Genomic DNA, 57,671 nt, shown 5'->3' with positions numbered 1-57,671 from the left:
TACTGGACAGCAATATGTGAAAGGCCAACTCGCCGGCGTATACGTGCAGGAGCCTTCCGGCGAACCGGGCACCGAACAGAATATGTTCGTACGCGGTATTGCCATGCCCTTGCTCAGTAAGCGGGAACTGTTCGACAACCAGGCCGCCGTATACCTTAATGGTGTACCCCTGGCGATGGACAATCCTTTTGCCTATGAGATCCAGCAGTACGATTTCAACCGCATCGGACCCGCCACCAACCTGCTGTCGACACTCAACATCGACAACATCGAATCGATCGAGGTGATCAAAGATCCGGCCCGCCTCGTGCAACTCGGTCCTGTAGCCGCCAATGGCGTCATCTGGATCACCACCAAAGCCGCTTCCTCCGGATACCGCAAGATCAGCATCAATGGGTATTTCGGTTTTGCACCCCAACAACAAGTGACGCCCATCAATGCGGTCTATGAAAACAAGTTCCGCCTGCCATTCTATGACAAGTTCGGCACCCTCAACGACCGTTTTAATTATCCAGCCTATCTCAAAGATTCGTCCAACGCCGATTACTACGGCCCTTCCAACTGGACGGATCTGTATTATAAGAACAAGCCGTTGTACAACATCGACCTCAGCCTCACTGGCGGGTCCGACAGGGCCAACTTCCGCTTCTTTGGCGCCGCCACCCGCGATGCCAATACCGCCGATGAAACGGCCCTGCAGCGTTACAACGCCTCCTTCTCGATCAACGTATTGCCCCTGAGCTGGGTAACTGTGTCATCGTTGATCAACGCCACACACATGATGCGCAACCGCAACCGCAACTTCGTCGATCGCCTGGCCGAAGTGCGTTACCTGCCCGATGTCTCAAACCCGCTGCCCCCCAATAAAAATGTATACCAATCCTATCTCGGCGAATTCGACGAGAACGTGAAAGACGACAACACCACCACATCGGTACAGGGGTATTTCAACATCCTTGCGCAAATGAAAGGATTCCGCTACAACGGCGGCATCTCTTTCGATTACAACGAAGGCACCCGCGACGTGTTCTATCCTACGCAACTGCTCGAAGGCAATAATTTCGTCTCGAATTATTTCGGGTTCAACCAGCGTTTTGTATTCAACAACGCCCTGGGCTACACCTGGCAGGTCAATGCCGATAATAAACTGGACTTCGAAGCCGGGCAAAACTACCAGACCACCCTCAACAAGTTCAACTATGCTTACGGATACAACGGTCCCAACAATTTCATCAAACTGAATATCGTAGAAGGCGACCCCAACCAAGCCACCTATCTGCAGAGCACCGGATTTGATGTATTCTACCATCCCTCCAACCAACGGGTATCTGTGGCATCCTTCTTCGGCAAAGCCGACTGGAACTATAAAGGCCTGCTCGACCTGCTGGCGATCGTTCGTCGGGATGGTACCTCCGTCATGCAGCCCGACAATCGCTGGTATACCGGCTTTGGCGCTTCAGCCAGCTGGAACCTCCACAAAACATTCCTGCAGTCATCCTCCTTGTTGAGCGCCCTTGACCTCACTGCTTCTTTTGGCCGCAATGGAAAACTGTTGTCGGATGACCGCTTTGCCGGTGGACCCAATTACCGCTCGGACCTGTCCTGGTCAGGTGCACCCACCATAGGTAGCTATGCCGGATTGCCTGGTCTTTCCCGCCCGTACAACAGCGGCTGGGTAGGCTACGGTATACCCTGGGCTTATGTTCAAACAGCCAGCGTGGGCATCGATGCCGGCCTGTTGCAGGATCAACTGCACATCGGCCTCGATGTATACCAGCGGTCTGATAAAGACATGATGTTGCCCGTGCCGGTGCCGGCGGAGTCTGGTTACAAATCGGCCTATGCCAGTGGAATGGAAGTAGCCAATACCGGGGTAGACCTGACCGTACAGGGTACTGTGCTGAAAGCTACCGGCCACAAACCTGGTCTCAGCTTGTTTGGTAATGTGAACTACAACGAAAATAAACTCAAGGCGCTGCCCAATGGCCTGCAACGCGTAGTGATCAACGACCACCTGCTGCAGGTAGGCGAACGTATCGACGCCTTCTGGGTATATAAGAATGAAGGCATCTACGCGACCAATGCCGAAGTGCCCGTGAATCCTGCCAATAGTCGCCCCATGAGCTTCCAGGGTGCGCCGATGCAGGCTGGTGATGCCCGTTGGAAAGATATGAACGGCGACTACACAATTAACGAAGATGACAAGGTGTTGCTGGGCAATTCGCTGCCCAAGATCACCGGCGGCTTCGGTGGCCAGTTCAATTACCGCGCATTGACACTCGATTTCCATTTCTATTTTGCGCTGGGGCATAAGCTGCTCAATAAATATGCTGCACAACGCCTCGACTTCATCAATACCGATGCGACTGCCTCCATCGATGGGGTGAAAGAGATCTCCTGGTGGGAAAAGAAGATGGACCTTACCACGTACCCGATGTACAACCCCTGGAGCAATACTATCCCTTACCGCCTCGACCAGGACCTGTTTCTAGATAAAGCTTCCTTCGTCAAGTTGCGGTCGGTAACCCTCTCGTACAACCTCATCACCGGTTGGAAGGGAACAGGCAAAAGCCAGGTCTTTAAGCAGGCTACGGTATACCTCACTGGCGCCAACCTGTTTACCATTACACCCTTCAAGGGCGATGATCCGGAACTGGTGCAGTACAACGGTATTTATACAGGTGCCGGCCTGCCGATTCAGCGCAGCTTCATCCTTGGTTTCAAAGTAGACTTATAATCACCACAACATTTTAATCTCCCCATAGTATGATCGGGAAAAAAATAGCCACTGCATCTTTAACCGCCCTGCTGTTGACCGGCACGCTGCCTTTCACGGCCTGCAACAAACAGCTGGACGTCAACTCTACCCGTCAATCGGATGAGGCCAATAGCTGGAAGACCATCGACGATGCCCGCTCAGGTCTTATGGGTATCTACGGGCTCTTCCGGGCTGCTGTAGCCGATAACAATGCCCACTGGCTCTACGGCGAACTGCGCGACGGCGATTTCACCGCCCTCAAACGACCCGACCTCAAGGCCATCATCGAAGGCAAACTCAATGCTTCCTATCCTATTATCGAAAGCATCTCGAACTGGCGGCGCTTTTATGCAGCCATCAATGCCTGCAACCTATTCATCGAGCGCTCGGCCGATGCGATGGTGGACACCCGCTATACCGAGGTGAACCACAAAGTGGATGTAGCACAAGCCCGTGTATTGCGCGCCTTCCTGTACTACTACATCGTACGTATCTGGGGTGATGTGCCCTTGCTGACACAATCGTACGACAACGGTAAATTCCAGCAGTTCGCGCGTTCCCCGCAGCAGGATGTACTGGGTTTTGCCGTACGCGAAGTAGAAGATGCGGCGCCCTTGCTGCCCTATGTGTACGGAGGCGGCGATCCAGTGCTGCCTGGCCAGGTCTATCATACCAAGACCTACACCGAGTGGAAAAACACCCTCATCAATAAAGTGTCGGCTTATGCCATCCTGGCGCATATTACCGCCCTGCAGGGCAATTATTACGCAACCGCCGGATACACCGATTTCGTGATGCAGCAATATAGCCGTATTTCCATCAACTACCTGTCGGTAGCCGACCTCACCGGTAAAACGGGCATCTTCAACGAACAGGCGGCCGATCTGGCCACCGACCAAAACCAGTTCATCTCGTTCAATTTTGTGAAAGGACTGGGCGAGGCAACGGTGAGCGGCCATATCGAGCAACTGACACTGGCCTATCCGCTGGTATCCAAACAACAGCCCGATATCTACATCACCAACGATAGCCTGGCATCGATGTTCCCCACCGGCAATGGCCAGGATCAGCGCTTTGGTGTCGATACTTCCAGCGTAGACCAGGGAACCCCTACGCTGTACCGCAATGCTTATATCACGGGGTACGGTGAAGAAATACCCATCTTCAGCAAGATCAAATCCATCAATGGCGGCATAGCTGGTGAACAACAGTTCAACGTCTTTACCTCGGCCATCCTGTTTACCCGCCTCGAAGAGATTGCCCTGCTGCGTGCAGAAGCACTCACGGTACTGGGGCATGAGTCAGATGCCATTACACTGCTCAATAACATCCGCTCCCGCCGCAATGTCAATGCCTTCGACCCCGCGGCGCCCGGCGCCGACCTGCTCAAAGAGATCTTTGAAGAACGCCGTCGCGAACTGGTAGGAGAGGGCTGGCGCTGGTACGACCTGGTGCGTTACCACAAGATCAAAAAAGAGGATCCCGCTTTCAACGCCCTCATTAGCACGGGTGGTATCTATTGGCCTGTTGCACGCGAAGTGCTCAACAGTAATACCCAGATTGTCCAGAACCCTTATTGGAAATAAACATCGATACGGATACAGCATTTAAAAGAGACTACACATGACAATCAATTATAAAAAGATCGCCCTGGCCAGCCTGATCGCACTCGTTGCCATCATAGGTTGCAAAAAGGATGATAGATATTACAAATACGACCAGGAGACCAGCTTGTTTGCCGGCAACAGCTACCAGTATCTCCAGCAGGGCGGTGGCCTGTTCGATTCGATGTTGCTCGTGATCGACAGGTTGAGCGGCCTCAAAGATTCGCTCACCCGCGGCGAGGTGACCTTGTTTGCCATCAACAACAACAGTTTTGACCTGGCGATGAAGAACCTCAACCTGCGCCGCGCCACCATGGTACCGGCCCTGCCACCCTTGTCGCTGAAAACGCTCGACTCCACTCAGCTCGATACCCTGGCCTGCCGGTATATACTCACCGGTATCTACCATACCGATCGGGTGGTGAACAATGCCGATGGTATCCTGGCGCCCAATATAAAGTATGGTTACAACATGAACCTGCTGTACGAGCGCATCAATGCAGCCGGCTACCTGGGCGGCGGGCCACAGCAGTTGTTTTTCCGGGATCCCAAGCAAACACCTTTTGAAGTGTTTTGGGTAACGACGAAAACACAGATCGTCAATGTGAAGACCAGCAACGGTGTCGTTCACGTATTGTCTTCCGGGCACGATTTCGGCTTCGGCAATGAATTCGTGGAAAGAATGAATCGCTAACCTTACTACTACACAATGCCAAAACAAGCACTTATGAACCATAAACAAAGGCGGCTTCTGACCCAGGTCCTGGCGACCGGTGTACTGCTCTCCCTGCTGGGCGCCTGTACGCGACTGTTGCCCGAATACCGCGAGGCACTTAGCCTTGAGGCCGGGTTTTCACAAACCACCTTCGAACCGGTGGTAGGCCGTACCACGATGTTCTCCAATGTATTTGTCAATCCCAATAACAGCTCTACGTATCCTATCGATTTTACGATCGTCAATGCCCGCCGCTTCAGTGGCGAGGCTGCGCCGGAACTGAGCGATATTTTTCCTGTCAAGGTCTGGAAACAGGCGTATACGGGCAATGAGACCAGTGTGGCAGAGATAGAAGCCAAACGGGTTACCGAATACCACAACCTCTTCGAGGTGCGCAAGCACTCTGGCGATTTCGTGTTGTGGTCGTCTGCTACTTCCAACCTGCTGCGCTGCCAGGCCGACTCGGGTTATATCTTCGATGTAGAGATGAGCAATGGAGGCGGACGGCGCTATTTCCGCAACATGCGCCTCATGCCTTTCCGCGAACGGCCCTACGAGCCTTCCAACCTCAATGCCATCACCGGTCAATCCGTGGCCAATGGTATCTATCCTTCTACCATGATAGGTGTGGTGGGCGATTCGACCAACCAGGTATTGTCGGCGGCCGATGTGGATGTGTTCATCCGCAAAAGCGAAGAAGGCAAACCGGGTGGCAATACCATTTCCTTTATGTTCCTCGACAAGTATTTTCGCCCCATCGATCCGGCAAAATTTGCCGATACCGATTGGAACAACCTGCTGCATGGATTCAATATGACTAAGACGGCCACCCGCGTTACGTATGATGTAGCTTTTCCCGTACCCGCTGTACCGTTGGCAACCCGCTTCACCACGGCCGACGGTAGAAGGGCTACAACCAGTTTTGCCTGGTCACGGCTTGGGTATGGCGGCCTGCGCCAGGAAGCGGAGATCGGGCTCAATTTCGCCATCTACGAACCCGGCAACTGGGAGATCGTATTTGCTTTCAAAAAAGACAATCCCAAATTCTCTAATGACTAATCCAAAAGCATTGACCATGACATGTAATTCCAGGCTGCTCAGACAAGGCATCGCACTCATGCTGTTGTTGCTGCTGGGAGCCATTAGCCCCTTGGGACTGCTGGCCCAGGAAAGGATCAAGGTAGAAGGCGTGGTGACCGGCAAGGCCGATAAAAACCCCAAGCCCGGCGTCACCATCTCCGTCGGTAAAAAAGCCATCGGCACCACCGATAAGAACGGCGCCTTCACCGTGATGGTTGAGCCCGGCTCCACCCTCACTTTTACGCACAGTGGCTTTGCCGCTGAGAAAAAAGTAGTGACCCGCGCTACCGCCAACCTCGAGATCGAGATGGCACAAAAAGACGAAGCGATGCAAGAGATCGTGGTGCAGGGTTTCAAACGCGCTACCCGCGAAACCACTACCGGCTCTACCGTGGTGATCAGTGGTAAGCAACTGCAGGACGTACCGGTATCCAACGTACTCGAACTGTTGCAGGGTAAGGTTGCCGGTGTCAATATCCAGAACAACTCCGGTTCACCCGGCTCCATGGGTACTATCAACATCCGCGGTGTATCCAGTGCGCAGGTAAGCTCCAGTGGCTTCCTCACGCCGACCTCTCCGTTGTTTGTGATCGATGGTGTGCCCGTAGACCTCAATACCAATTATGAATACGGATTCCAGGGTGGTGGCCCGGGCATCAGCCCCCTCGCCCTCATTCCGCCCGAAGACATCGAGCAGATGGAATTCCTGAAAGATGCAGCAGCCACTTCGCAATATGGCTCGCGCGGCGCCTATGGAGTGATCATCGTGACCACAAAGCGCGGCCATTCCAAAGTGCCGATCGTATCGTATTCCGGCTCCTTCTTCGTCAACTATGCGCCTCCACAACGCAAGGTGATGGGCGGCAATGAAGAACGCCGGTCGCGGATCAACCAGATATTGAACTACGATACCTCGTACGCCAATGCACTGCGCCTCATCAATGCCACGCCTTTCCTGTCTGACTCACTCAATCCGTATTACAACAACTCGACCGACTGGCAGGACCTGTTCTTCCGCACCACGCAAAACCAGTCGCACAACATCAATATCTCCGGGGGCGACAGAACCTTTAACTACAAAACGAATATGAACTACTATTCGGAAGAAGGGATCATGCGCAATACCGGGTTCAAACGGTACACCCTGGGCATGGATGCCTTGTATCAGCCTACCGAAAGGTTCAGGATGACCACCAACCTGAAAGGGTCGATGGGGCAGCGCAACAACGGTAGCGGTATGGGCCTCGAGCAGGTGGACATCAAAAAAGCTTCCAACCTGTCGTCGCTGTTGTCGCCTGCTTATTACAATGATTTCAATCAGGCGGCCGCCGGCTCCACGGTGAAAGACGACAACAAGAGCATCAACATCTCTACCTCGCTCGACCTGCAATACGAACCCATCAAGGGCCTTCGGTTCTCGAACCTGTTTACCTACAATATCATTACGGGCAACTCCAGCAAATTCCGCCCGTCGTTCATCAACAACAATATCCCTGAATATTACAGCTACAACGACCGCACGTATACGCTATATGACCGGGCAGCCGTCAACTATATCCGTTCCTTTGGCCTGCACAACCTGAACGCGTTCGTGTTTAACGAACTGTCGTCTTACGGTTTCCGTGCCAATGCGATGGAGCTGTCGCAAACGGCCAATGACCAGATCGAAGGGCCGGTTGGTTACAACTGGTTCCGCACCAAGGGGGGTACCCTCAACAATGCCAAGGATACGCGTATCCATGGATATGGGGGCAGCATCGAATACAATTTCGACAAGAAATATGTGATCAACCTGAGCTACCGCCTCGATGGTACCTCTACCAATGGTCCATCTACCGGGTATACGCACAACCCATCGGTGAGCGCGCGCTGGAACTTCAACCGCGAAAAGTTTGCCGAGAACTGGGGTTGGCTCGATTACGGTTCTATCCGTAGCAGCTGGGGTAAGAACATCATTCCTACGGGTAGCATCTTCGATGTGTTCGGTACCTATCGCATCGGGAATAACTACAACGACGATCCTACGGTGTATATAGACTGGGGCAATATCCCCAATGATGCCTTCAAACCGCAGACCAAGACCAAGTTCAACATTGCTACCGAACTCGGATTGTTCAATAATGCCCTCAACATCACGGCAGAAGCCTATTACGAGTCGACCGATAATGAAGTAATGGATGTAGAACTGTCGAATATCAATGGTTTTGCCAAGATCAAATCCAACGCGCGCAGCATGGTGAACCATGGTTTTGAGTTGATGGCGCAGGTGCGGGTATTACCACAGGGCCATCCGGTACAATGGACCGTGTCGGGTAACTTCGGTGTGGTCAACAATACGCTCACGAGGCTGCCCAACAACGAGCGGCAGTATATTCAGCCGTTTACAGATGCTGATAACTCCAAGCTACCACTGGTGTACCGCCTGGGTAAACCTACCTTCTCCAACCAGTTGTACCACACAGAAGGGGTATACGCCAGCACGGCGGATGTACCGGTGAATCCACAAACCGGCTTGCGCATGCAGGCAGGACGTGGTACCGGGGTGTTCTTCCAGGGGGGCGATCCCATCTGGACCGATATCAACGGCGATTACGTGATCGATGAGCAAGATATGGTGTCGGCGGGTAACCCGACCCCCAAGGTAACGGGTGGTTTCAACTCGATGGTAACCTGGAAGAATTTCACGCTCACCATCAATGGCAGCTTTACCCTCATCAGGGATGTGCTCAACCTGCCGCTGGCAAGGACCTTCCAGAATTTCTATAACCCAGCGGCCCCCAATGCGCTGGTGCCCATCAGTGAATATGATATTTGGATGCCGGGATCGGATAAAACGACGGGCAGCCTCAACGCGAAATATCCGAATCCTTTCGACTTCACCCGGGCCGGCCAGATCAATCCGTACCGCGAAGCACAAACCCTGTTTATGGAAGATGGTTCGTACTGGAAGATCAACAGCATGACCTTTAAGTACAATTTCAACCGCAACTGGACGCGTCGTATGGGCATCAACTCGGCCAACCTATACATCACGCTCAACAACGTGTATACTTTCTCCAACTATTCGGGACCCGATCCCGAGTTGGTCACGTCGTTGGGCCGGGATATCTCCGGTGGTTATCCCAACCGCCGCAGCATGGCCCTCGGTGCCAACATCCAATTCTGATCCGTATCGCAAGCATCCACGAACCAAGCAAATGCAGAACATGAAAAAGACGCTTATTTATTCACTCACTATACTGACGTTGTTGACCACCGGCACGGGATGTAAGAAGTTCCTGGCGCTCGATCCGCTCAGCAACCTGTCGGGCAACAATTTCTGGAAAACAGAAGCCGATGTCGACAACTATACCAACGGCCTGTTTGAGTTGTACCGTGCCGCCACCTTCCGCAGCAATATGAAAGCGGAAGGCGGTACCGACGAGTTCCCCTTGTTCGCTTTTTCGGGCGATATGCGCTTTGCGCCGGTTTACGAGCCTTCCAATAGTCCGTGGAGCCGTACTTATATCCAGTTCCTGCGCACCAATAACCTCAATCCCATCGTACGGGGTACCTACAATTGGACCGGTGGCAACAATTGGGCAAATATCTTCACGACCTCCCGTTTCATGAACTGGGATCGTCTCTTTAAAGTGGTTGCGGGCGCCAATGTACTGGTAGCCGAAGTAGACGAGGTGACCGCGCTGACGCCGGAAAAGAAAGCACGTTACAAAGCGGAGGGCGTGTTCATGCGCAATATGGCCTATTTTACCATGGTGCGCTTGTATGGTGATGTACCGTACTACACCAACGCCTACAACGCGACGGCGCTGCCCCGCCTGCCGATGGTAGAGGTGCTCAACAAATGCGTGGCCGACATGGCTGCTTATGAACAAGACCTTCCCTGGAGCTACGACGATGCGGCCCGCCGTGCGGTTCGTGGTATGCGCGGTGGCGCCCTGGCCCTGCTCATGCACATGAAGATGTGGTTAGCCTCCTTCGATGGCGGTAATGCGACCAATCATTATACCGATGCCATCAAGTACGGTGAAGAGCTGATCAAAGAGAACAAAGGCGCTTATGAATTGATCCCTTATACAAATCGGGGTTTCCGCGCCGTATTCCGCGGCCGCTCCAAAGAAGGGCTGTTTGAAATGCCGCAAAACTCCAACTATGGCGAAAGCTTTGGCTGGTCATTCTTCTCGGATCATATTACGCGCTACCGTATCAATGCAACCGAGACCCGCAATACCTATCTCTATTATGCGCAAGCCTATCTCGATGAGATCTACCCACCCGGTCAACCCGATATCCGCCGCAGCGAATGGTACGAAGATATATACAGTACGACCGGCCGGTTTTGGCTCACCAAGTACAGCAATATCTTCCAAACGGAAAACAACTCGAGTTATGTAGACGACAGCCAGATCGTGTTTCGACTCGGCGAATCGTACCTGTTGCTGGCCGAAGCTTATGCCAATGCCAGTCGTACGGCAGAAGCCATCGAAGCCCTCAATGTGATCCGCCGCCGCGCCGCCGCGCTGGAATATACGGGGCAAGGGGGCGATGACCTGAAGAAAGCCATCTGGTACGAGCGCTGCAAGGAGCTGATCGGCGAGGGTCATTTCTCGTACGATATGATCCGCACCAAGAACGTGCTCGATCCCAAGTTGTCGTTTGGCAATTCCATCTCGGTGGAAGACTACAAGAACGGCGCCTGGACCTGGCCCCTCAGCAATGCTGTGCGTGCCAACAACCCCACCATCATTTTAAATAATTACTGGAACTGATCCGGGTCAACCGCAACAATATGATCACTACCAACAAAATATTATCGGTCGTGGCACTGCTCCTGGTCGCACTGAGCAGTTGCAACAAAAGCAACTACCAGGATGGCGGTGTACTCGATCCGCAATTTAAAGGTTCGTCATACGATTACATCGTATCCAAACCAGCCATGTTCGATTCGCTCACCAAGATCGTTCGCCTGGCGGGTATGGAGCAGGCATTGAAATCGGAAGAGCTGACCTTTTTTGCACCACCTTCCCAAACCGTTATGGCCACCATCCGCCTGGTCAACATCGAGCTGCGCCGCTTTGGCCGGGACACGGTATATGACCTACGGCAGATCAAGCCGGCCGTTTGGAAAAAACTGCTGACGCGCTATATCTTTAAGCATAAGCGTTCGCTGACCGACTATCCGCAGGTGGATTTTTTCAATATCCCGGTATTCCCGGGACAGCCTTACCTGTCGTACAACAACGATGTCATGAACATAGGAGTGATGTATGCCGATGCCGGCGGGGTGGAGTATGCGGGACAACGCACGCTTTACCTTTCATTTATCCAATCGCTGTCGTCACCCAACAGTTCGTGGATCAATGCCTCCGTAGCAACCAGCAACGTGGCCACCAACAATGGTTACGTGCATGTACTGCGGTTTGCAGCCACCACAGCCACCGTCGATCTCACACCCCATTATTTCGGCTTCAATCCCTTCCTGGTATACAACGAGGCACTGGACCAGGGCATTGACCGTTAAACCGAAGTACATCACCAATACACTTAATGGAAGCGTATGAAAATGGTTCATCAACTATACATCAAAAGAAATTACTGGATGGGCGTACTGGCCATCCTGCTGCTGGCGGCCTGCAAAAAGGACGACGAAAACCGGGTACAATTGTATCCCGAGGGGCCGAAAGCCGACATCAAATTCCTGGACGGGCTGCCTTCGCCTTCGCAGGGCAGAACAGGGGCCATTGTCACCTTTAAAGTCAAAGGGCTCAAAGACAAAGCTTCGAAATTCAAATTCCTGTTGGGTGAAATGGAAGCCGAAGTTATCACGGTGGCCGATAGCGCCGTATCGGTGCGTATACCGGCTGATGCCATTACGGGTGGAGCAGCGATCGTTTACGAGAACCAATATTATTTTGGGCCCGAATTCCGCGTACGCGGCAACCTTATCATCGATCCCTCGTTCGTGGGGTACAACGGTGCCAATGGTACCATTTACGATGTGATTGGCGCCACCAATGAAGCCGGCTCGTATGTCATCGCCGGCTCTTTCGCCGATTACAACAACCTGGGCACGCCGGCTTCACCGGTCTATGATATTGCCAAGATCGATAAAACGGGCACTTTGTCATCTACCAACAAGTTCCTGACACGTTCCGGTGCCAGTGGTGGAACGATCTATTCCTTATCGCGTTTGTCGAGCGGCAATTACCTGGCGGCTGGTTTCTTTACGAAATACAACGATCGCGCTGGCATCAGTTCCATCACACGGTTGTACCAGCGCGCACAGTTGGATAGCACCATCGTAACGGTGGTAAACCCCGACCCGGTCAACCAGCCCAACGATGGCAAAGACACGGTAGCTACCTTCAATGGCGGTGTAAACGGGGTGATTACCTATGCCTACGAAACCGCCAATGGTCAGATTATAGCCGCAGGCAGTTTTACGCAATACAACAGCATCTATTATACCCGTAGTACCAAAACGAATAAGGTTTACAACCGCGTCATTACCAACCAGGTCGTGAAAATGAATGCCGATGGTTCACTCGATTCGAGTTTCAATTACGACCTCACATTGCACCGTGGGAAGCCAGGCGCCAATGGCCCGCTTACAGGCGCCCTGCGTATCGCCAATAACCGCCTCCTGCTGTTTGGCGCCTTTACCACGTGGAACGGGCAACCAGCCAACCACGTAGTATGCCTCGAAGAATCGGACGGCAGCATCAGCACGGGCTTCAACATGGGTCTGGGCGCCGATGGCCTGGTGAAGTCAGCTACCTACAACGAAAAGACGGGCAAGATCATCCTGACTGGCGACTTCAAACATTTCAACGGTATCGCTGCCAATATGGTGGTGATGCTGAAAGCCGACGGCTCGGTAGACCTGGGTTTTGAGGCGAAGCCGATCACCGGTGGTAAGGTGAACTATGCCGCTCAGCTCAACAGTGGCGATGTGATCATCGCCGGTAGTTTCGAGCGCTACGATGGCAAGGTGCGGCCCGGTTTTGCCTACCTCACCAGCAGCGGCCTGGCCGTGCCGGAAAACAACACCACCGGCACGTTCTCGGGCACCATCTACAAAATGATCGAGCGCACCACCGACCTGGGTTATCCGGGGGTGATCCTGGTGGGCGAGTTCAGGAAGTTTGACAACACCGATGTGAACAATATCGTATTCCTGGAGATCAGAAAATAAACTCATCACAGACCATCAACCCAATGAATATGCGGGCAAAACACAACAACAATATTTTCCGGAGCGGCTTAGGATGGAAAACAGCAGCCTGGCTGAGCTTCGTGGTAGCGGGCATTGCTGTCGCCGCTTGCAACAAAACATTCGAGAACAACCTGCGCGATGACTATGGCCCGGGTGGCGGCGCCGGCAAAAAGCAAAAGATGCTGGTGATCCTGGTGGACGGTGCAGCAGGCCTCGAAGTGCAGAAGTCCCGGGCACCTTACCTCACGGTGATGTCGGACAATGCCATCTACAGTTGGAATGGCCTTACCGATACGAAGAAAACGCCAGTCACCAATGCCCTCGGCTGGGCGACCCTGTTGACAGGCGTTACGGCCGATAAACACAAAGTGACGGGAGAAGATTTTACGGGCAGCGCGCTGCAACAGTACCCGACACTGTTTGCTCGCCTCAAGCAGGAGAAACCCGGTGCACGTACGGTAGCCTATGGTGCTACGGCAGCTTTCATCGACAACCTGGCGGCCGATGCTACCGAGAAAAAGACCTATGCCAGTGATGCGGCTGTGAAAGATGCTGCCCTCGCCGAGCTTACGAAGGGGAGTGGCGACCTGGTATTGGCCCAGTTTCACGACGTAGATGCTGCTGGTGCTGCTGGCGCCTATAGCGCTAATGATGCTGGTTACAAGGCCGCTATCCTGAAGACAGATGAATACGTACAGACCCTGGTGGAGTCGTTGACCAGTCGCGCGACCTATGCGCTGGAGAACTGGATGATCATTGTAACCTCCAACAAAGGATCTGTACTGGCTTCCGATCCGGTGGCGGCAGACAAACTGGCCTACGATGACTCGCGCCGCAATACCTTTTTCGTTTGTTATGCGCCCAACCTCAAAGTGTCTTATAAACCCGGTTCCTTGCCTTTCTCCGGTACAACACCGGTGTATCAGGGTGGTAGCGCTGCAGCTACCCGGGCGATAGGTAGCGATATCGGCAACCTGCTCGATTTTGGCGCCAGTGGCAGCTATACGATCGAATGCAAGGTGAAGATCCCTGCGGGCAATTTTAACTACCCTGCTTTCCTCTCCAAGCGCTCCACCTTTGCGCGCGATTCCGTGGGTTGGGTGCTGTTCTTAGAGGGTAATTACTGGCAGATCAATTTTGGGCAGCTGGGCAGTGGTAACCGCCAGATTCGCGGTGCCGCCATTGCCGATGGCAAATGGCATACGCTTACGGTCACGATCAACCAACAGAATGCTACTACCCGTCGGGTAGAAACATTTACCGATGGTGTTTATTATGACGGTGGCATTACCGACGCCAGTCGCAACATCAATGGGTATGGTAACCTCACCAGCCGCGCTGCCTTCCAGATTGGACAGTTGAACCCCGACAACGTAACCGGACTTTCCGGCTACAACGTTACGGATGTTAAAATATACGACACCGCTTTTAGCCGCGATTATGTCGGCACCACTTTTTGCCGCACAGCCCTGCCCGTGGGTGATCCCTATGAGCGCAACCTGATCGGGTATTGGAGTGGTCGTGAGATCGCGACGGTAGGTGGCCGCAAGGCGCTGGCCGGGGTGAGTGGCAAGTATGCTACAACGCCAGGTTTCAGCAATGATAAACTGGCCCTCTACCTCAGTGGCAACTACGGCACCAGCAGCTTTGTGGAAGTGCTGCCCAATATCTGCCCTACGCCCGATGCCAACTCGTTCAAGGTGGTACCCAACTCGGTCGACCTGGTCACACAGGTATGTGCGTGGCTGGGGGTGAACCCGCCGGCCAGCTGGCAGCTCGACGGCAGCACCTGGCTCACCTCATTCATGAACCTTTAATCACGAATCAGTATGACGATCTATATAAACAAGAAAATACTAGGCATCGTTTGTGCCACTGTACTCCTGGCGCATTGCGTCAAGAACGATGAGGTATTCAAAGATGGCCGCGACGAAGGTGGCTATCCCGCACCGGTGGTGACGGTAGATACCAACAGTGCGGTGGTCGATGTGAGTAAGTATGCCCAGGCCCGGGTATTTCCCGGTCTGATCTGCGCTGGTGAGCCTCGGTTGAAGAACCAGGCGGTGACGATGAACCTCAACTACAATTTCGTCAAGGAGAACCTGCGCATCCAGGTAGCGCCGGAGCCGCAGTTTAGTACGGGCTTTTATGCAGCGCCCGGCGAGCTGGTCACGGTAGATGTACCGGGCGATTATTCCTTGTCGATACAGGTAGGCGCCTGGGATGATAACCTGTCGGCCGTGCTCAATGCCCCACGCGACCCGCTCATTTTTACCCGCATGCAGCTGGCACCCGGTCGCAACTATATCCGCAACCTGTATGGTGGGCATATCTATATTTTTGCCGCTCGCCCAGTGCCGCAGCCGGTCACGATCACGTTCTCGAATGTGGTGAAGTCGCCCGACTTTGAGTTGGGCAAAACCACCAATGCGGCCTGGACAGCCGCCATCCGAACCTCCTGCGTGCCCTACCTCGAGTTGCGCAGCAAGAACATCGTGTTTGTAGTGCCCCGTGACTATTGCGTGTCGCGCAATATCCAGGACCCGCAAAGCATCATGGAAGAGTGGGACCGTGCTATCGACGTTGATTACTACCAGTGGGAAGGCCTCGTAGAGAATCCCACGGAAGGCTACGACCTGGCACCGGTATTGCCCTGGCGCGTGGTACAGGACATCAAGCCCTCGGTGGGCTATGGACACAGCGGCTACCCGGTGGTTACCTACAACGACTATGGCTGGTTCGATGAGTTCACCAACCTCACCTCCCTGCGCAAAGGATGGGCCTGGGGTACCCTGCATGAGATCGGCCACAACAACCAGCAAGTGAATTACTGGAGCTGGGGTTCGCTGGGCGAAACGAGCAACAACCTGTTTTCCTTCAAGGTGGCCCATCGCCAAAGCGTAGAGAAAAACAATCCGGCAGCCTGGCCTCCTTATCACCCGGCACTGGCGACGCAATTTCCGGCGGCATTGGCTTTTGCAGCGGCTTCCGGTACCAAGGATTTCGATGGTACAGATGCGCGTATCAACGATCCGTTTTCCCGCATCACACCTTTCGTACAGATATTCGATAAGATACCGGCCGACTGGGGGTACGCAGGCCAGCCTGATGGTTGGGCTTTCATGACCGAGTTATACAAAAAAGCACGTCGTGCCCGTTTTGCCTCCAACAACGACCAGGACAAACGCGATTTCGTATATGAAACATTGTGTGATTTTACCCGTACCGACTGGCGTTATTTCTTCAGTTCCTGGGGCATCAACATCAGTACGGTATCGCTCGATGAAATAGAAGCCAAGGGATACAAGCTCGGCTTGCAGGAGATCTGGAAGTACAACCCGATCACGCGGACAGGGGGCGATAGTTTCCTGGATCTCTACAACCGCAGCAACTGGGTAGTGACGACCAACTCGGTCAACAACGAAGGCGGTGGTAAAGATGTAGTGAAGGATGGCGTGTTGAGCACCTACTGGCACAGTGCCTACAATCCAACTGCCGCGGTAAATATCGTGATCGATATGGGCCGCCAGCTCGACATCAAAGGATTCAAATTCTACCAGCGGCAAAACCTTAGCCGCAATATCAAGAACCTGAAAGTGGAGGTAAGTACAGATAATGCCAACTGGACGGCCATTGCGGGTAGTCCGCTGTTGTTGCAGCGCATCGCCACCGAACAGGTTTTTGAATTGCCGTCGAAGATCAAGATCCGGTATTTCAGACTTACGGTCAATGCGGCAGCAGACACCTACAATACAGACGGTACAATGAATGCGGCCCTGGCAGAGGTCGATGTCATCAAGCCCTAAACAACATTATTTCCTTACAGAATCATTCTACGCATATGAATAACAGGAAACTTTTTACAGGGATGGTGTTGCTGGCCACGGCCATCGTGACGGCGACCACGATCCCTGCCTGCAAGAAATACGATGATCCACCACCTTATTTCGAAGTAGACGACAGCACCTCGGTGCTCAGCAACCGCAAGGCGCTGGTGATCGTGGTGGATGGGGGCGTGGCAGAAGCTTTGAGAACAATCGCGCCACCCACTATTACGGGGATGCTGGAGCATGGCAAATACACCTATACAGGCCGTACGGAAGATGTGTCGACCGATGGGGCTTCGTGGAAGTCGCTGGCGGCCGGGGTAAGCTATTCCAAACACGGCATATCCGACAGTTCGCTGATCTTTACGGCTGAGCAGGGTAGTGATATCCATGAAGCGCCGGCCAACTATCCGTCGTTCATGCAATTCCTGCTGACTTCCAGCCGGGCCGATATACAAACGACGGTGATCAGTCCCTGGGGGTATATGATCAATAAGCTGTTTCCCGAGGCGGAAAAACCCATCGCGGTGGCCAATGATCAGTTGGTGAAGGACAGTGCCGTAGCCCAGTTGAAAAATGGCAATCCCGATCTGCTGATGCTGCATTTCAATGGTATCAATAGCGCGGGCCGTGAATATGGTTTTGATGCCAACGTGGCCGAATACAAGGCGGCTATCCTGAAAGTGGATACCTATATCGGCGAGGTGATGACCGCGCTGAAAGCCCGCGCGGCATACAACAAAGGAGAAGAGTGGCTGGTGATCGTGACGACCTCGCATGGTGGCGTAGGCAAAAGCTATGGCGGAAGCTCTGCTGCGGAGACCAATGTATTTACGTTGTACTACAACGAGAACATGAAAAAGCAGGAGCTGGTGCGCGGTGGTTTTGCCGGTGTGCAAATGACGGGCCGCGATGCTACCGCGATCAAAGCGAGCCTGCACGATGGTACGCAATACAATGTTGGGCGTGGGCAGCAAACGGTGCAGATCCGCGTGAAAGGATCGGCCGGTTATTATCCGCATTTCTTTTCGAAGATGGAAAAATGGCCCAGCACACCAGGCTGGTCGATGTTTGCGGCCGGCAACGTATGGGCGATTTCCGTGCGCTCTACCACGAGTGGTGAGCGGCGCATCGAGGGTGGCTCACCCAACGTATGGGATGGCAAATGGCATACGATCAGCATCGTGTTTGCCGACAGCGCGGCCAAAAAATGGATACGGCGCTATACCGATGGGGTACGGCACGATCAGCAGGACATCACGGCTACCTATGGTACGGATGGTTCCATCGCCACCAATACGCCGCTGACGATCGGTTGGGGAGCAGACCCCACTTACACAGGGGCAACTTTCTATGCAGCCGATGTGCGCATTTTCAATACGGCTTTGAGCGATGTAGAGATCCGGGACAATGATTGCCTGAAGGATATGAGCAAGCATCCGAAATATACCGACCTGATCGGCTATTGGCCGGGGGCGGACGGGTATGGAGGTCAGTTTTTGAACAGGGTGCCCAACCAGACCAATAATTTTGAATTGAGCGGAGCGTATAAATGGGAAGGCCAGGCGGTGATTCCCTGTACAGCGAGTGAGCTGGCCAGTGGTCAGATTGCTAACCAGCCCGCAAACGTGGACATCGTGACGCAGTTGTTTTACTGGATGCGCGTCACGATCCGGTCCGACTGGGCCCTCGACGGCGGTACCTGGATCAGGACCTTCGAACGGGAGTTCATCAAACTGTAACTCAACGCCATGAGTGCTGATAAACCGGCCTGCATCGAAAGATGCGGGCCTTTTTATTATGGTTCCTGCACAGTTATCCGCCGGAACAGCGCAGTTACCGGCTATTTCGACACGATTATCGGTTTGCAAGTAGTATGTCCGGTGCCCTGTTGCTGATCAGCCATCGATACAATATCTTTAGCAGTGATGTGGATACTGATGATCATAAAACGGCTACTGGCTACCAGGCAGGCTAGCAGCCCGCCAATGATGGCTTTAGCTGATCTTGCAGCGCCAGCTTTGTCTGGTGATCAGGTGCACACGATGGATGAGCTGGTTGTGTTCCTGCAACGTTTTGAAACACTACATGGATTAAAGTGCTGGGAAATAACTGACATTGAAAGCCGGATCGGTCAACCGTTGCCAAAGGTGTACACACAATTCCTGACCATCATGGGTAGGGGGGGCGGTGATTATATGCGTGGGTCTTCAGCTTTCTATGAAGAGTTGTCGAGTTTACAGGAAGGAGGGGAAGAGTTGATGGCCGAAAATGGGTTGCCTCCCTTGCCAGACAACTGCTTTGTGTTTTGGATGCACCAGGGATACCAACTGGCTATCTTTTATTTGAATGACGGCGACGATCCGCCGGTTTATTATTATTGTGAGGGTTACGGGCAGAAGGGTTTCGAACTGATCTCCTATTCGCTGACCGACTTTTTTGTCTATCAGTTGGCTGACACCTACCCCGAACGTAAGATAATGATACCAGACATGCCGCCATCGCCGATCAGGCGGAGGGATTAGACTGGAAGCGGTAGCGTATGTAAATCCCTGTTATAAATGAGCTTTGTTCAGTCGGCTGAAGCGTCAAGTGTTGGTACAAAAAAGACTTCTGCCCGTTGTGGGTGGTTATATTTGTTGTGGGTAGGTGTTACAGAAAATAATCGAGGAATGAATATGGAAAGAAAAATCAATCTTTACTTTAATCAATATTCAGTATTTAATGGCTTATTACGAGCAATGTAGTGGTGAGTGTAATAATGGTAGCTATTTCTGGGCTTCGGATATGTGTATCGTAAAGGCGATTGATGAGACAGTTATTACAGAGGCGATCAATACTATGATAATAGAAGATTATTTCGACAAGGTGTTCAGTCTGGTACATTCATGAATTGAAAATTTTGCTTTGAGGCAATGAATGGAAGATAGGAGGTAAAAATGCAGTTGTTGCAGATCGATCATTTTCAAGAAGTATCGTGGGGTTGGGTGTCCTCGGATAACGCCTATAACGACAGTAGTCTGTTTCAATTATCGGTGACGGCGAAGCACCTACATAACGCCTACGGATCTAGAATTAATTTCTCGGTTTACTGCGCATCCGCTACATTTGCTAACCTCTAAAACCAAACCCGCTGTTCCATGAAATCGGTTGTTGTGCTGTTGTGTATCGTTGCTGTTCCATGCATCGTCTTTTGCCAAACAGTCAGTAAACGCCAGCAACCTATTCTCGGTGTACACTTCGTGCTCAACGACTTCGCCTCCGCCCAGGCCGTCAAAAAAAACTCACTGGGATCAGTTTTACGCAATAAACAATTTGGAAGGATCGGAGATATGTCTAAAGGTCTTGGACTTAATTACACCAATGGCCTTAACAACCACCTCGATTATACGGCCATGCTCACCGGTTCTTTTTCCAACTACCCCTATAAAGACGGTACCACCGCCGGTAAAGAGCACCTGCTGTTGGAGTTGGATGCTTCCATCCGCGGCAAAATGCTGACCAGCGATCATGCCGTGGTGCCCTATCTGCAAGCCGGTATTGGCGGTTCCCTATACCAATCCACAGTGGGGGTGATCCTGCCGGCCGGAATGGGGATACAGGTGAGGTCTATGCCTGATGCGTACTTGCTGATCAATGCCCAATACCGCATCGGTCTCACCCCACGCTCCAGCGATCACTTCTTCTATGGTATCGGACTTGCCGGATCTATCAGTAAGCGAAAAGCGCCGGTAAAAACAAGGCCGGCTGCCATCAACACCACTTTGGCCGTTCTTGTCGACTACGATACAGACGATGATGGTGTTCCAGACAGCGTAGATGCCTGCCCGCTGCAAAAGGGGATGATTGCTTTGAAAGGATGCTCGGATGCCGACGGCGATGGCATCGTCGATAATGAAGACAGGTGTCCGTTACAACCGGGGGTAGCTCGCTACCAGGGCTGTCCGATTCCTGACTCTGATGGTGACGGCATCCACGATGAATTGGATAAGTGCCCCACGGAGAAAGGACTCGCCATTCACCAGGGCTGTCCGGACAGAGACGGCGACGGAATCCCCGACGCCAACGATCTATGCCCTGATAAACCCGGACTGCCAGACAATAATGGTTGCCCGCTGGTATCAAAGAAGATCGTCGAGCAATTAAAGCGAGCTGCACAGCAAATCCAGTTCGCCACCGGCAGCGCCCGGCTGGTGCCCACCTCTTTCAAAGCAATCGATGAAGTGGTGGCGTTATTGCAACAGGATTCACTGCTGCTGCTGACCATCGAAGGACATACTGATAATACCGGCCAACCCGCTGCGAACCAGTTGCTGAGCGAACAACGTGCGCAGACCGTATATGCCTATTTAGTTGCTCATAGTATTTCCCGCAACAGGCTGGTCGCCCACGGCTACGGTCAGACCAGGCCAGTCACGACGAATGATACGGCTGCAGGCCGCCAGCAAAACAGACGTGTGGTGCTGATCCTTCGGTATCCATAGTACGCATTATTTTATTCAGAACGGTTCTGCGCTTAATAGTACGCTATTGGCAGGTGTAAAGCCATTGCCTGAAATTAAAATGAAGGATGCGTGACACTGTTATTAACAGTACGACTATTCGATGTTGAAAAGCATGTTAATAAACATTTCATCTAAGCGCTGGGATCCCTATTTGAAAAACTAACTACATTGCGTCCCAAATCTGGAAGTCGAATTGTAATGGTTGCAGGCCATTGTTCGGATACCTCCATATACTCGAAGTGGATTCGTGGTAATACCGCCATTTTACCATGATTGTGCGGCAGAGGGCGTTTAGAAAAAGTCTTTGCACACTTATTGCCGAATTCGACACACTTACATGCCGAAACTACACGACTATCGGTTTGTACTTGCCACTTATCTTAGTATTCGTTTGCTTTGTAAATATAAATAAGCTGCTGCCGGTGGCCGGCCAGCCATGATATCCTGTTTGAGAAAACCGTCTTAACCACTATTACTGAACCTAAACCAAGCTGACTGCGTCTATGGCAATTCCATATTCGTACAGGAAAAACCTTGTCCTTACCCTGTTGTGGCTGCTCTCTGCCGCTGGCAACATTGTCGTTGCGCAAAGCAGGGTAGGTGCTCATCCTGGTCAGTCGGGTGTCAACGCGGTTCATGCCATAAAAGACACCACAAAGCCTGTAAAAACAGCACTACAAAAGGCCAAAGACTCTCTCTTAAAAGCGACCGATACGACCGTAAAAAGCTTGCGCAAAACCGCCTCTGGTCAGTTAAAACAAATCAAGCAATCGGCCACCTCTCAGCGTGATCAAGTGACCAGCCAGTTGAAGCAGCTATCGGCAGTTGGTAAAGACAGTACGCGCACCTTGTCAAATCCACTTGCCATACTCAAGGATCCCCGAAAAGACAGCGCGCAATTCCTGAAGAATTTATTGCCCAAGCTGCCCCTGTCCCGTAAAGATAGTACCCGGTTGAAAGCGGCTGAGCGCTTAAAACAGCTTCGCATAAAGGATAGCCTTCGTTCTCTATTGACCAATCCCTTTCAGCAGTTGCTGACTGGCAAACCGCTCCTGAAAGTGAATGGTGGATATGTGAGCTATCAGTTCAATTACCGCTCCGCCATCGATACTCCCTATGTCGAGAAGGATATTGCCCAGCACAATGTCACAGGCAACCTAAACCTTACGGTAGCCGGGTATCTTCCCTTTAAGGTTAATTTCTGGTCACGCCAAAGTAATTCCGCCATTTTCCGGGATATCACCGAAGTGCAGGCGACGTTCGATGCACCCGCCTTCCGCCAGCAATTACAACAATCGCTCAAAAATCGACTGCTGTCATTGGCCCCGCATCTACGCGATTCGCTGACAGAAAAATTGTTGTCGCTAAAGAAGTTGAGCCTGGCCGCAATGCTGCCCCAATGGCAGGTGTTTACGCCGCAGGCACTCGTGGAAGCTCATGAACTGATCAAAGTGCCCCGTATTACCTGGCAACCGCATTTGCCAGACAGTACAAACCAGATAAGGGAGGATTCACTGAAGAAGATAGCCAGTGCTTTTCTTGATCTTTATGAGCAAACCAAAGCAGCTTATGACAGGGCTGTTCAACAAGTCGATTCGTTGCAAAAGGTATATGATAAAAGCCTGGCAAAAGTGCAACAATTCAAACAACTGGTTACTGGCCGATGGGATGACCTGGTATCCTCCCGTCATATGGAAGAGCAGCTGCAGTCGTTTGGAATGAACGAGTCGGCCATACCTCCCAAATACAAATGGCTACTGGGCCTGCGGCAATTCAGTCTCGGCCGCAGTGTGACCAATTACAGCGACCTGACCGTAAAAAATACAAGCGTCAACGGCATTAATGTAGAGTACAACAGCTGGTATTATTTCGCGCTGAGTGCCGGTCTGGTAGACTATCGCTACCGCGATTTCGTCGTAAACGGTGCCAATAAGAAAGCACAATACCTCTTCCTGGCGCGTGCTGGCCTTGGCAGGCTGGAAAAGAATTTCTTCATCCTGTCGGTCTTCCGAGGCGAAAAACAACTATTCCCCTCGAGTGGCGCAAGGCTGTCTTCCATCAATGTAACCGGTATCAGTGCCGAAGCTAAATGGCAGCTCAACCCCAGCAGCTATATCAGTGGAGAAATAGCCAAGTCATTGGCGCCTGATTTTCGCAACAATCCCATTCAGGGCAATACTAAATTTGACCTGCGCGACCGCAGCAACCAGGCGTATGCGGTAAAGGCCTATACCTTTATCACGCAAACCGGTACCCGGCTGGAAGGATTTTACAAGTATACCGGCGCCAATTACCAATCTTTCAGCAGCTTCCAGACCAATGCAGCCCTGGAAAGCTGGAGTGTAAAAGGTGAACAAAACTTTTTTAGGCGTAAGCTGCGCCTTACAGCATCACTGCGTAAGAACGAATTTACCAACCCTTTCCTGCCACAAGACTATAACAGCAATACGATATTCAAAAGCCTGACGGCCTCCTTCCGCATGCGGCGGTGGCCGGTGATCACTGTTGGGTACCAGCCAATGAGTCAACTGACCGCGCTCGACAGTATAGTGGTGGAAAATCGTTTCCAGGTGTTGAACGGCAGTAGCTTTCATACGTACAAACTGGGTGATCTGCGTACTGCTTCTACGCTGGTGCTCAACAAATACTTTAATACAAGCCGCGATACGGCTTTCCTCTACTACAACGCCACCAACGTTTTTGCTGGCCAGCAGTTCTTTTTTACGGCTTTTACCGGCCAACTGGCGGCTTCGTACACACACAACGGTAGCTACCGGTTGGTCGTGCTGGATGGTGGCATCCAATTGAACCTGGGTTCGGTGGGTACAGTAGGGGGAGGCGTTAAGGTGAACAACCTGAATGACGATATGATGAAGGCGGGTGGCTATATCAACGCCAATATCCGGGTGTATAAACAGGATTTCATTACGCTGAGTTATGACCGTGGCTATTTGCCCGGCTTCAATAAAAGCCTGGTCCGAAACGAGCTGGCTACTATACAATTTGTAAAAAGTTTTGGTGTCCGTTAACCGTAGAACCTATTTATTATGAGAAGAACAACCCTGTTGATCTGTTGGCTATTGGCAGCACAACTGTTGCACAGTCAGGTAGTCGTAAACCTGCAATTACCACCCCTGGGACTGACCATCAAGCCGCAGCTATGGAACCTGTCGCTGGTCAATACCTCCGCACAAACCATGCTGGTGCGGGTAGAGATGGTGATGACCGAAGTGCATACCAACCAACGCGTACTGACTGGAACCTCACAGGCCGTGCCGTTGCCCAAAGGTATCAAACTGCTGCAAGCGCAGGACCTGGGCACGATCACCTACAATATGGGTAGCCCTGGCTATACTATTGATCCATCGCCGGCTGGCTTTCTGCCAACCGGTGTTTTCAGGATCTGCTATACCATTCTAAAGATAGAATCCGATTATGCCGACAGGCTGGGAGAGGAGTGTGAGACGATCGAGGTAGAACCGATCAGTCCGCCCCAACTGGTGATGCCACTCGACGAAGAAGCGGTCGATATTACCCGTCCTTTCTTTGCCTGGGTACCTCCAGCGCCATTCAATACACTCAATGGGTTGCTATATGACTGGGTGCTGGTAGAAGTACAGTCTACGCAAAGTCCGGCCGACGCCATTCAGCAGAATATCCCCTTGCTGAGCCGGCAAAATATTGCCTATACAAATTTTCAATACCCCCTGGCTTCGCCAGAGCTGGATAGTTCGAAATTATATGCCTGGCGTATTACGGCCAAGAACAACCTGCTGCCGATCGCCAATAGTGAAGTGTGGACTTTCCGCGTGCGGACACTGGAGGTAGATACGAACCGATATGTATCGCCGGGTTCTTTTGCCCAATTGCAACGGACGGAAGATGCCGCTTTTGTTATCTGCAGTGGTGTGTTGCGGTTTGCCTTTACCAATGAGGTGAATAGCCAGCAAATGAGCCTGCGATTGTTCGATATCAGCAGTGCCAACCGCAAATCGATTGCGATTGAAGCGCCTGCAACGCCCATCGTTGCCGGACAAAACCTGTTGCAGGTGGATCTGCGCAACAGTAGCGGCATGGTCAACCGGCATATATACCTGCTGGAGGTGACCGACGCGAAAGGTGAGAAAGGGTTTCTCCGATTTGAATACCGGGAGTAGCTAAACAGGTGTGCCTGCAGCCCTGATAGGGCCAGCAGCCTGTTGTATGCTTGCTACACGCTGTAGCAATAAGGGGTCTTGTTGCTTGGCCAACAAAATTTTCGACGATTCACGCATAAAAAATAGAACATGTTAGTTTCTCTCGCGCGTTATCATAAATGTATTGCCTGGCTGTTCATGGGATTGATTTACCTGGAACTGTTATTGGTGCCGGTAGCCAGCCAGGGCGCCACGTACCGGCCTTCGTTTGCCGGTCAGCAGCGTAGGGCCTACGGTATGGATGTATCGTACCTTGGCCGTTACGGAGTTCAGCAGTTTGGCTGGGATGGTGTAAATGCTCCGCCTGCCAATGCGATCACCGGGACCAACAAGGATCTTCCGGCATTCAATAAGACCGTATCAAATCCGGCGACAGGAAGCCTGGCGGTTGCTTCACCGGTTTCTGCGGATGGTACTGGCCCCGGCCAGCCTGAGATGCAGGCCTTCACCTCTGTCAGCAGTGGCAATATGGTTGACCTGTTCAGCGGTGATTTTTCTTACAACATTCCCCTGATGGATGTCGGTGGATACCCGGTCAACCTGGCCTACCGCGCTGGTATATCGATGGAGGATGAGGCGAGTTGGGTAGGGCTCGGGTGGAATGTCAACCCCGGCTCGGTGACCCGAAACCTGCGTGGATTGCCCGATGACTTCAACGGATTGAACGACTCGATCCGGAAAACAATGTCGGTAAAGGATAACAAAACGGTAGGTATTACCGGTGGAGCGGATGTGGAGCTGGCAGGTTTTCCGAAAAACTCAGAGAACCAAAGAATCGACTCGCTTAAATCTCATACGGGCATACGCATTGGAAAGAGCATCACGGTTATCCATAACAACTATCGTGGTTGGGGTGTGGAGCACGGGCTCAATGCCAGCCTCAGTTCAGGTAAAACTGGCATGGGAACATTTACAGGCGGCATGTCCATCACCAACAGCTCGATGGATGGGTTGACGGTACAACCATCACTGTCCTGGAGTACAAATGCCGTGAAAAGTCATGGTGATGCGTACAGTACACTGAATTTTTCAGCTACAACAACCTATAACACACGGTCTGGTCTGCGCGCTACACAGCTCGGTATGGGAACTACGCGCGGTAAAGACGCAGATAAAAATGGCAAAGGGGGCGGCAACTATGGTTCCAGCCTCAATGCGGTCATCTCCCACAACGTTCCTTCTTACACGCCCACCATCACGATGCCGTATACCAACCGCATGACCTCTTTCAAAGCGAAGTTGGGCACGGAACAGAAAATATTATACACCGATTTTTACCTCAGTGGGTATATCTCCCGTCAATATATTGATTCGGCCGATAAAGTGCAGGAGTTGCCTGCTTACGGTTATCTGCACTACACGACCGGAGCACAGAACAAAGCCTCCCTGTTGGATTACAACCGCGAAAAGGACATGCCTTACCGCGAAAAGCCACCAGGCCGTACCATCGGCATGCCGGTGTATACCTACGATGCCTTCTCGATTACCGGTGAGGGCACCGGTGGTATGTTCCGGGCTTATCGCGGTGATGTAGGGTTTGTACATGACCATTATATGCGTACCCGTGACCAATCGACCCGCATCGATGCAGAAGTGGGTATCGGGGATGCCTTCCACGCGGGAATCGACCTGAGCCTGAACCGGGCGATCACAGAAACTGGTCCCTGGCTGGATGGCAACCTGTTGAAGGAGAGCATTAAGTTTCGCAGAGATTCACTACGCTTCCAATCCGTTTATTTCCGCAATCCGGGTGAGAAATCCATCAATGACAAAAACTATTACGAGGCCCTCGGTGGGGATGATGTGGTGACGACTGAATTGTACCAGGAGTCTGACAATAACGGCAAATTCATTACAGCCACCAACGCCTTGCGCCGTTTCAAAGGTGGCCGTTACGCGGGCCTGTCGCTGCTGAATCCACGCAATGCGGTGAAGCAGGAACGTGACAAACGTACCCAGGTGATCACTTACCTCACCGCGCAGGAAGCGCAACAGGTGGGTCTCGACAAATACATCAAATACCACCAATTCAACCAGTTCGACTCCGTCAGCTGCGACGAGCCTGTCATGGAAGTGCTGGAAAAGACAGGCACCGGATTGAAGGGGGAATATTTCCCGCATAAAAACTTTAAGCGTGTACCCACCATTCGGCTGGACACGACCATCGATTTCAACTGGAAGAAAGACAATCCACGCAATATCGAGCTGGACCCCGCCAACAAACCGGCGCTGAAAGGGTTTCCCAAAGACGAGTATACGATTCGTTGGACAGGCAGGCTCCGGGCACCGCAAACCGGCGGTTTCAAGATCTACACGGTCAACGATGATGGTGGCCGTATCTGGATCAATGATACCAGTGTCGCTGATAACTGGATCGAAGGCCCCAAAAATGAAGCCATCGCATACCTGCAACTCGAAGCAGGTAAATTATACAATATCAAAATAGAATACCTGGAGTTGGGTGGCAATGCCAACGTGCAATTGCGCTGGAGCTATAAATTAGGTGGCACAACAATCGATCAGGTAATTCCGAAAGCTTTCTTATATCCCCCGGCTACCAAGGATACCACTGTGCACAATTATATCGTGCGGGAAGAGCGGGTTAATAAGTTCCGTAAAGGCAACCACATCTCGGAAGTAAGCGTGCTCAACAATGATGGGCGCCGCTATGTATACGGTATTCCTGTATACAACCTGAAACAGAAAGAGGTAACATTTGCTGTCGACAAGACAAAAGGCAACCTGGAAACTGGCCTGGTACAATATGAACATGGAAAAGACAATACCGTCAAAAACAACCAGGGCAAGGACAACTATTTTGACCAGGAGGAAACGCCTGCTTATGCGCATTCTTTCCTGTTGACGGGTATTCTGTCGGCCGACTATTCCGATATCACGGGCAACGGAATCAGTGAAGATGATATCGGTGATGCCGTAAAGTTCAACTACACGAAAGTGGCGGGCATCGGTAATCCCTATGGCTGGAGAACACCGGCGGTAGCCAATGCTGCGGCCTACAATGAAGGGCTGCGCCACTATGAGAAAGACGATAAAGGCAACTATATCTATGGCGAAAAGGAGTTGTGGTACCTGCATTCGATCGAATCGAAAACGATGGTAGCTGTATTTGTGATGGAAGACCGGGAAGACCTGCCTGGCTACAATGAGCAAGGCAACAAGGCGGGTGGTAGTGGTGCCAAACTTCTGAGAGAGATCAGGTTGTACAGCAAATCAGATTTTGCTGCCAAGCGCACAAAAGCCAAGGCTATTAAGACGGTGCATTTCCGCTATTCCTACAAATTATGCCGGGGCGCCTACGGACCGGGCACGGGTAAACTGACGCTGGATACTTTATTCTTTACCTACAACGGCAATAACCGCCGCAAGGAGAATCCGTATATTTTCCACTACAATGCCAATAACCCCGACTATGCTCAAAAAGCAGGAGACCGCTGGGGCAGCTATAAAAATCCTTTGCAAAATCCTTACTCCACCAGTGGTAAACTGCTCGCCAACAGCGATTATCCTTATTCCCTGCAAGACAGTGCTGCGGCAGCTGCGAATGCGGCCGCCTGGAACCTGGATTCGATTATCCTGCCTTCGGGTGGCTCGATGAAAGTACACTACGAAAGTGACGACTATGGTTGGGTACAGAATAAGCGTGCGATGAATATGTTCCGTGTAGTGGGGCTGGGTAAATCGCCGGTGTTCGCTAACCGCACCCAGGAATTGTATTATAACCATCGTTTCCCGGAAACTGGTTATGACGAGCACCGCTATGTATTTATCGAGGTGCCCAAAAAGGTCACCAGCTTACGTCAGTTACACGATACGTACCTGCAGGGTTTTTCCAAATTGCATTTCCGCATTTCCACAGAAATGGTGAAGGGGGCCGGTGACTACGAAATCGTACCCACCTACGCTGACCTTGAGGCCGACAGCAGTTATGGCATCGTCAACGATCGGGTGATCTGGGTGAAACTGGAAGGCCTGAAGAAAGACGGTACACCCGGCGGTGACTTAAGTCCCCTGGGTATGGCGGCCCGTCAGTTCATGCGATTGAACCTGCCCGGCAAAGCCATGCCAGGTTCAGAAACAGGCGATGAGATCGACCTGCGGGAAGCCATCAATATGCTGTTTCCCATGGCCAACAACATTCAGGAGTTCTTCCTGGGTATCGATGGCGCCATGCGCAACAAAGACTTTGCCCGTACTATCGATACTACCCGCAGCTTTGTACGTCTTAACAATCCTTTTGTGAAAAAGATGGGTGGCGGCCACCGGGTAAAACGTATCGTGATCTATGATCATTTCGATAAAATGACCCAAAAAGCGGGTGTCAACAAGATGGCACCGGCCATGTATGGTCAGGAGTACAGTTATACAAACTCCTGGGTAGTAGGTCGCGACAGTGTGCGTGGCAGCAGTGGGGTGGCTGTGTGGGAACCCGGTATGGGCGGCGAGGAAAATCCTTTCCGTATTCCTACCGAATATGTCGAGCGGATAGCGCCCATGGGGCCTGTCACTTTGGGTTACACCGAAGAGCCGATGGGAGAGTCATTCTACCCGGGTGCCAATGTGGGGTATAGCAATGTACGGGTACGTACCATCAATTACAAGGATAAGAAATCGGCCAATGGGTACGATGAAACCAAATTCTTTACAGCCTATGATTATCCCACTTTTGTAGATCGCTCGGAGATCGACGGCAATACGAAGAAGCGCTACAAGCCGGCATTACGTAACCTGCTGAGGGTACGGGCCACCTACCATATGGTCGTTTCGCAAGGATTTAAAGTAGAGCTGAACGATATGCATGGTAAACTGCGATCCAAAGCTTCTTATTCCGAAAACGACCCGGTACGTTACATCTCTTATAGTGAACAATTTTATAAAACAGACAGCTCCGATGCGGGGCGCCGTAGGTTGGCCAATAAGGTAACCGTCATCACACCGTCGGGTGTGATCGATACGGCGGCCGTGATTGGTAAAGACCTGGAGCTGATGATGGACATGCGCGAGCAGCGGTCTATTACGCATACCAACAACATTCCGCTCAATACGGATATGTTTACCATTCCTTTCCTGCCCCCCTGGTTCATTTTGCCGACAGCCCTGAACCTGGCGCAGCGGGAAGACAATATTTACCGTTCAACGGCGACTGTCAAGATCATCCAGCGTTATGGTATTGTCGACAGTGCGATTCAGGTCGACAAGGGTAGCAGGATCTCGACCAAAGACATGATGTACGACAGCGAAACGGGTGATGTGGTGCTCACCAGAACGCAAAATGAATTCAACGATCCCATTTATAATTTCACCTATCCATCCCATTGGGCCTACGAAGGAATGGGCCTGGCCTATAAGAATATCGATGCCGTACTCGCCAATGTAGACATCAAAGATGGCCGTCTGGTGAACTGGCAATCGTATATGGACAGCCTGTTCAGCAATGGTGATGAATTGATGGTGGCAGGGCGCCGTGTTACGGTTGATAATCCTGGCTGTAATCCTGATTCGATTGCGAGCTTCCCGGATTACGACAAGATCTGGGTGGTCGACAGCAGCGCCCTGAGCGGTGGAACACGGGCCTTGTATTTCATCGACCGCTGGGGCAAGGCTTACAATGGCAACAAGATCAGTTTGCGCGTCATCCGCTCCGGACGGCGTAATATACTGGGTGCCGTTGGTAGTCTGACCAGCTTGCGCAATCCGCTTCAAAAGAATGGCAATGGACAATACACCTTGGTCATCAATGACAGTACAAAGGTCATCGCTGCATCGGCAGGAGAATTCCGTCAGTACTGGCGGACAGACGATGTGCTGCGAAAACAAAAAGCGGTCAGTTGCGTAGCTGATCCACAGCCGGATGGGTTTGTGGAGTGTGTCAAAGTGGGTGGTGTAAATACCGGCTATCAACGGATCAGGATGGTGGACCAAAATCCGAATAGTGCTACCTATCACGATACCAGCTACATTACGCAACAGAATTGCTGGGAATGTTCATTGCCTGCCACCTGGGTAGCCATCGATAGCTTCCAGTGTGCTACAGATAGTGCGGGAAACAACCTCGGCTTTAAATGGAGGGCAGAAAAGAATACGCAGGCTTGCAGTTACAATTTCGGAGAGATTCGCTGGCAGCTGGCACAGCCGCAAAACTGTACGGATTGTCCCAAGCCGGCGAAGTGGGCCTTTGTAGCTTCCGCCGATAGCTGCCAAAAGAATGTCAACGGAATCAATACCGGATTCATCATGCGCAGACAGCAGGATACTGCTTCCTGCAGCGCTACCTCGGGCAATTACCGCTGGGTGCGTGATACGATGAATTGTATCAAATGTAAACTGCCGGCTGATTGGTGGTTGCTGGATAGTACGAAGTGCGAAGTAGTCAACGGCGCGTATACAGGTAAAGTATTGCGCAAGCAAATCAACCTGACCCAGTGCAGCGATAGTGCAGGCGTCATTGTGTGGGCGGTAGTACCAGGTGCGGTTTGTGGTGACTGTATCCCGAACTGGCAAGCCATGGCGGGCGATAGCTGCCAGAAGGTGGGGGGATTGAATACCGGTGTACGACTGAAGCCCTACAAAAACATGTCCTCCTGTGGCGATAGCGCTGGCCTCACCCGTTGGGTGCCATACGGGGCCAATTGTGACAGTTGTAAAAAGAATAAGAACTGGCAGTACGTTGCTGGTGACAGTTGCCAGAAGATTAGTGGTGTGGTGACTGGTGTGCGGCTGAAGAAAATGCAGAATCTGGAGACTTGCAGCGACAGTGCGAATATGACGAAGTGGGTGGTATACGGTTCAAATTGTGATAGCTGTAAGAAAGCCAAGAACTGGCAGTATGCGAACGACGGTCCAGATAGCTGTCAAAAGATTAGCGGTGTGGTGACCGGCGTACGGCTCCGGAAAATGCGCAACATCGAGTCTTGCAGCGATAGCGCCAATATGATCAGGTGGGATCGATACGGTGCGGATTGCGATAGCTGTAAGAAAAATAAAAACTGGCAATATGCAAATGATGGTCCCGATAGCTGTCAAAAGGTTGGTGGTGTCATTACTGGGGTTCGCCTCCGGAAAATGCGCAACATCGAGTCTTGCAGCGACAGTGCCAATATGATCAGGTGGGATCGATATGGTGCGGATTGTGATAGTTGTAAGAAAAGTGCCAACTACCAGTTCTTCAGGGATACTTGTTTGAAAGATGTGTTCGGTAATAACATCGGGTACAAGTATAGGATTCTGAAAAACGTAGAGCCCTGTAGTGCTAACTACAATGATACGATCTGGCGCGACAGGCAGCAGGACTGTATAAGCTGTAAAACACCTCCGGCATGGAAAGCCATTGGAGCGCCGGTTTGCGAGCAAACGGGCGGAGGTACCTTGGAACGTAGTGCTGCAAAATCAGATGGTGCCTCTACCAATATGGCGGTACCAGATCCTACCTATACTGGGTGGCTGACTCAACAGTATCTCGATACGTCGCTTTGCGGTGGAGGTGCCACTAAATGGGAGCGTACTTATCAAAGCTCATCCTGTTCGCCTTGTCCCAATTGTACGGCAGATGGATTTAGATGTATCAATGGTTATTGTGAATATGGGCGTAGGCGTTGCTTGAGTACCGTTAGTTATGATGTTAACTACTATACTAATTATTATGAATATGTCTGGTCTGATGGCTCGTCGGATGGTTGGTTCACCATGGTAGAATCCTGGTCTTGTACTCCTGGCACCATATACGGTGAACTATCGTCGATCTCACCGCTGCCTTCTACGATGGCGATAATAGAAAGTAATGCACCAACCGAATGGGAGAAGATCTCGAACATGGCTATTGATGCAACGAACAGTGGACAGTTTGTCAAAAAGACGGCCGTTCCGTATAAGCCAACCCCACAGGCACAAACCAATACAAACCTTAACAACCAATAAGCAGGTATATGAAATTCCTAATTCGTCTTTTCATAATTGTTCCGCTGGTGGTAGTTACGGTGACAGCTGCTGCCCAAACACCCTGCGACACGATCACTGGGCTCTATTGTAAAAGTATCGTGGCCGATACGGTGTTCAATCCCTTCGTAACGGGGGTGTTGGGCAACTGGCGCGCCAACAGAAGTTATACCTATTATGCCCGGCGTACGGAACAGGATCCGGCATCGCAAACCAATATCCGCAAGGATGGTACGTTCAACGACTTTACAGCTTTCTGGGCCTTTCAGAGCAATCAGTTGAAAGCCGCACCGGATACCAACCGTTGGGTGTGGAACAGCGAGATCACGATGTTCAACCGCCGCGGCGCCGAGCTGGAAAACCGAGATCCCCTGGGTCGTTACAACGCCAGCCTATATGGCTATTCTTTGACCATGCCGGTAGCAGTGATACAAAACAGCCGTTATCGTGAAAGCGCGTTTGAAGGTTTCGAAGACTATGTATTCAACACCAAACTCTGCGATACGGCCTGTGCACCTACCCGTCACTGGGATTTCTCGATGCACCAGGCACGGATCGATACGGCGCAGGCCCACACCGGGTTGCGCAGCCTGAAGGTGCCCAGTGGGCAACAGGTCAATATATCTTTTCTGATGGTGCCAGCCGGTAAAGACAGTGCTATGCCGCGCCTGAAGTTTATGACCAAACCTGATAATTGCCTGGGTACGGTATTACAAAAGGTCAGTGCGGACAGTGCCATTGTATTGCCTTCGTTTTCGCCTGCTCCTGCAACACGCATGCTAATGAGCGTATGGGTAAAAGAGGTGGGGCCAGATAGCCTGTACGAGCGATATACGCAAAACAAAGTAATGTTGACCTACGGGTCTACCGGGCTTACCTTCTATCCGGCAGGGCCCATCATCGAAGGTTGGCAACGCTACGAAGGAGTGTTTACCACCCGGCCCGACCTGGGTTCCATGACGGTCAGTTTGCAGTCTATAGGCACCAATACCGTGTACTTCGACGACCTGCGCATTCACCCCTACAATGCCAATATGAAGTCGTTTGTGTTTCACCCAGTCAACCTGCGCCTGCTGGCTGAGCTGGATGAAAACAACTACGCCACGATGTACGAATACGACGATGAGGGAACCCTGATCCGGTTGAAGAAAGAAACACAGCGCGGCATCAAAACCATTAAAGAAACCAGGAGTGCGCTGGTCAAAGAAAATTAAACCTTATCCCGATGAGAAAAATAATATACCTGATCGCTTGTTGTAGTCTGTGCCTGATAGCGCTGAGCACCCAGGCGCAAACGGAGTCTGATCCGCGGGCCAAATCCGCCTTGCGCCGGCTGGCCAGTGCCTATCAACAGCCTGCCTACCTGGGCTTCGATGTCCTGTACCGGTATGCTTCAGAATCCAATCCCAAACAATACCTCGATAGTCTGCGTGGCCAATACAAAGTGCACGGCAATAAATTTTGGTCGCAACTCGACAGCCAGGAAACGGTGTCCAATAGCGAACTCGTGTTGACGGTGTTCAAAGAAGACAAACTATTGTTCCTCGCAAAGGCAGCAGCTGGTGGAGCGCCCGGTAATCCGGTGGCGATGCTGGATAGTTTCCTGGTCGAAAGCCGCGCCAATGCCTTTACTTATACGTCTTCGGCAGCAGAAGAAATCGTATCCCTGCAATTGCCGGATGGTGGCCCCTGTAAAAAAATGACCTGGTACATCGACCGTAAAACAGGTTACCTGCGCCGCATGGAAAGCCTGATGCGCAGCGATCAGTTGTACGAGCCTGCTGCACAGCCGTTGTTGAAAGATGCAGCATCTGTGTATGTGGTGGTGGAAACCGACTACCAGCACTACCGTACCGGGGGCTTTGGAGATGAGGTCTTCGACCTGGGTAAATATTACCGGAAGGAAGGAGGAGAATACATCGCACAGGCTCCCTACGATGGCTATAAAGTCTTCCTGTCCAGTACAGGCCTGTAGCCATCACCGGTGTGCGCTGCGCACCCACAACCAGTCAACCTGATTACAAAGTATTATTTGATCATACGATTATGAGAAAGTTTTTGCTTTTATCCTACTTCACCCTTATTGCCTTCTTGTTGTTGGGCCGTACTACCGCCTGGGCCCAGACCGATCCACCCCTGATACAGGTGATGAACGGTTCATTATTCAAGGTGGGTGACTCCATCGTGGTACAGGACGATAAGTTCTTCGATGCGGTGAACAGAAAATCCTACAATACGACCAGCATCATGACGCTGGAGCACAATACGGCCTTACCCGTCTACCAGTCGGATACGTTTGCTGTTACAATTACTGTAGACCTGCGGTACACGCGTTTTAACAACACCATAGCTACCGGGGTGAAGACATTCCGGGTCAGCTTTACCCCAACGGGCGTGTATATGGATAAGTCGACCACCATTTTTGAGGGGGCCTATCGCGCTGTTGCCAAAATAACGTCTATAAGCGGAAAAGCAGTTGCGCTCAAGGCGCTGCGCCTGGTAAACCAATTGCAAAGCTATCCGGTCTATGGATTACAATACAACAGTATTACCGGTCAGTTGCATGATTCGGCCTGGGCGGCAAATACCGATCGCGATGACCTGCCCGTATGGTGGGCGCCTGTGAAAGGGGCTGATGAGTACGATCTCGAGTGGACTTACCTGGATTCTACGGCACTTGCTTCCGGTCTTTACCGCGGCAGCAACGGAAAGCTGAACACCGACCTGATCTTTAACCACAATGCCAGCCGCGTGTCGATCACCGGTACCAGCTATAGAATTCCCTTACTGTACGACAGCAAAGGAGCCCTGTTTTACCGTGTCCGGGCCGTGAAAGCGCCGGTAGGCGCGAGCAGGCTCGAAGCAGCCTGGAAAAGCGACACGCTGGCCGGTCAGGGCCAGTTCGCTTTCAATGGCCATGAGCGCCAGTTGAACTGGCAGGCTACCACCAGCTTTGCCGAAGATGGCAAACGCAAGAGTGTGGTACAATACTATGATGGTAGCTTACGTGGCCGCCAAACGGTCACCAAAGACAATACGACCAACCGTACGATTGTTGCCGAAAGTTTTTACGATTACCAGGGAAGGCCGGTGATCCAGGCCTTGCCTGCACCCACTACGAAAAGTATCATCGGGTACACGCCCAACTTCAATAGGGGCGTTGGCCGATCAGAATACAGCAAAAACCTCTTTGATAGCCTGGCCAACCCGGCCTTGTATTGCGCCCTGCGCGCAGCACCAATGGACTCCGTATCCGGGGCCTCTCAATATTATTCTTCCCTGAGTCCTTTCCGTGATTCAGGTATCCATAAATACGTACCCAATGCGGGCGGTTTCCCCTTTACGGAAGTGGAATTTACACCTGATAATACCGGGCGTGTTACCCGGCAGAGTGGGGTAGGCGAAGCCTACCGCCTCGGCAGTGGCCATGAAACAAGATATTATTACGCAACCCCCGATCAGCGGGAATTGGATGCCCTGTTTGGTACAGAAGTAGGCGATGCGTCGCACTATTTCAAGAACATGGTGCGCGATGCGAATGGGCAATACAGCATCAGTTATGTGGATATGCGTGGGCGTACCATCGCCACTTCACTGGCGGGCAATCCCAGTCCGGACGGGAAGTTACAAAACCTGGCATCGAACCAGTCTGCCACCCGCCGTGAAAACCTCAGCGATCCCAATGCGACGGTGATCCGTGACCTGGTGATGGAGAACAAGCGGTCGTTGGCAGTGACCAACCGTGGTTTGCGTGCTTTTTCCTACAACCTGAGCCCGCAGTCCCTGAAGCTGGAAGGCTGCAAAGTGGATTCCGTTTGTTACGACTGTTTGTACGATCTGCAGATCACCATTACCGGTGATTGCGATTACAAGTTCGATACGGTGGTGCGCAACTTCTCCCTGAACAATATCGATACCATTTCCAACAATGGGGTGGGCTTCTCGTTCAACTTCAACCTTTTCCTGGAAGAAGGGAGCTACGATATCACCAAGAGCCTGTCGGTGAGCCGTATGGGAATGGATTATTATCGTGACAGTGTATTCATGATCACCAACCAGTGCCGTACGCTCGACTCTTTTATCGTGGAGCAAAGGGCCATACAGCAGGCTGTGGCCAATTGTAAACCGAGCTGCGATGCCTGTCGTGCCAGTCTGAAACCCTGGCCCGCCTTCTGGGCACAGTTCCGCACGAAGAACAACATTCAGGATGTAGACACGGCGGTATACAAAGGTATGGCCCAACAGGCCTATGCCGAAGCGCTCGCTGCCTGCGACGAGATCTGCGATACGCAATCTTCGGCGGTAACCATGCGTCAATCTTTGTTGATCGATATGACGCCTTCCTCGGGTCAGTATGCCAATATCGATGCTACTACCGATCGGCTGTCGGTTTTCTTCAGCCGCATAGAATCGGCCGAAGACAACCGGATCAAGGATACGTTTGCCATCTACACCAAGGTGACCGACTACAAGGATGGTGATGGTAAGCCCGCGTTGGTGTTTGATGAGTCGGTGGGTAAGATGGTGCCGCCACAGCAGTTGACCCCGGAGGTGTTTGCGCAGCGTTTTCAGTCCAGCTGGGCCAATGCGTTGTTGCCTTATCACCCGGAATTCTGCAAGCTCAATAAATGGGAGCTGCTGACCTTCAGCCATGAGTGGGACAAGAAATTTGAAGCGGTAGACACGTATGCGGATGCGCTGGCTGCTGGCTATTTGAACCCCACCTTTGAGACCGGAACTTATGCCACACGTTTTGGCTCTAATGGCGCCCTACGGGATTCGCTGTTGGTGAAGTACCCTTATTTCGCGCCTTTGAGTGATTCTGTCAAGAATTTCCGGAAGGTCCAGGTGACGAAACAATCGCCCATTATTGTGTTGGACCTGTGGAGCACAGCTTCCTTCACGGTGATGTGCCCCGGAATAAATACATCCAATGCTTGCCTCGACTTATACAAAACGACAGCCAATGCATTCAATCCAGCGTTGATGTGTGAAGCAGAACGTGATATGGCCTGGAGAGTGTACCGCCAACTGTACCTCGAACTGAAACGGGGCATGGTCAACAGGTGGCTGAAGGCACAGTGTCCCGATGGTCCCAGTTCTTTATCTGCTGCCAAGATCATGGCTACTGGCCACCAACCGCATTTTACGGATGCCCAGGAATTGTTGTCACTGCCCGATATGCCTGACATGCCTAAGCAGCCCAACAGCAAGGCGGAAGCAGAAGCGCTGCAAAACAAGTATTATACTGACAATTGCCAGGCTTATGCGGCACAGTGGCTGGCCGACTTGAAGACTTGTGCGCGTTATGACACAGGTAGTATCAGGACAGTGATCATACCTGCACTGGTAGCGATTTGTAAGGAAGGTTCCGATCTGGGTCATCCATTTGGGTCCAGCTCGGTAAAGCCGTCCAGCACGCACCAGTTCCGCAGTTTTGAGCAATACCTGAAGTATTACAATTCCATCAATAATATACCGGATACGCTGTACAATTGCAATGCCTATGCAATCCAGGCGCCACGGCCCTATGATCAGCAAGCGGTGAACGGCAACAAGCCGGTGTATTCGAAACCCGATACCTGCGAGTGTTCGAATATCTCGCGGATGTATCAGAAGTTCAAGCCTAAGAAAGCCCTGTTTGGCACCTTCTCCAATTACCTGAAGCAATTGTACCAGACGGAGATTGCCGATTCTACCCTGAATACGCTGTTGAGTCTTTGCGGAGAAAATGGTTTTGGAAACATGGAATGCGACTACCTGTCCCAGGGCATCAACCTGCCGCCGGTGTTCCAGTGCTTTACCAATGATGTATGCGTGGATTGTGAGCGTTTTGCAGAGATTGATGCAGCGTTCAGGCAACAATACCCTGGGGTGTCGCCAGTATTGGCAAACCCAGGTAATGATTCCGTTCAGTTGCGTAAGAACAGGATATACGAGCAGTACCTCAACTATCGTCTCGGTTTCACAAGAACGACCAGGGAATACCTGCTCTTCAAGTCGCAGTGTACCGGTCAGTTGGCATCGGCTGCTTGTGATAGTTTGCAGAATATCCTATCCGACTATAAAACACAGCGCCAAGGTACCCATGGCATACAGACCTCATTTGATGCATCAGGAATCCGTAATTATACCAGCCTGCCGGATATTGTACAAAACGGCGTACTCATGTTGCCAGACTCGGTACGTGCCATTCCGTCTGGATGGTTCAATAATGTGACTGTAGCAGTGAGAGGAGGACGGAGGCTATGCACATCGGATGGCTACAGTATTGAGGTGCGTATGCGATTTATGGAGGATAACAAAGGGGGAGATCTATTCTACCTGGGATATGGTTTCAATACAACTTTTGGTCGATATCCCGAAGGTTTGTGTCTCACTGAAGTACAACATCCTTCTGGAGAGAAGGAAACATTGAGCCCTCGGGTGTATGTGGCGCCAAACGTTTCTGACTGGTTTACGATCAAGATCAAAATGACGTTGACGAGGTATTATGTATATGCCAACGGCGTATTGGTAAAAGAATTTGCGAGACCAGTTACGACGCCGTTCCCTATCATGGCCAATATGACTTTAGGCTTGTTTGGCAGATTAGGAAACGTTGACTGGGTCAAGATCTATAATGCCAATGATCAGCTGAAGTACTTCGAAGATTACAATGATCCGGCAAATCCCGCTATGCCTGATGCTGATTTCGTTTGTCCGCAAACCGAACTCAATTGCGCGGCTGAGTTTCTGGCCTATTTCAACTATCGGATGAACAAGTCCTATTCAGGGGCACAAATGGATTCCGTATACTTGGCACAGTGCGGGAAATTGCCTATGCCGTGTGAAACATCAGACGGTTTGACAAGGACCTTGGATAATTTTAAGCTAGCAGAGAAAGGTTTATACTATGTTATACACCGCTACGAGGTAGGTGGTGTAACAACACCCTTTACAAACCTGCCGGCAATGGTTAAGAATGGAACCATTGTGCTCCCTGATTCTATCAGACAACAACCGGCTTCTGGTTTTAGCGGTCCTAATATGCAATTCATTGGCGGTGGCTTTTGTGTGGATGGAGGTTATAGTGCGGAGGCACGGTTCCGCTCCTTGGGAGATCCGACGGTATTTTATCTGCAGCTGGGTCGTTTGGCTGCTACTTTCTACCGGCAGAATGCTGCGGGAGTAAATGGACCTGCAGGGGTCCACTTGATTGCGTTCCAGGATGACCAACTTAGAAATTATGGCAGCGACCATGGTAGTGTAGGATTTCATGATATCCTGGCCAGCACGCAAACGGACCTTACTCAATGGATGACGATACGAGCTGAATTGAGGCCCAATAAGTACATGCTGTACTTTAATGGAGTGTTGATTCTTGAGTTGCCGCGGGAAAGCAACCTGCCGATTCTGCCCTTTGGAGCTCTCGGATTAGGGATGCATGGACGCGATGCTACGGTCGATTACTGGAAGGTGACCAGCGCAGCGGGTAAAGTCTTGTATTTGGAAGACTTCCTGGATCCCAATAATATGGTATTGCCTCCAAGGGAACAGATGTGTCCGGCTCCGTCAGCCAACTGCCAAACCAGGTTTACACAATTCTATAACCAACAACGCGGTACCAGCTACACGTTTGCCCAGATCGAAGCCATCTTCCTGGCTGCTGGCGTAACCCTTGATGCGTGTAGTGATCCGGCGCCGTCGCCTGAAAAACTGAAAACCATCGTCAGTGAGTATGCCAAAAATTTCTATGGTGCCGACAAAACATCGGTTGATCTTTGGATGCGCACGATAGCGGGTGATAAAACGCCGCAAGATGGACCTAAAGGCGTGTTCGATATTAATGAAAACCTGATCGGTAATACGGTAGATGGTACCAGGGAGCAGGTTAATGCTTCATTTGTACAGGTATGGAACAGTAGTGCGGTGAACCAGGCGGTGGGTACCTTGTCTGCACTTCCGAATGGACAATTCAGGTTGCAACTGAAGCCTGGGCAGAAGACGCCATGCAACGGCATCATCGGTATGCGGTATTTCCAGTTTGATGTGCCCACAGACAGTTTACTGTCTATGCGCATTGGTTCGGGTTCTTATGTCGATTTTGGTGATGGAGAGCGGACAGCTGTGAAAGGGCAGGTCACCGCTAAAACATACACGGACCGATTTATCGGTCCAGGCACCTATGAAAAGCAATTTGTTGACCGGTTTACGGGATGGTATACTTATACAGTAAATCACTATTATTCCGTGTCTGGTACCAAAACAATAACCGTTTACCATAGCGATATTCGTACCGGTCGTGTTGACTTTAACTGCGGTACTGATTGCAGTCATAACGTAGGATTAAAGAATATACGTGGGTATTTCCCATCGCACGTTTTTAGTTACGGGTTTACCGCCACGCAGGATTCGACGTTCAACAGTGCGTCGGCTATCAAGAATTTCGGGGACATCAACTCGATTGAACACCTGCGGTTTGGCAGCAGCGGTTACCAGTCCTTTCGCAACAATAAGCTGCCGAACATGACAGGGAATCGCAATATTCGGTCTTTGTGGTTGGATAACGATGCAACCATACCTGTTTCTCAGATCAGGCCGATCAGCGAATACCTGCCGAATTTGCCAGTGAACTTCCCGAATATCAATCATATCCGGATTGCGCCATTTGATACGGCTTTTGCGAAGAATATGGACTTCAGGTTGCCGAGACTAAGGGCATTATACCTCCAGGTTACCCCCACCATGACCCCTGCATTACTGGACAAGATCATCATCGATCTGGCCAGTGCCACTACAGTGGACAGCGGGGCAATTAATATCTGGAATCTGTCGGTCAATAGAACGTCTGCGAGCGACGCCGCTATCAATACCCTGATCGCCAGGAAATGGAATATCGCATTCAATAGTACGGTGGTTAACCAAGGTTCATTAACCAACTATACCAACATTTCGCCTCAGTCGGATTCAATCAAATATGCGAACGAATTCACCGATTTCTTCAATGCCAAATTAGGTACGAGCCTGACATTGCTGGAGATCAATGCGCTCTATCGCAACGCGCTGGGTTATGAGCCCGACTATTGTGGTGGCAGCAATACGCCGATCACCTTGTGCGGACGTGCGCAGCCGTTGTTCCCCGTGGTGTTTACTGATGAGATCGACAATTGCTTCGACTCACTGAGCTTCATCATGAATACTGCCACGAACCTGCACATGCGGTATGTGGATTCCCTGAAAGGTACATTTGACCAGCTCTATGCGGCGAAATGTATGCAGGCCTATAAGTATGAACGCTTCACCGTATCGCATACTGTGAGCGAGTACCATTATACCTTGTATTATTATGACCAGGCCGGTAACCTGGTGAAAACGATCGCTCCTGCGGGTGTCAAGCCCAATTATGATTCGGTATGGCTGGATCAGGTGGCAACGGCAAGAAGGCTTGGACAGGCAAAAACGCCTGTGCATGAAATGCCCACCCAATACCGCTACAATACACTGAACCAGGTATTGGCGCAGAAAAGCCCTGATGGTGGGCGCACGGATTTCTGGTATGACAGACTGGGCAGGCTGGCGCTGAGCCGAAATGCAAAGCAGCGCGTCATGAGCAGTGCCGGCAATCGCTACTTTAGTTATACGAAATACGATTTCCTGGGTAGGATCTCGGAAGTTGGACAGGTCAAGGATACCACCGTGAGCGTAGTGGACGATACCTTAACCCGTAACAGCCTTGCGTTCAATAACTGGCATACTAAACTGTTGAATCATCGTGAGCAGGTAACCACTACGGTCTATGATGAGGCATTTGATTTCTTTGGTGTAGCTCCGGATAATACCGTCGCACAACAAAATCTGCGTAACCGGGTTAGTTATGTGAGCTATGCAGATGTGCCAGGGATGGTCCTGAATATCTTTGACCATGCCAGCATTTACAGTTACGATATCCATGGAAATGTAGACACGCTACTCCAGGACTATGGACGGCCCGACATGCGGCCCAACCTGATGAACAAGAATGGCAACCGGTGGAAGAAGATCGTGTATGAATATGACCTGATCAGTGGTAAGGTCAACCAGGTGAAATACCAGCCGAAGTTTGTAGACCAATGGACGCACCGCTATTTCTACGATGCGGAGAACAGGCTGACGGAGGTACAGACAAGTGCGGACGGGTTTACCTGGGATAAGGAAGCGAAATACGAGTACTACCTGCATGGCCCATTGGCCAGAACGACCATCGGCCAGGAGCAGGTACAGGGTATTGACTATGCCTACACACTCCAAGGGTGGCTCAAAGGCGTGAACAGTGCCAGTTACCTGCATGATATGGGAGGCGACTCGAAGGCTGGCACGGCGAACGAGCGGGTAGCCAGGGATGCCATGAGCTTCTCGCTCAATTATTTTGATGGTGAATACAAGCCGATTGCGCCCGGTGTAACACCGTTCCCGAGCTATCGTGGTGCAGGCACGCCTATGCCTGACAGCTCCTACCGTCCATTGTTCAATGGAAATATTAGCAGTGCATTGTACAATATCCGGAAGTTTGAATTGAACAATCAGGTGCCATTCTTCTATAATTACCGGTATGATCAGCTGAACCGGTATGTGGGTCAGGACAAGTACGCAAACTTTGACGTTGCTACAAATAGCTATGGTGCGTGGGGTTATGGTGCCAGCTTCCGGGAAAGAGTGAGTTATGATGCCAATGGCAATATTCAGCGTTATCTGCGCCACAGCCTCAGTGATCTTGATTATTGGGCGATGGATAGCCTCACTTACAAGCATTATGCGGGTACAAATCAGCTGCAACGGGTAAGAGACAATGTGCCAAAAGAGCGGTTTGGCAGCCAGTCTTATGATAAGGTGTATGATATCGATGATCAGGACAGTGTATTCAATTACAAGTATGATTCTATCGGTAACCTGATCGAAGACAAGTCGGAGAAGATCACAAGCATCAAATGGAATGTATATGGTAAGATTACGGAGATCAAGCGAAATCCATCAATTACCGATCAGAACACGACTTTCTGGACCAAATACCGGTACGATGCACAGGGCAACCGGATTGCGAAAATGTATTTGTGGTATGATAAGGAGGATAGGTCTTACATTAATCTACCGCCGGGTTATCAGCTGAATTTTACCTGGTATGTGCGGGATGCACAGGGGAATCTCTTGACCACCTATAGTACTTCTTCCAGAGATACCACTACAAAAGATAGTCTCTCCAGGCTTCTTTTAATGCAGGATGATATACAGCTCTATGGCAGCAGTCGACTGGGTATGATCAGGCCGGATAACAGGAATATCGACGATACTACATCCAGTTCCAAGGGGCCGGGGTTACTATTCCCCTATTATGGATCGACTTTTAATCGTGGTTATAGGCAGTACGAACTGGCCAACCACCTGGGTAATGTGCTGACCACGATCAGCGATCGAAGAATTCACGTATATTCGGGCGGCACATTGGACAATGATTCAAGCGCACCAAAAGTGGCCTATTATGAGGCTGAAAAGCTGGCTGCTTATGACTACTATCCTTTTGGGATGGTGGCCAGGATGAATGACGCTAGCGGTAAATACCGGTTTGGGTTTAATGGTAAGGAGAATGATAATGAGGTGAAAGGTGGCATCGGCAGTCAGCAGGATTATGGTATGCGGGTGTACGATGCGAGGTTGGGAAGGTTTTTGAGTGTAGATCCGCTGACGAGTTCATACCCAATGTTGACACCATATCAGTTTGCAAGTAATACACCAGTTTCCGCGGTTGATCTAGATGGTAACGAAAGTAGCATTGTAACGGTACGGTGGTATACGGACGAAGGTGGTACTGTGTTAAATACGATTACTTCAGATATATATGTGCGCCCTGAAGGCGTTTGGTCCTATCGAAAGAAAGAAACGCTTAAAGAGGAAGTTGCAAAGGATTTTATCGCCTTAATGAAGTTGCCTTCGAACGGATTCTGGCAATACATAGAATTTGCAAATGATCCCCAAAGTAACTATGCTGTATATCTGTATATAGACGAAACAGGTGTATCTAGAGACCTAGTCGTACCTCATGATAAAGTAATAGAATGGTTAAATTACTATGTAGATAAACATAAAGACGTTGCGTTGGTTTGGGAGGTTGCAGGTCATGTGGCAAGCGTAGCAGGTGCTGGCGCTCTTGTTAGGTCTGAGTTGAAAGCGTTGTCTACGGAGTTTGGGGCGGAAGCAAAAGCAATGGCTGCAGAGGCGGAAGTTTCTTCTGGCGCAGCAGGAGGCTCTAGTGTTGCGAATACCAAAGCTGTCAATGCAGATGGTAGTAATTTTACTTTGAATAATATTAATAGAAACAAGTCTCCTTTAGACGTTAACTGTGTTAATTGTGTTATTGCCACTGATAATTACTTGAAGGGACGCCCAGCCTCTGCATTAAAAACAGAAAGGCCGAAGTTGCTGTCGGTAATTGAAAAAGAATATGGAAAAAAGTTTGTTTATAACTTATCTATTGACCAAGTAAAGGCATTGGTTAGTAAGCCGGGTCAAATGGGAATTGTATTTGGAAACAAAGGTGCCGGTAAAGTTGGCCATGTATTTAATGTTGTAAATCAGAAGGGTAAGATTAGTTTTGTGGATGGGCAAACTGGAACGCAGGCAAATTTAAATGGATACGTAAACTTCGGATTTATTCCGACAAACTGATAGTTATGGAATTTACAATAGCTTACGCGAAAAGGCTAGTTGAGACAAAAATAAAAGAATTTGATAGTGAAGAGTTTCATTGTGTTGTAGTTGACGATGCGACAATTGAAAAGAATGATTATTGGGTTTTCTTTTATAATAGTTCCAGATTTATCGAAACGGGAGACTTCTCAGATAGTTTAATGGGAAACGCTCCTTATATTGTTGATAAGTACGAAGGTGGTATTTATTCTACTGGTGCTGTATATGATACTGAGTATTATATGGATCAATTTGAAAAGATTGATTTGCCACAAATTAAGTCCAGGATAGCCACCAGTTGAGGTGTTGCAGTGTGGTTGTTGGAAGGTGAATAATTATAGTTAATTCCATATGCGGAATTTGAAGGAAGTCAGCGGCAAATTTTCGGGTCGAGGAACGCAAACACAATGTGGCAAAAGCTGCGCCGGCAACCTTTACAACGTATTGACTGGCGATCCAGATATATGGAACGCAGAAAAATAGGATTTCATCGATGATGGTCGGCAAGAAAGGAGTAGTCACTTCTTTTTTGTCGACCTTTTTTTATTTGTTTTAAGACAGATTTGGTTGGCTAAAAAGTGAAAACTCTACAACTACGTGTGCTTTTTATTTTTTTTGCGATTACGAGGGTTTTTAGAAGTTGTGACAGCAGATAGCTTTCTTGTTGGCTGCTATTCTGGCTATTCTGGACGTGTCTATTTGCAGCTGAAGCTGGTCGTGGTTATAGCGCTGGCCATTACGGACTTCTCGTGGGGTAAGACCATGCAGCACATTCATGGGTCTATTGTCGCGTTCTGGGATGGAATTAGTCAGGTGCCTTCTCAGTGCTTCATGATTGGCTAATGCGTGAAGGTACAGGTCGTGGTATTTGAGCTGCTTATTGACCGCCTCGCTCATCGATTGGAAAACTCAATATCGCATTGGGCAATCAGGTGCTCGATATAAGGCTGTCGGGGTTGGTTGACCAAGGTCTTTACGGGACCGTAGTTCTCTGCTCCACCGTCGCTGATCAGCTGACAAGAAGTAATGCCGGCTGGCTCCAGATGTTCCCGGATAACCCGCTTTAAATTCTCAAACACATACTTTGCCTGACATTCCAAAGCGACCTCCCAGGCGAGGATGGAGCGAGAATAATTATCTACTACCAGGTAAATATAGTTCTTGACATTGTCCAGCGTTCTGAATACGGTTACATCGATATGCAGAATCTGTAATGGCCGCTCGGCACGGATGCCGACGTGGTGATGCTTGCGCCGGTGGCGGGCCTGGGATCGCTGTATGTTTAGTAAGCGAACATACTTGTAGAAGGTGGGGAGTTTGAAGATGGCCGCTTGGTCGCGGATCATCTGATGGTAGACGGATGATAGCGGCCAGAATTGCCAGCGTTGATCCGTGCAATAGGCTTTGATGGCGGCGACCTCCTTATTGAGCAATTGAAGCGGATGCTTGATGCGGCAAAGCTTGGCGATCGATTGGCCGCGGCGGATGTTCTGCCGCTTCTTTCGGTAGTGGCCCACTGGCAATTGCAGGCATTTTAAAATGATCTTGACTGGTATTGTGGTGGCCACCTTTCCGATATTGTTCAATACTACTGCATTGGCCGAGCCAATCTTGCTTTTGATCCTGGTATGGTTAGCTTTCATGAACCGGCTGATGGCAATGACACGTAGTAGGGCGCGGTTGATCTTCAACAACTTTTTATTGTTGTACACTTGCTGCATAACGGTAAACGAAGACTGGTTTTGCAAGTACCAGTCGTAGCCGAACAGCAACGAAGAATTCTTTTGTTTCCAGTCATGCCGGGTAGAGGAGGGGATGCGTTCTAGTAACTCTGTAGGTAATATGCTCAGGTAAAAACCTAACAAGACAAAGGGGTGATAAGATTGCTTTTTCGCAACAGGACAGGGGAGGGTAGAAATGCGCACGATTCATCGGATTATTAGCAAAGATAACTGTGCGGGTTACAAAATAAGGGCTAGCTGCCCTTATTGTAGACATGGATAGCAACCGGCGGCAGGGTACTGAAGCAGCCATAATCCTGCAGGACGCGGCCGGCAAACTGCTGCAGGAAGGCTGCCTGCTGGGCATCGAATACGATGTACGCGCGGCACTGCTCGATGCCGACGAGGCAGGTAGTGGTGGAAGCAACGAGGTAAACTTTCATAGAAGTAATAGTTGTAGTGAAAAATGCGCAGCTAAAGCTGCAAGGCTGCTACATTGCGGCATGCGCGCCCAACCAAAAGGAACGCGGAATAAATGCGTGGAATAATGAAGCTGACTTATGCTGCCAGCGTCGGTGCAGGCGGCCCCGCTGCCAATAAATACCGCTGCTTTATGCCGAACCTTTTGGTGGCTGTGCAGCATGGCTTGCCGCAATACCTTTGCAGCGCAGTTTTTTGCTGCTATGGAGGCTGTGAATGTGTTGATGATGATACCGGTGACTTGGATGGAACGAGTGACATGCCAAATAGTTGACCCATAGGCGGCTACCCGGAAGAGTTCATACTTACACATCGAATAAATGTTGGTCTGGCATGTATAAGATGTGTATTACTCCAACGATCGATTGCCGCTAACAGCTTATGGTAGTTGTAAATTTGTAAAGCTCTTTGAAATAATGAAAGTTGAACAGCGAACCAGGCGATGCAGTGAGTGACACAACAGCGGCTGAATAGCGCAACAAAAGCCAAGTACATAATATCTTATTCACCGACCGTTACCTCGCCAAATATCTCAATGCGCGCTTCCGGGAGACTTTCACGGTAGAGCAGCGCATCAGCGAGTACCACTACACGCTGTATTACTACGACCAGGCGGGCAACCTGGTGAAGACGATACCACCAGCGGGGGTAGACCTCAGTAAGTTCAGCTGGGCGACCAATTACAGTGACTCGGTGCGCAAGGCGGTACGCAACAAGCAAATACTGACGCCTAAACACCAACTGCCAATCGATTACCGCTACAATACGCTGAACCAGGTGGTGATGCAAAAGAGCCCGGACGGCGGCACTTCGCGCTTCTGGTACGACCGGCTGGGCCGGTTGGCGGTATCGCAGAATGCGAAGCAACAAGCAGCCAGTGGCACGGAAGAAGGCAGGGAGTGCAGCTATACACAATACGATAGCCTGGGCCGTATTACCCAGGTAGGGCAAATGAAAAACACGGCGGCCAATGGGGCGATGACCAATGCCCTGAGCCGCGATACGGCGCAGCTGAAGGCCTGGTTGCTGGCGCTGATGAACCGCCGTGAGCAAGTGACGCGTACGGTGTATGACCAGCGTTATTTTACGTTTGCAGATACCTTGAACCTCCGCGACATCGTGTACCAGCGCAACCTGCGCAACCGGGTGAGTTATGTGAATTATGCGGAGTTGCCGGGAATGGCTGATGTATTCGACAATGCCACCTATTACAGTTATGATATTCTGGGCAATGTAGACACGCTGCTGCAAGACTATGGGCATTCGGCGAGCCGGCCCAATATGATGAACAAGAATAACAACCGCTACAAGAAGATCGTATACCAATACGACCTGGTGAGCGGTAAGGTGAATATGGTGCAGTACCAGCCCGGCTGGAGTGATATGTGGATACACCGGTACAGCTATGATGCGGAGAACCGCTTAACGCTGGTAGAGACCAGCAACGACAGCCTGGTGTGGGAGAAGGATGCGCGGTATGAATACTATCGGCATGGACCACTGGCCCGCACCGTGCTCGGCGACCAACTGGTACAGGGCGTTGATTACGCCTATACCCTGCAGGGTTGGCTGAAGGGGATGAACAGCAACAGCTACCTGCACGATATGGGTGGGGATAGCAAAAACGGTGGGGTGAACAAGTACGTAGCCAGGGATGCGCTGGGATACTCATTGAATTACTTCAATGGGGAGTATAAGCCCATCGGTGCCGGAGTGGCGCCCTTCCCAGGCTATCGGGGAGAAGCGGGAAACGCCATGCCCGATGCGGAATACCGCCCGCTGTACGACGGCAATATCAGCAGTGCGCTGTACAACATTCGCAAGTTTGAATTGAATAGCCATGTACCTGCCTTCTATAATTACCGCTATGACCAGCTGAACCGGTACAAGGGGCAGGATGGGTATTTTAATTACAACGCAAGTACCAATAGCTTTGGTAACTGGGGGAAGGTATGGACGTACAACGAACAGGTAAGTTATGACGCGAATGGGAACATTCAACGACTCGACCGGCACGACATTAACCCAACTCCCTGGACCGGACAGGGAATCATCGATAGCCTGGCCAATGAATACTACCCTGGTACCAACCAGCTACGTCGGGTAGTGGATAAGGTACCCAATTGGGCGTATGGTAACAACTCGTGGGAGGTGCCTGATATCGATAACCAGGACAGCCTGAACAACTATAAGTACGACGCGATCGGCAAACTGGTGAAGGATGAGTCGGAGAAAAACATGGCCATTAAGTGGAACGTGTATGGCAAGATCACGGAGATCAAGCGCAACGCGTCCATTACCGACAACAACACGACCTTCTGGCTCAAATACCAATACGACGCTGGCGGCAACCGGATCGGAAAAGTGCAGAAGTGGTACAATAAAGACAGCAGCCGTTATCAGCTGGATTATACCTGGTATGTTCGGGATGCACAGGGTAACCTGATCAGTACGTATGTAGCGGATACGCCAGATACGTCCGGCAATAAGCTTGATACCTTATTTGTACAATTTACCGACCAGCAGATATATGGCAGCAGCCGTTTGGGCAGTCTCAGTGTAAAAACCAATGTAGACGGCGGCCCGATCTACCGGTATGCGCACACCGATTATGGCGACCGGTACCTGCGCGGCTGGCGGCAGTACGAGCTGAGCAACCACCTGGGCAATGTGCTGACAACGATCAGCGATAAAAAAATTGGCGTATCTTCAGGCCCTGTAGGCTCTTTGATAGATTATTATGAACCGGACATGGTCAATGCCCAGGATTACTATCCGTTTGGCATGGTGAGCCGGTATAACGCAGGTAACAGCGACCAGCAGTATCGTTTTGGGTTCAATGGAAAGGAGAATGACAATGAGGTGAAAGGTGGTATTGGCAGTCAGCAGGATTATGGTATGCGGGTGTATGATCCGAGGTTGGGCAGATTTTTGAGTTTGGATCCGTTAAGTCCCGAGTTTCCATTTTATACTCCGTATCAGTTTGCGTCAAATATGCCAATTAAGGCAACGGATATTGATGGGTTGGAAAGTAGCGAAATAGTAAATGAATCGGAAAGATCGTCGTTGGGACAGAAAGGCTTTATTGACCTTTCCAAGTACACTTTAGCACCAATTGAGACTAAGGGAAAGGCAGGACTTGATAAAGTTGGCGCTGTTGTTCACAATTGGCTTACCTCTCCCCTAATCAATCTAGGAATTAATTCGCTGGACGCCATTTTAAATCCAGGATGGGCATTCCAAAATGCCGTTGATGGTATAGGGATAGGATTAATTAATCTAAAATTGTGGGATAGAAATAATCCTGATAAAGTTCAGGGGGTGCTTAATTTGTTTGGTGAGGCTGGTAATTATGCAGAAAAAAATTGGGATAATCCAGAGGTGCATCAACAAACAGCTTCTAGTATTTGGGGATTTTTTCTTCCCATAGCTTCCCAGAAATTCGTTGCTCCCTTTAAAGCTAAGGCGCCATCAGTACCGCTTGGCTTAACGGCAGATGAGTATGCAATGGATGCAGCCGTTAGGGAATCGATGAAGCCAAGCAAAAGTCAAATTGATCATACATTATCCGCAATGCTTGCTGGGGATTTCGCAACTGTTGGAAGAGTGGGAGGACCATATCCGAAAGACTTGCATCCAGACTTAAACCTTCCACCAATATCTTTGACTAATAAGCCTGCCATTAATTGCGCGGAACCCAAGGCGCTAAATACAGCACTTTACCTCGGGGCGAAACGAGGGCAAATCTCTTATGCGACCTACCGAATTACACCCTCACCACAATACGAACTAGTGTATCCATTCGGTGTATTAAAGTTCCGAGGTGGGGGGCAATTCGAAAAAAGGCGGCATGTGAAAATTGTCAAATTACTCTTCTGGGATTAATCGAATCTAGGTAAATTTGTATCATGAATGAATTGTTTTTCCCGATATTAGACGAAGCTGGTTGGTATGAGAATCGCAGTATGGATATTGAATACGAACTTGAAAGCCTAAGAAGGGAAGGGTTTACGGAGCCGAATGAAGCAATCAAATCCTTGCTAAAGGAGTTTGGCAATATTAGAATTGCATTTAAGCTGCCTTCTGGTGCAGTTAGTGACATCATATTAAATGTAGAATTAGCTATCGGATTCTATGATACTGATGCCAATAGGATTTATGAGCGGTGGGCTCAGGAGGTTTTGATACCTGTTGGAGTTTTACATTTTGAGACAAGTATTATATTGGTTTCATTAAACTTAAACTTTTACATGATAGTCGAACGTCAATTATATTTGGTTGCCAACTCTTTCGAAGGCTTTTTGGATGCAATAATTTGTGAAAGACAAATGTACAAGTTTGGTCATTGAAGTATTGATCGGAGAGTTGCTCGGTTTTGTTTCATGTTGATAGTTAAGTATAAGTTGACTTTTGCTGTTTTATCAAAGCGGCTCTTAGCTTGGGATTTGTGCTGCTTGAATTGAATATTTCACTATACTTGTGTTTTGGCCGAAGAACTTCAGGGAAGTAACCATAGTTTGTCAAATGTATTTTGTAGTATAATTATTCCTTCAGTATAAGGTGACTTTAATATGGTTCAAATCTGTTTGTGAAATCTAATCGTATTGATGCTATAGACCATTTTTGTATGCTTATTTGTAATAGACAGTATTCAATATGACTATCCGGGTATTCTTTCTCTTATCGAAGGGGCGCCCCATTTCTGGGTACTGCCTAAGATTGAATATTATTTTTGTAGTCTGCGCTATCAGGTTTCTGATCTCTTTTTCCGTCCAATTAGCTTGAAGATACGCTCTGATATTATCAAAAGATTGCTGTGCCAGCTCAGTCCAGGAAACTGTTCAATTACTTCTTCTGGCATTTCTTGTACTTATTCATCACCTGATCATGTTCTGTGACTTTGCCGGCCTTCATTTGGGCCAATGATTTGTCGATGATGCCGCTGGCAACCGCATTACGAAACCGCACCGCAAGCAGGTAACCACGACAGTCTATAACGAAGCATTTGATTTCTTTGGAGTAGCTGCAGACAATGTGGTGGCGCAACAAAACCTGCGCAACCGGGTGAGTTATGTGAGCTATGCGGATGTGCCAGGCATGGTGCTGAATATTTTCGATCATGCCAGTATCTATAGCTACGATATCCATGGCAATGTGGATACTTTGCTCCAGGACTATGGCCGGTCAGACATGCGGCCCAACCTGATGAACAAAAATGGCAACCGCTGGAAGAAAATCGTGTATGAATATGACCTGATCAGTGGCAAGGTCAATCAGGTGAAATACCAGCCTAAGTTTGTAGACCAGTGGACACACCGCTATTTCTACGATGCCGAGAACAGACTGACAGAGGTGCAAACCAGTAGTGATGGGTTTACTTGGGATAGGGAAGCGAAATACGAGTACTACCTGCATGGTCCATTGGCCAGAACGACGATTGGACAGGAACAAGTACAAGGTATTGACTATGCCTACACCCTCCAAGGGTGGCTGAAGGGCGTGAATAGCGCTAGTTACCTGCATGATATGGGAGGCGATTCGAAGGATGGCGCAGCCAACCAATATGTGGCCAGAGATGCCATGAGCTTCTCGCTCAACTATTTTGATGGAGAGTACAAGCCGATTGCGCCCGGCGTAACGCCGTTTCCCAGTTACCGCGGTGCGGGTACACCTATGCCCGACAGTGCCTACCGCCCCTTGTACAATGGCAATATCAGTAGTGCGCTGTACAATATCCGGAAGTTTGAATTGAACAACCAGAGTCCATTCTTCTACAATTACCGGTACGATCAGTTGAACCGGTATGTGGGTCAGGACAAGTACGCGAATTTTGATGTTGCTACAAATAGTTATGGTGCGTGGGGTTACGGTCCCAGTTTCCGGGAACGGGTGAGCTATGACGCTAATGGAAACATCCAGCGCTACCTGCGCCATAGTCTCAGTGATCTTGATTATTGGCCGATGGATAGCCTGTCTTATAAGTATTATGCTGGTACCAATCAGTTGCAACGAGTCATTGACAATGTGCCGAAAGACCGGTTTGGTAGCCAGACTTACGACAAGGTGTACGATATCGATAATCAGGATAGTGTATTCAATTACAAGTATGATTCCATCGGTAACCTGATCGAAGACAAGTCGGAGAAGATCACAAGCATCAAATGGAATGTATATGGTAAGATCACGGAGATCAAGCGAAATCCATCAATTACCGATCAGAACACGACTTTCTGGACCAAGTACCGGTACGATGTGCAGGGTAACAGGATTGCGAAAATGTATTTGTGGTATGATAAGGAGGATAGACCCTATATCAATCTGCCGCCGGGTTATCAGCTCAATTTTACCTGGTATGTAAGGGATGCACAGGGTAATCTGTTGACCACCTATAGCACCACTTCCAGAGATACCACTACAAAAGATAGTCTCTCCAGGCTTCTTTTACAACAGGAGGACATACACTTGTATGGCAGTAGTCGCCTGGGTATGTTCAGGCCAGATAGCCGGAATATTGATGATACCACATCCAATTCCAAGGGGCCGGGGCTATTATTCCCCTATTATGGTACAGTCCATTACCGTGGTGCCAAGCAGTACGAACTGGCCAATCACCTGGGTAATGTGCTGACCACAATCAGCGATCGAAGAATTCACGTATATTCTGGTGCTACATTGCCGGCTGATCCAACAATTCCGCTTGTTGCCTATTATGAGGCTGAAAAGCTCGCGGCGTATGACTATTATCCGTTTGGGATGGTAGCCAGGATGAATGATAATAGTGGTAAGTACAGGTTCGGATTTAATGGTAAGGAGAATGACAATGAGGTTAAGGGAGGTATAGGTAGTCAGCAGGATTATGGATTTAGAGTGTATGATCCGAGGATTGGAAAGTTTTTGAGTGTGGACCCGTTGACAAAAAGTTATCCGGAGTTGACGCCTTATCAGTTCGCTTCAAACAGCCCAATTGCAGGGGTTGATTTAGACGGATTGGAGTTTTCACTCAAAACCCTCGCGAAAATAAAGAAAGCTGGGGAGGCACTCTTGGGAGCGACGAAGGCAACATCCAAGGCTTTTCTTCATGGTACTTCCAATGGCGTAGCAAATGCAAATTCGTTTGGTCTTACCGACCACGCACCAGAATGGTCAGGCTTGAATACCAATAATTTAAATAGTTACAGTGGCACCGAAAAGGTCACATATTTAGTTGGTAGAGCATTTGGAGCTATGTTGGTTATAGATCAAGCTGGATCTGAAATGGGAGTAGGCGGAGGTATGGCCGCAAGTGGAGTTGGTATTATCGGTGGTGCAGCTGTGGGAGGACACGGTTTAGCTGTGGGGGCCGCAGCAACTTATGATTTAAGTTGGGTTCTTGCTCAGTTGTTAACATTAAACATTAATCTTACAGATAATGTGGGCAGCAGTAGTACAAATGACGGAACAGATGGTTCTGCCAGTTCAGCACATAATAATAATAGCGGTTCTTCGACTTCTAGTACAGGCAGCGGTGGGCAAAAAAATGCTTCAAGCATACCTGGAAGAGTACAGTCCCGAATAAACTTAGCGAACGGAACTACTCGAACAACTCCTACAAAATTAACTGGAGGACTAAGTGAAGCAGGTTGGGAACACGTTGTAAAAGGTCACTTTGATAGGGCTCTAGCAAATTCTCGGTCGGTTTTCACAATTTCACAGGATGCACTAAAGAAGATTTTACAAAGCAGCAAAGTCGTATCTTCACCTGTGACTCCTCTTAAGGGAGGTCAATTCTTAAGGACAGTGGATACGGGAGAAATAGTTGGAAACGCCGCTTTGAAACAAGGTGGACAACCAACAACTTGGCTTCAAGTAATAACAGATAGAGCAGGAAATTTAATGACAACTTATCCCGTTCGTCGATGAACAAAGAAGAATTAGAATATTTAAGATCCTGGGATACTCTTAAGGAAACAATTTACCTAAAGAGATACTATCTAACGCCAGACCTTATCTATAATATGTGCTTTAATTGGGGCAAGACAATCAATATTGCGAGGTCTCCAAGCATTAGAAAGTTGTATACTGAGTATTTTACTTATTTTGAAAATTTTAAAATTGAAGAGTATGATTTTAAGGTTAGGTGGTATTCATTAGAGGATATTGTCGAATTTGATATTCCTAGGGGGCGTATTGATGACCTAAAAATATTAGCTGCTGTGTGTAGAGGGATTCTATGGGAGATATTAGTTTTTAAAACTAATATCCCATGCAAAATTTGTGACGAAGATTTACGATCTCTTATTGACAAAGAGAATAAGCTATACCTTTGCTGTGATAAATGCAATTACGCTGAGTTTATTAATGGTGAACCGATTCAAGAAATTGAACGGCAACTTTTCCCTATTACACCCGGAATTCAAACGCTTTATCAATTAAAGCCTTCTAATGTAATATAATAAAAGGTAGTTCGATGATGTGGTAATTACCAAACGAGAAGTGTACAATTGGAAGTATTCTGCGAAATGATTAGATATGTAAAGGAGTTGATTAAAAGTCAACTCCTTTGCGTTTTGGGCGTGTTCTTAGTAAGGCATAGTGCTTTTATGATGGTATCGGTTGGCCAAGAAGCATGTCTATATTGCGTTTCATAATCTATATTGTGCCGATTGGAGCATAGGGTACAAAATAACTATTGAAGCAGTACTTTATCAGAAAGGGATTTTATAAAGGCGACCCAAAATTATCGCTTGAACAGCTGTATGAAACGCTAGCAAGAGGTTTGTTAGACTGAATTATGCTCTCTGCCTGGTAAAGTATGATGTCGATACCTCGTGGTAGAATATTATTAAACACTAACAGTTTTAGATCGGTGAAGCGAGCAAGATTTGGTGCTTTTTACCTACAGCATAGAAGGCTATGCGTCGAACATAAATCTTTTTGCGAA

30 protein-coding genes and 1 pseudogene (2 of these 31 running past the window's edge) are annotated in these 57,671 nt (G+C 50.0%); 26 read left to right on the top strand and 5 right to left on the bottom strand.

The features are described 5' to 3' along the window. From P2W70_RS18050 to P2W70_RS17950, 21 genes are all read left to right on the top strand, one after another. Nucleotides 1–2,737: the 3' portion of a SusC/RagA family TonB-linked outer membrane protein gene (locus P2W70_RS18050; RefSeq protein ID WP_276482904.1), read on the top strand. Its footprint begins 245 nt before the window's first position; the window shows 2,737 of its 2,982 coding nt (coding positions 246–2,982); its start codon lies beyond the left edge, outside the window; its stop codon occupies nucleotides 2,735–2,737. Nucleotides 2,738–2,766: 29 nt separating this feature from the next. Next, nucleotides 2,767–4,344: a RagB/SusD family nutrient uptake outer membrane protein gene (locus P2W70_RS18045; protein ID WP_276482903.1), complete on the top strand. Its 1,578-nt coding sequence runs from the start codon at nucleotides 2,767–2,769 to the stop codon at nucleotides 4,342–4,344. A gap of 37 nt (nucleotides 4,345–4,381) precedes the next feature. After that, nucleotides 4,382–5,056: a hypothetical protein gene (locus tag P2W70_RS18040; RefSeq protein WP_276482902.1), complete on the top strand. Its 675-nt coding sequence runs from the start codon at nucleotides 4,382–4,384 to the stop codon at nucleotides 5,054–5,056. A 33-nt stretch (nucleotides 5,057–5,089) separates the two neighbouring features. Further along, complete coding sequence (locus P2W70_RS18035; RefSeq protein WP_276482901.1) at nucleotides 5,090–6,136, top strand: DUF5007 domain-containing protein; 1,047 nt, start codon at nucleotides 5,090–5,092, stop codon at nucleotides 6,134–6,136. A gap of 16 nt (nucleotides 6,137–6,152) precedes the next feature. Then, nucleotides 6,153–9,323 carry a SusC/RagA family TonB-linked outer membrane protein gene (locus P2W70_RS18030; protein ID WP_276482900.1) on the top strand — a complete coding sequence of 1,057 codons (3,171 nt, stop codon included), beginning with the start codon at nucleotides 6,153–6,155 and terminating at the stop codon, nucleotides 9,321–9,323. Nucleotides 9,324–9,363: 40 nt separating this feature from the next. Continuing rightward, entirely contained in the window at nucleotides 9,364–10,926 is a 1,563-nt protein-coding gene (locus tag P2W70_RS18025; RefSeq protein ID WP_276482899.1) for a RagB/SusD family nutrient uptake outer membrane protein, read from the top strand. Nucleotides 10,927–10,946: 20 nt separating this feature from the next. After that, nucleotides 10,947–11,678 (top strand): hypothetical protein, encoded by a 732-nt coding sequence (locus tag P2W70_RS18020; RefSeq protein WP_276482898.1) that lies wholly within the window; start codon nucleotides 10,947–10,949, stop codon nucleotides 11,676–11,678. A gap of 36 nt (nucleotides 11,679–11,714) precedes the next feature. Beyond that, the gene (locus P2W70_RS18015; RefSeq protein WP_276482897.1) at nucleotides 11,715–13,352 is read left to right on the top strand and encodes a DUF5008 domain-containing protein; all 1,638 of its coding nucleotides are present in this window, start codon (nucleotides 11,715–11,717) and stop codon (nucleotides 13,350–13,352) included. 29 nt (nucleotides 13,353–13,381) lie between these two features. Continuing rightward, nucleotides 13,382–15,190 carry an alkaline phosphatase family protein gene (locus P2W70_RS18010; RefSeq protein WP_276482896.1) on the top strand — a complete coding sequence of 603 codons (1,809 nt, stop codon included), beginning with the start codon at nucleotides 13,382–13,384 and terminating at the stop codon, nucleotides 15,188–15,190. A gap of 12 nt (nucleotides 15,191–15,202) precedes the next feature. Then, the gene (locus P2W70_RS18005; RefSeq protein WP_276482895.1) at nucleotides 15,203–17,179 is read left to right on the top strand and encodes a M60 family metallopeptidase; all 1,977 of its coding nucleotides are present in this window, start codon (nucleotides 15,203–15,205) and stop codon (nucleotides 17,177–17,179) included. Between the two features lie 35 nt (nucleotides 17,180–17,214). Then, nucleotides 17,215–18,942, top strand: a complete 1,728-nt coding sequence (locus P2W70_RS18000; RefSeq protein WP_276482894.1) for an alkaline phosphatase family protein — start codon at nucleotides 17,215–17,217, stop codon at nucleotides 18,940–18,942. A gap of 246 nt (nucleotides 18,943–19,188) precedes the next feature. Next, nucleotides 19,189–19,725, top strand: a complete 537-nt coding sequence (locus P2W70_RS17995) for an SMI1/KNR4 family protein (RefSeq protein ID WP_276482893.1) — start codon at nucleotides 19,189–19,191, stop codon at nucleotides 19,723–19,725. 36 nt (nucleotides 19,726–19,761) lie between these two features. Further along, the gene (locus P2W70_RS17990; RefSeq protein ID WP_276482892.1) at nucleotides 19,762–19,947 is read left to right on the top strand and encodes a hypothetical protein; all 186 of its coding nucleotides are present in this window, start codon (nucleotides 19,762–19,764) and stop codon (nucleotides 19,945–19,947) included. A 393-nt stretch (nucleotides 19,948–20,340) separates the two neighbouring features. Further along, nucleotides 20,341–21,684 (top strand): OmpA family protein, encoded by a 1,344-nt coding sequence (locus P2W70_RS17985; protein ID WP_276482891.1) that lies wholly within the window; start codon nucleotides 20,341–20,343, stop codon nucleotides 21,682–21,684. A 524-nt stretch (nucleotides 21,685–22,208) separates the two neighbouring features. Beyond that, a complete protein-coding gene (locus P2W70_RS17980) occupies nucleotides 22,209–24,734 on the top strand; it encodes a hypothetical protein (RefSeq protein ID WP_276482890.1) in 2,526 nt (841 codons plus the stop codon). Nucleotides 24,735–24,752: 18 nt separating this feature from the next. Then, nucleotides 24,753–25,862, top strand: coding sequence for a hypothetical protein (locus P2W70_RS17975; RefSeq protein WP_276482889.1), 1,110 nt, complete (start codon nucleotides 24,753–24,755; stop codon nucleotides 25,860–25,862). A gap of 129 nt (nucleotides 25,863–25,991) precedes the next feature. Continuing rightward, nucleotides 25,992–33,833, top strand: a complete 7,842-nt coding sequence (locus P2W70_RS17970) for a PA14 domain-containing protein (protein ID WP_276482888.1) — start codon at nucleotides 25,992–25,994, stop codon at nucleotides 33,831–33,833. An 8-nt stretch (nucleotides 33,834–33,841) separates the two neighbouring features. After that, complete coding sequence (locus P2W70_RS17965; protein WP_276482887.1) at nucleotides 33,842–35,065, top strand: hypothetical protein; 1,224 nt, start codon at nucleotides 33,842–33,844, stop codon at nucleotides 35,063–35,065. 11 nt (nucleotides 35,066–35,076) lie between these two features. Beyond that, nucleotides 35,077–35,826, top strand: coding sequence for a LolA3 family protein (locus tag P2W70_RS17960; protein ID WP_276482886.1), 750 nt, complete (start codon nucleotides 35,077–35,079; stop codon nucleotides 35,824–35,826). Between the two features lie 71 nt (nucleotides 35,827–35,897). Further along, nucleotides 35,898–46,529 carry an RHS repeat-associated core domain-containing protein gene (locus P2W70_RS17955; RefSeq protein ID WP_276482885.1) on the top strand — a complete coding sequence of 3,544 codons (10,632 nt, stop codon included), beginning with the start codon at nucleotides 35,898–35,900 and terminating at the stop codon, nucleotides 46,527–46,529. 5 nt (nucleotides 46,530–46,534) lie between these two features. Further along, nucleotides 46,535–46,852, top strand: coding sequence for a YrhB domain-containing protein (locus tag P2W70_RS17950; protein WP_276482884.1), 318 nt, complete (start codon nucleotides 46,535–46,537; stop codon nucleotides 46,850–46,852). A 591-nt stretch (nucleotides 46,853–47,443) separates the two neighbouring features. Here P2W70_RS17950 and P2W70_RS17945 read toward each other — a convergent pair. Genes P2W70_RS17945 through P2W70_RS17935 form a run of 3 tightly spaced genes read right to left on the bottom strand, consistent with a single transcriptional unit; the run spans nucleotide 47,444 to nucleotide 49,064 of the window. Continuing rightward, nucleotides 47,444–48,475, bottom strand: a complete 1,032-nt coding sequence (locus P2W70_RS17945; protein ID WP_276482883.1) for an integrase catalytic domain-containing protein — start codon at nucleotides 48,473–48,475, stop codon at nucleotides 47,444–47,446. Between the two features lie 50 nt (nucleotides 48,476–48,525). Beyond that, nucleotides 48,526–48,714 carry a hypothetical protein gene (locus P2W70_RS17940; RefSeq protein ID WP_276482882.1) on the bottom strand — a complete coding sequence of 63 codons (189 nt, stop codon included), beginning with the start codon at nucleotides 48,712–48,714 and terminating at the stop codon, nucleotides 48,526–48,528. Then, nucleotides 48,711–49,064, bottom strand: coding sequence for a hypothetical protein (locus P2W70_RS17935; protein WP_276482881.1), 354 nt, complete (start codon nucleotides 49,062–49,064; stop codon nucleotides 48,711–48,713). The genes P2W70_RS17940 and P2W70_RS17935 overlap by 4 nt, the downstream gene beginning before the upstream one ends. 311 nt (nucleotides 49,065–49,375) lie before the next feature. Here P2W70_RS17935 and P2W70_RS17930 point away from each other — a divergent pair, with 311 nt between their 5' ends. Together P2W70_RS17930 and P2W70_RS17925 are read left to right on the top strand one after the other, a co-directional pair. Then, nucleotides 49,376–52,636 carry an RHS repeat domain-containing protein gene (locus tag P2W70_RS17930; RefSeq protein ID WP_276482880.1) on the top strand — a complete coding sequence of 1,087 codons (3,261 nt, stop codon included), beginning with the start codon at nucleotides 49,376–49,378 and terminating at the stop codon, nucleotides 52,634–52,636. Nucleotides 52,637–52,659: 23 nt separating this feature from the next. Continuing rightward, a complete protein-coding gene (locus P2W70_RS17925; RefSeq protein WP_276482879.1) occupies nucleotides 52,660–53,100 on the top strand; it encodes an SUKH-3 domain-containing protein in 441 nt (146 codons plus the stop codon). 282 nt (nucleotides 53,101–53,382) lie between these two features. Here the strand turns inward: P2W70_RS17925 and P2W70_RS34460 are convergent. Both P2W70_RS34460 and P2W70_RS17920 read right to left on the bottom strand, forming a co-directional pair. After that, nucleotides 53,383–53,577, bottom strand: a pseudogene (locus tag P2W70_RS34460) (hypothetical protein); the annotation flags it as partial. 19 nt (nucleotides 53,578–53,596) lie between these two features. Next, on the bottom strand, nucleotides 53,597–53,899 hold the full coding sequence (locus P2W70_RS17920; protein ID WP_276482878.1) for a hypothetical protein: 303 nt from the start codon (nucleotides 53,897–53,899) through the stop codon (nucleotides 53,597–53,599). A gap of 6 nt (nucleotides 53,900–53,905) precedes the next feature. Here P2W70_RS17920 and P2W70_RS17915 point away from each other — a divergent pair, with 6 nt between their 5' ends. The 3 genes from P2W70_RS17915 to P2W70_RS17905 form a co-directional block, all read left to right on the top strand. Continuing rightward, complete coding sequence (locus tag P2W70_RS17915; RefSeq protein WP_276482877.1) at nucleotides 53,906–56,650, top strand: RHS repeat protein; 2,745 nt, start codon at nucleotides 53,906–53,908, stop codon at nucleotides 56,648–56,650. Continuing rightward, the gene (locus tag P2W70_RS17910; protein WP_276482876.1) at nucleotides 56,647–57,183 is read left to right on the top strand and encodes a hypothetical protein; all 537 of its coding nucleotides are present in this window, start codon (nucleotides 56,647–56,649) and stop codon (nucleotides 57,181–57,183) included. Before P2W70_RS17915 ends, P2W70_RS17910 begins: the two co-directional genes overlap by 4 nt. 481 nt (nucleotides 57,184–57,664) lie before the next feature. After that, nucleotides 57,665–57,671, top strand: the 5' portion of a protein-coding gene (locus P2W70_RS17905; RefSeq protein ID WP_276482875.1) for a HEPN domain-containing protein. 794 nt of this gene lie beyond the right edge of the window; 7 of the gene's 801 nt are visible here — the first part of the coding sequence; its start codon is at nucleotides 57,665–57,667; the stop codon falls past the right edge of the window.

The organism is Paraflavitalea pollutisoli, from assembly GCF_029360705.1.
Classification (GTDB): domain Bacteria; phylum Bacteroidota; class Bacteroidia; order Chitinophagales; family Chitinophagaceae; genus Paraflavitalea; species Paraflavitalea pollutisoli.
Note: the sequence above shows the minus strand (reverse complement) of the source record. Positions and strands in the feature narration are given on the sequence as shown.

Coding starts and splice junctions, on each gene's coding strand:
- P2W70_RS17935 (WP_276482881.1), bottom strand. CDS start 49,064: ATGTGTAAGTATGAACTCTTCCGGGTAGCCGCCTATGGGTCAACTATT.
- P2W70_RS18045 (WP_276482903.1), top strand. CDS start 2,767: ATGATCGGGAAAAAAATAGCCACTGCATCTTTAACCGCCCTGCTGTTG.
- P2W70_RS17965 (WP_276482887.1), top strand. CDS start 33,842: ATGAAATTCCTAATTCGTCTTTTCATAATTGTTCCGCTGGTGGTAGTT.
- P2W70_RS17985 (WP_276482891.1), top strand. CDS start 20,341: ATGAAATCGGTTGTTGTGCTGTTGTGTATCGTTGCTGTTCCATGCATC.
- P2W70_RS18005 (WP_276482895.1), top strand. CDS start 15,203: ATGACGATCTATATAAACAAGAAAATACTAGGCATCGTTTGTGCCACT.
- P2W70_RS17990 (WP_276482892.1), top strand. CDS start 19,762: ATGAGCTTTGTTCAGTCGGCTGAAGCGTCAAGTGTTGGTACAAAAAAG.
- P2W70_RS18035 (WP_276482901.1), top strand. CDS start 5,090: ATGAACCATAAACAAAGGCGGCTTCTGACCCAGGTCCTGGCGACCGGT.
- P2W70_RS17955 (WP_276482885.1), top strand. CDS start 35,898: ATGAGAAAGTTTTTGCTTTTATCCTACTTCACCCTTATTGCCTTCTTG.
- P2W70_RS18030 (WP_276482900.1), top strand. CDS start 6,153: ATGACATGTAATTCCAGGCTGCTCAGACAAGGCATCGCACTCATGCTG.
- P2W70_RS17910 (WP_276482876.1), top strand. CDS start 56,647: ATGAACAAAGAAGAATTAGAATATTTAAGATCCTGGGATACTCTTAAG.
- P2W70_RS17975 (WP_276482889.1), top strand. CDS start 24,753: ATGAGAAGAACAACCCTGTTGATCTGTTGGCTATTGGCAGCACAACTG.
- P2W70_RS18010 (WP_276482896.1), top strand. CDS start 13,382: ATGCGGGCAAAACACAACAACAATATTTTCCGGAGCGGCTTAGGATGG.
- P2W70_RS17995 (WP_276482893.1), top strand. CDS start 19,189: ATGATGGCTTTAGCTGATCTTGCAGCGCCAGCTTTGTCTGGTGATCAG.
- P2W70_RS18000 (WP_276482894.1), top strand. CDS start 17,215: ATGAATAACAGGAAACTTTTTACAGGGATGGTGTTGCTGGCCACGGCC.
- P2W70_RS17920 (WP_276482878.1), bottom strand. CDS start 53,899: ATGGATATCGTAGCTATAGATACTGGCATGATCGAAAATATTCAGCAC.
- P2W70_RS18040 (WP_276482902.1), top strand. CDS start 4,382: ATGACAATCAATTATAAAAAGATCGCCCTGGCCAGCCTGATCGCACTC.
- P2W70_RS17940 (WP_276482882.1), bottom strand. CDS start 48,714: ATGAAAGTTTACCTCGTTGCTTCCACCACTACCTGCCTCGTCGGCATC.
- P2W70_RS17960 (WP_276482886.1), top strand. CDS start 35,077: ATGAGAAAAATAATATACCTGATCGCTTGTTGTAGTCTGTGCCTGATA.
- P2W70_RS18020 (WP_276482898.1), top strand. CDS start 10,947: ATGATCACTACCAACAAAATATTATCGGTCGTGGCACTGCTCCTGGTC.
- P2W70_RS17980 (WP_276482890.1), top strand. CDS start 22,209: ATGGCAATTCCATATTCGTACAGGAAAAACCTTGTCCTTACCCTGTTG.
- P2W70_RS18015 (WP_276482897.1), top strand. CDS start 11,715: ATGAAAATGGTTCATCAACTATACATCAAAAGAAATTACTGGATGGGC.
- P2W70_RS17925 (WP_276482879.1), top strand. CDS start 52,660: ATGAATGAATTGTTTTTCCCGATATTAGACGAAGCTGGTTGGTATGAG.
- P2W70_RS17970 (WP_276482888.1), top strand. CDS start 25,992: ATGTTAGTTTCTCTCGCGCGTTATCATAAATGTATTGCCTGGCTGTTC.
- P2W70_RS18025 (WP_276482899.1), top strand. CDS start 9,364: ATGAAAAAGACGCTTATTTATTCACTCACTATACTGACGTTGTTGACC.
- P2W70_RS17950 (WP_276482884.1), top strand. CDS start 46,535: ATGGAATTTACAATAGCTTACGCGAAAAGGCTAGTTGAGACAAAAATA.